Below are 57,671 nucleotides of genomic sequence, written 5' to 3'. Positions count from 1 at the left end.
CCCACTGCAGCCGTTCAGCGCGCGTTATTTCCACGAGGGTGACCCACTGTTCAGCTATGCCAGTGAATGGCAGGTGCTGCATCAGCAACATCCAACGGATAACCATGCGGAATTACTCTCCCCCTTTGTCCAGGAAGAGCCGCTGAGCCTGGCCCTGCTGCAGGATTTTTTACGTAACCCGGTAAGGCATTTCTTCACGCAACGACTAAAAGTGTTTTTCGAAGCGGCCGAGGCACCGCTCGCCAACGAGGAACCCTTCGTGCTGGATGCTTTGCAGCGTTATACACTCAGCGACAGCCTGCTCGAGGCAGCGCTCGGGCAACCGGACAATATCGTCCAGGCGCTCGAAACCCAGGCACGACGTCTGCAGAACAGCGGGCTGTTACCAATGGCCGGATTTGGCGAATGCCTGCAACGCGAATTGATCGAACCGCTGCCCGACCTGGTGCAGCGTTATCAACAGTTGCTGACGTTATGGCCGACGCCATTGACCAGCGCGATTGCGCTCAATCTCGATCTTCAGGGTTTACGTATCGACGGATGGCTTTCAGGTCTGCATCAACGCGCCGACGGTGGCCTGCTATCAGTCACGACCATTCCCAATAGCATTGGCTCGATAAAAAGTCGCAAGTGGCATCGCCTGACCAAACCGTGGGTCAATCACGTTGTGGCCTGTGCAAGCGGACTGGCATTGACCACGGCACTGGTTGCCAGTGACGACACCTTGCTGCTTGAACCGATGGCGCAAGACCGTGCGCTGGGGCTCCTTGGCGACCTGCTCCTCGCCTGGCAGGCTGGCATGCGTCAACCTTTGCCGATCGCTGTGAAAACCGCTTTTGCCTGGTTGTCCCAGACCGATCAGCTCAAGGCCGAAGCCGCAGCCCGCAAAGCCTATGAAGGTGACGGCCAGACCAGCGAGGGCGAACGCCGTGAGAGTCCGGCGCTGTCACGCCAGTTTTCCGACTTCGATGCATTAATGATGGATGAGACATTCTCCGGTTGGTGCGACGCCTTGTATCGGCCATTGCTCGAAGCCCCTTGGCGTTCATTGTCCAGTGAAGGGGCATGTGCATGAGTACGAAAACACCTTTGGCGCTGGCATTTCCTCTGCGTGGCAGCCAGTTGATCGAAGCCAGCGCCGGCACGGGCAAGACTTTCACCATCTCGGCGCTTTATCTGCGGCTGATCCTGGGACACGGTGGTGAGGCCAGCAGCTTCGGCCGCGAACTGCTGCCGCCGCAAATTCTGGTGGTGACGTTCACCGATGCCGCGACCAAAGAACTGCGCGAGCGGATTCGTACACGGCTGGCCGAAGCCGCACGTTTCTTCCGTGACGAGACGCCGGCTCCGGACGGCTTGATCGCCGAACTGCGTGGTCAGTTCGATCCTCAGCAATGGCCCGGTTGCGCCAATCGTCTTGATATTGCTGCGCAGTGGATGGACGAAGCCGCCGTTTCGACCATTCACAGCTGGTGCCAGCGCATGTTGCGTGAGCATGCTTTCGACAGCGGAAGCCTGTTCACCCAATCGCTGGAGACCGATCACAGCGATTTGCTCGGCGAAGTGCTGCGTGATTACTGGCGGTTGTTCTGCTACCCGATGCAGGGCGATGCCCTGAACTGGGTTCGCAGCAATTGGGGCGGCCCTGCGGCTCTGCTCCCGCGCGTTCGCGGTCTGTTCGCCAGCGCGCGCGACAGTGATGAAGACAAGACGCCCTCCGAGCTGATCGACGCCTGCTTGCTGGAACGCCGTGCGGCCTTGAGCGAGCTGAAAATGCCGTGGCGCCAATGGGCAGACGAACTGCTCGCGATTTGTCACCAAGGCGTTGCCAGCAAAACTGTCGACGGTCGCAAGATGCAGGCGCGCTACTTCGAACCGTGGTTCGAGAAGCTCAAGGCATGGGCCGAAGACGAAGCTCTGGAACAGTTGGACATCGGCACCGGTTTCAGTCGGCTGACTCCCGATGGCATGGCTGAAGCCTGGAAGGGCCAGGCGCCGAACCATCCGGGGCTGGACGCCATGCCCGGACTCAAGTCGAGTCTCGACGCGTTGCCAACTCCTGATGCGGCGGTTTTGCAGCACGCGGCCAAGTGGGTCGGCGCGCGCTTCGAAGAGGAAAAGCGCCGTCGCGCCGAAATGGGTTTTGACGACATGCTTTTGCGCCTGGATGCCGCGCTGCAATCGGAGGGCGGTGAGCGTCTTGCGACATTGATTCGCGAGCAATTCCCGGTGGCGCTGATCGATGAGTTCCAGGACACCGACCCGGTGCAGTACCGGATTTTCGAGGGCATTTATCGCATCGAAGAGAACAGTCCCGACACCGGCCTGTTTCTGATCGGCGATCCCAAGCAGGCGATTTACGCCTTCCGGGGCGCGGACATCTACACCTATCTGCGTGCGCGCCAGGCCACCGCCGGACGCCTGCATACGCTGGGCACCAACTTCCGTTCCAGCCATGGCATGGTCAAGGCGGTCAATCATGTATTCGAGCGCGCCGAGTCCCGCGAGCAGGGGCGCGGCGCGTTTTTGTTCCGGGAGAATAACGGCAAAAATCCCGTGCCGTTCCTGGCCGTTGACTCTCAGGGACGCAAAGAAAAATTGCAGATTGCCGGCAAGGACCTCGCGGCGCTCAATGTATGGCTGTTGAGCAGCGACCAGCCATTGTCAGGCGCGGTGTATCGACAACAATTGGCGGCGGCCTGTGCCAGCGAAATCACCGCGCTGCTTAATGGCGGACAGCGCGGCAGGGCTGGATTCGTTCGGGACGGCAACGATTCCGTCGGCCTGCGCCCCTCGGATATCGCGATCCTTGTCCGCGATGGCAAGGAGGCGCAGGCCGTGCGCAGTGAGCTTGCCGCCCGTGGGGTGCGCAGTGTCTACCTGTCTGACAAGGACTCGGTTTTCGCCTCGCAGGAAGCGCACGACCTGCTGTCCTGGCTCAAGGCCTGCGCCGAACCTGATGTCGAGCGCTTGCTCAAGGCCGCGTTGGCCTGCATCACGCTGAACCTGCCTTTGGCTGAACTGGAGCGACTTAACCAGGACGAGCTTGTCTGGGAGGCTCGCGTCATGCAGTTCCGCGGTTATCGCGACATCTGGCGCAAGCAGGGCGTACTGCCGATGCTGCGACGCCTGCTGCACGACTTCCATTTGCCGCAGACGCTGATGGCTCGCAGCGATGGCGAGCGGGTGCTGACCAACCTTTTGCACCTGTCCGAACTGATGCAGCAAGCCGCCGCCGAACTCGATGGCGAACAAGCACTGATTCGCCACCTGGCCGAGCTCCTGGCCTTGTCCGGTCAGGCCGGCGAGGAGCAGATCCTGCGTCTGGAAAGCGACGAGCAGTTGGTCAAAGTGGTGACCATCCACAAATCGAAAGGGCTCGAGTATCCATTGGTGTTCCTGCCATTCGTGTGCTCGGCAAAACCGGTCGACGGCAGTCGTTTGCCGCTGCATTACCATGACGCGACGGGCACGGCGCAGGTCAGCCTGAAACCGACCGCCGAGTTGATCGCGCAAGCGGACGAAGAGCGTCTGGCCGAAGATTTGCGCCTGCTCTACGTCGCCTTGACCCGCGCGCAGCATGCCTGTTGGTTGGGAGTGGCGGACCTCAAACGCGGCAATAACAACAGCTCGGTGCTGCACCTTTCAGCGTTGGGGTATCTGCTCGGCGGTGGGGCATCTCTGGGGGAGTCGGCAGGACTCGGGCGTTGGTTGCGAGACCTGCAGCAAGACTGTCCGGTGATCGCTATTGATGAAATGCCGCCGCCCACCGACGAACACTACCAGCCTGCGCGCAGCGAAGCTGTCCTCAGTGCCACGCTGTTGCCCAAGCGCAAGGCGAGCGAGAACTGGTGGATCGCGTCCTACAGCGCCCTGCGTATCAGTGACATTTTAAGTAGCGGCAGCGACGAAGCGCCGGACAGTCCGCAAGCACAAAAGCTGTTCGATGACGAACGCCTCGACCCTGACGCCCCGCGCGAAATCATGGCCGGCGGCGCCGATATCCATCGTTTCCCCCGTGGCCCAAATCCTGGGACGTTCCTTCACGGTTTGCTCGAGTGGGCGGGGAGTGACGACAGCTTCGTAGTGACCCGCGAGGCGCTGGAGGATGCGGTCGCCCGTCGTTGCAACCTGCGTGGCTGGGAAGGCTGGATTACCACCTTGAGTGACTGGCTGCAGCATCTGCTCAAATCCCCCTTGCCGATTGCCGACGGGCAGCCGCCGGTAATTCTCGAGCAGCTGAGGCAGTACCGCGTAGAAATGGAGTTCTGGTTCGCCAGCCATAAAGTCGACGTGCTCAAGCTCGATGAACTGGTCCGTCAGCAGACCCACAACGGCGTCGCTCGCGTAGCGGCAGAGCCGGTGCAACTGAACGGCATGTTCAAGGGCTTCATCGACCTGACCTTCGAACACCATGGCCGTTATTACGTCGCGGATTACAAATCCAACTGGCTGGGTGTGGATGATCTCGCCTACACCAGGCCAGCGATGGAACAGTCGATTCTCGACAACCGCTACGACTTGCAATATGTGCTCTACCTGCTGGCGCTGCATCGTCAGCTCAAGGCCCGCTTGCCCGACTACGATTACGACCGGCACGTCGGCGGGGCGCTGTATCTTTTCCTGCGTGGTACTCGCGCCGACAGTCGCGGCGTCTATTTCACCCGTCCGCCTCGTGAGTTGATCGAACGGCTGGACCGGATGTTTCAGGGCCAACCCGAACCCAAGGCCGAACCCGCATGGGAACAGGGAGTCCTGCTATGAGCCGCACCTTTGCCGATCTGTTGCCGACACCGTTGACGGCCGAGAGTCTCTCTGGACTTGCGCCACTGACCCGCGCCGATGATCTGCTGCTATTGCTGACCCGCTGGGTCGAGCGCGGCTGGCTGCGCGCGCTGGACAAGGCATTCGTTGCCTTCCTTCATGAGCTTGAGCCGGATACCGATCCGTTGGTGCTGCTTGCCGCTGCGTTGACCAGCCATCAACTGGGTCACGGACACGTCTGCCTGGATTTGTTCGAAACCTTGAAGGCCCCGGATTTCGCTCTGTCATTGCCGCCCGAGGGCGACGTGCAAGGCGGCGTGTTGCTACTGCCTTCGCAGTTGCTTGAAGCGCTGGAAGGTGCGCATTGGTGCAAAACCCTGGCGGGTAGCCGCCTGGTGGCGCTCGCCGTCGATTCCAGTGAAACAGCGCAAGAGCGCCCGCTGGTGCTGTCCGGCAAACGCCTGTACCTGCGCCGTTACTGGACTTACGAAAGGCGCATCGATAGCGCGTTGCGCCAACGTCTCGCCCAAGGTGAGGCGCCACCGAATGATCTGCCGCAACGCCTCGACGAGCTGTTTGGTTCGGCCAGAGCGGGCGCGCCGATCGACTGGCAGAAACTCGCCTGTGCCCTCGCCACCCGCGGTGCCTTCAGCATTGTCACGGGCGGTCCGGGCACCGGTAAAACAACAACGGTGGTGCGCCTGCTCGCCTTGCTGCAAGCGCCGGCGGTGGAGTCCGGTCATCCGCTGCGCATCCGTCTCGCCGCCCCGACCGGCAAAGCCGCTGCGCGGTTGACCGAGTCGATCAGCCAGCAAGTGCAGTCATTGAAAGTCGCCGAAGACGTGCGGGCAAAAATTCCCTGCGATGTGACCACCGTGCACCGCTTGCTTGGTAGCCGTCCCGGCACGCGGCACTTCCGTCACCATGCGGGCAATCGTCTTCCGCTGGATGTGCTGGTGGTCGATGAAGCCTCGATGATTGACCTGGAAATGATGGCCAACCTGCTCGACGCATTGCCCGATCACGCCCGTCTGGTGTTGCTGGGTGACAAGGACCAACTGGCGTCTGTGGAGGCCGGCGCAGTGCTCGGGGATCTCTGCCGTGACGCCGAACACGGCTGGTACAGCCCGCAGACCCGAGAGTGGCTGGAGTCGGTTAGTGGCGAGCGCCTGCAGGGCAGCGGCTTGTTCGAGGACGTCGATGGCTCGCATCCGTTGGCGCAACAGGTGGTGATGCTGCGTCACTCGCGGCGCTTTGGCGAGGGCAGTGGGATTGGTCAGCTCGCGCGCCGGGTCAACCAGCAGTTACCGGATGAGGCGCGTCAGTTATTGGCGGGCGGGCATTATGAGGATGTCTATTCACTGCCGCTCAAGGGCGAGCATGACCACACGCTGGAGCGTCTGCTGCTTGAAGGGCACGGGGAGGGGCCGCAAGGTTACCGGCATTATCTGAGCGTGTTGCGCAATCAGCGTCCGGCGCAGGGTCGGCCGCTCGAGCATCCGGACTGGGTCGACTGGGCTCGCGAAGTCTTGCAGGCGTTCGACACCTTCCAGTTGTTGTGCGCTGTGCGCAAGGGACCGTGGGGCGTCGAAGGCCTGAACCAGCGCATCACTGCCGCGTTGCTCAAGGCGCGTCTGATCGACAACGACCAGCAGTGGTACGAAGGCCGTCCGGTGTTGATGACCCGAAACGACTACGGCCTCGGGTTGATGAACGGCGACATCGGCATCGCCCTCAAGCTGCCCGAGCGCGAAGGGCCGGATGCCGGCAAAACGGTTTTGCGCGTGGCCTTTCCGCGCAATGATGGGCAAGGCGGGGTGCGCTTCGTCCTGCCCAGCCGGCTCAATGATGTGGAAACCGTCTATGCAATGACGGTACACAAGTCGCAGGGTTCGGAGTTCGCCCACACCGCTTTGATCCTGCCGGATGCTTTGAATCCGGTGCTGACCAAGGAGTTGATTTACACCGGCATCACCCGGGCCAAGCACTGGTTCACCTTGATCGAGCCGCGCGCCGGGGTCTTCGAAGAGGCGGTCCAGCGCAAGGTCAAGCGTCTGAGCGGGCTGATGCTGGAGCTGGAGGAGAGCAGCGAGCCTCGCGGGTGAGAACCTCGGCGCGCCGTGGCGATTGCTGACCAACCGGTCAGAGATCGCCGCCTCGCTGGTGTTTCAACGCTGTGCTATCGTTGCGGCATCATTTCGCTACAACCCAAGAGAATCCCTGCATGAAGGTGTCTGTCTCGGCGACAGGGCGCGTCATTGGCGGCAAGCACGCGTTGCGCGTCGGTTTGCTCTGGTTGCTGGCGAGCGCGGCCTGTGCACAGCCGTCAACATCGCCGGGCATGGCGGAACAGCGAGCCAAATCAGTCACCCAAGTGGTTCTTGGCATCCTCAGTTATGCGCGCTGGCCGGTTGAGCCAGCACAACTGCGCCTGTGTATCGTCGGCCCTACCGAATACACCGACGATCTGGTCAAAGGCACCACGCAGGCCACTGGTCGACCAGTAACGGTACGTCGCCTGCTGGCCGACAACCCGGCCATCGTCAATCAATGCGATGCGGTCTACATTGGCAAGCTCACCGCCGATGAACGCAGCCGGCTGTTCGCCGCGTTGATCGGCCATCCGGTGCTGAGCATCAGCGAAAGCGATGACCAATGCACCGTCGGCAGTCTGTTCTGCCTGCGCGTGGGGGATGAGCAGGTGTCCTTCGAGGTCAACCTCGACTCCGTCGCCCGCAGCGGCGTGCGCATTCATCCAAGCGTGCTGCAATTGTCGCGTCGCAAAGCGGCGGCACCATGAGGCTGTTCACATCGAAAACCCGCCCGACCCTGGGCTCGGTCATTGGCCGTGGACACCTGATCGTCGCGCTGGTGGGGGTCGCGATGGCCAGTGTTTCGCTGACCTTGCTTGGCGTGTTGGCGCTACGGGTTTACGCCGATCACAATCTGCACCTGATTGCTCGCTCGATCAGCTACACCGTTGAGGCCGCTGTAGTTTTTAACGACAAGGCGGCAGCCACTGAAGCGCTGGCCCTGATCGCCGCCACCGAGGAAGTGGCAGATGCCAGGGTGCTGGACGCTCAAGGCCAATTGATTGCGCAATGGCAGCGAGCTGAAAGCGGTCTGTTCTCCGAGCTGGAAATGCAGATCACCCGCGCCGTCCTGGAAAAACCGGTGAGCCTGCCGATCGAGCATCAGAATCGTGAAATCGGCCGGGTATTGCTCATCGGTCATGGCGGTAGCCTGATGCGCTTTCTGCTCAGCGGCCTGGCCGGCATTGTGCTGTGCACCGCGATCAGCGCCTGGGTTGCGCTCTATCTGGCGCGGCGGCAGTTGCGCGCCATCATCGGCCCGTTGCACGGCCTTGCGAAGGTAGCGCATGCCGCGCGCAGCGAACGTGCGCTGGACCGGCGCGTGCCGCCGGCGCAGATTGCCGAACTCGACAACCTCGGCAATGACTTCAATGCCCTGCTCGATGAACTGGAGTCCTGGCAGACCCACCTGCAAAACGAAAACGAAACCCTCGCCCATCAAGCCAGCCACGACAGCCTCACCGGCCTGCCGAACCGGGCGTTTTTCGAAGGACGGCTGATTCGTGCCTTGCGAAACGGCAAAAAGCTGGACGAGCGTGTCGCCGTGTTGTTTCTCGACAGTGACCGTTTCAAAGGCATCAACGATAACTTCGGCCACGCTGCCGGCGACGCGGTGTTGGTGGCTGTCGCCAATCGCGTCCGCGCGCAACTGCGTGAAGAAGATCTGGTGGCGCGGCTGGGCGGTGACGAGTTCGCCGTGTTACTCACACCGCTGCACTCGGTCGAAGACGCCGAGCGCATTGCCGACAAAATCCTCGCCAGCATGGACATGCCCATTGCGCTGCCGGGCGATAGCAGTGTCGTGACTTCGCTCAGTATCGGCGTCGCGGTTTTTCCCGATCATGGCACCACGCCCGGTGCTCTGCTCAATGCCGCCGACGCAGCGATGTACCAGGCCAAACGCCTGTCGCGCGGTGCGCAATTCACGGCCGGGTCGGAGGACCCGGTCGATCCCGTTCAATCCAGGAGCTGACCCCGTGTATACATTGTCCAAGCGATCTTTTTTTGCGTTGCTGCTGATGGCGGCGCTGGCCCTGAGCGGTTGCCAAAGCACGCCAAAAGGCCTTTCTCCCGCGCAGATCGCCGTACTCAAACAGCAAGGCTTTGAACTGACCGACGAAGGCTGGGAATTTGGCCTGTCGGGCAAGGTGCTGTTTGGCAGTGACGTCGAGAGCCTCAACGCCCCCAGCACGGCAATCGTCGAGCGCATCGGCAAGGCCTTGTTGGGCGCCGGCATCGAACACGTGCGGGTCGACGGGCACACCGATGCGTCAGGCAAGGAAACCTACAACCAGCAACTGTCGCTGCGCCGTGCCAAAAGCGTCGCCAACGTGCTAGGCACAATCGGCATGAAACCCGAGAACATCCAGTTGCAGGGCCTTGGCAGCAGCGAACCGGTGGCGCCCAACGACACCGCCGCGGGTCGCACGGAAAACCGCCGGGTGTCGATTGTTGTCAGCGCCGACTAGTCAGCTAACTGTTAGTCTTTGAATCCCGGCAGTCCCTGAGCTGCCCGCCATTCTTTGAGTGTTCGAGTGATGCCTTCGGCTGAATCATCTGCGCCGTCTTCGGGGTAGAAAATCAAGTCGGAACCAGCAGGGTGCTCGCTCACTTCTTCGAAGTGGAACACCAGCTTGTCCACTTCCAGTTCCGTGCCGTCGTGGCTAATGATCCTCTGTAGCAGGGTTACGAATTCGTTTTCTGTGTAATCGCTGAATGAGTTGTTCATGATTTCTGACTGTCTTCTTTGTGAATCTGAACGTGGCGTTTTGGTGTAGCCACCCTGAGATTTTCTATGTCGTATACCGCGCCGCCGTGCTGGATGTTTTCGATGTGATGAATCTCGTAACGAGCATTCTCACCGTTACGTTCTGCTTTCGGTGCAAATGGTGAGTTACCTTTCGCCAACCATTCTCTGTTGGTTGAGTTGAACTGACTCAGTAGATCGGCATCATTCCCTACAGCCGTCCACATTGCAGCCCTGAAATCATCGAAGCTCTTAAACTCCTTCCCCCGCAACTGGTCTGCAATTCCCGCCGGTATCGGTGCACCAAGCCCCGTGCCAGCGGCAGCAAGCCAGATGCCGGGTACGTCATGCCCTTGACCAGTAACAACCCCCGGTGAGTGGCGAGCGCTGATAACGATGTACAGTGGCTGCACACCAGAATCAGCCGGGAATACCAAAATGAAATCTTTGTAAGCGTCCGGGTAAATCGGACTGACGATGATGTTATCGGCCTGCTCAGTCGGCGGATAAATCCAAATCTGTGGCGCCAGCGGTGCGCTTTCCAACGCTGGAATTCCTAAAGTGCTAGATGGCTCAGCCACGGGCGTCCATATCAATGTAACGCCATCACCAAAGTCAGCCACTTGCTGGGAACCTTGGCCAACGAACTGCACTACCGGAATCATTTCCCAGTCACGGCGCTTCTGGGTGTTGTACCCGTATCCTTTCAAGGTGCCATCGGCTTCCTGCCCAACGTGTAATCGGACACGTGTTCGGGCTTGCTTGAGAGACTGCAACTGTTGTTCTGAATATAGGCTGCTGTCGCCCAAGCTGGATGGCCACAGTAATGCAACCACTCCAGTCAATGCACCGCCGACAATACCGGTAGTAGCCCCGGACGCCACAGCCCCGGCTGTACACAAACCACCACAAGACACACTGCCCGCGGTGGCAGTAGTAGCGCCGCCTAATAGAAGCGTTCCCAGTGAGGCGGGCAGGGTTCCGCTGATTTTGTAGAGGGGAACGTTTCTTACTGCATCCCTTTCACGGCCACCCAGCAAAGCAAACTCGCCGTACAGGCTAACAGGATCGGTGGGAATGGCTCCGCTGGGAGTGATGTAGTTGATCGCCCCGTCAGGCAGTGTGCAGCTCTTGGCAAAGACGCATCCGTGTGGGGCTACTTCAACGCGCTTCTTCATCGCACTCCTGCGTGCGTCAGCGTTCCGTTCGTTCCTCTCGTTCGCTGCCACTGTCCTGTCCCAAGCAGCCTGCGCCGCGTCTGTCGCCTCAGCATGTAGCTTGTTGCCGTCTATCCCGCTACACCCCAAATAACTCGGGAACAGGTTTTCAACCGCCATAACACCCCCTGTACAAACGGGCGATCCTTCGCCATTGAAGTGCGAGAGGACGCTACTCCAAGGGTGTTTGGCATGTATGTAGGGCGCTTCCCAAAGTTCTGAAAAATCCTCAGAGGCTGCTTGAGTGGGGCGAATCCATTGAGGAAGGCAGAATGCTAGCGTGGGAGTGTTGGGTATCAAACTTTGATACAGACGACTGGCAGAGGCTGAACCCGGTTACAAATCCGCTGCCTGATTCGTTGAAAATTTTTAGTCGGCGAACTGCATGTCGCGAGACTCACCCATCAACAACATCTGATTGCGCTCAGTCACCTCCCGGATGTAATCCCACAACAACGTAATCCGCTTCAACTTGCGCAGATCCTCCCGGCAGTACATCCAGAACTGCCGGGTGATATCGATTTCCTCCGGCAGCACCGGTAGCAGACGCGGATCTTGCGCGGCGAGGAAGCACGGCAGAATCGCCAGCGAGCGCCCCTGCTGCGCCGCAACGAATTGCGCGATCACGCTGGTGCTGCGCAAATGCGCGCTGGCACCGGGCAGCACGTTGGCCAGGTAAAGCAGCTCCGAGCTGAACGCCAGATCATCCACATAACTGATGAATTGATGCTTGCTCAAGTCAGCCGAGCGGCGGATCGGTGGGTGTTTGTCCAGATAGTCTTGAGTCGCGTAGAGCTGCAAGCGGTAATCGCAGAGTTTGCAGCAGACATACGGCCCGTGTTCCGGGCGCTCCAGCGCAATGACGATGTCGGCCTCGCGCTTGGACAGGCTGATGAAGTGTGGCAGCGGCAAGATGTCCACTGAAATCGCGGGGTAGGCGTCGACGAAATGGCTCAACTGCGGCGTGATGAAAAAACTGCCAAAGCCCTCGGTGCAACCCATGCGCACATGCCCGGACAGCGCCACGCCTGAGCCGGAGACCTGCTCGCAGGCCATGTGCAGCGTGCTTTCGATCGACTCGGCATACCCGAGCAAACGCTGGCCCTCGGCTGTCAGGACGAAGCCGCTGGTGCGGGACTTTTCGAACAACAGCGTACCGAGCGCCGCTTCCAGTGAACCGATCCGCCGCGACACTGTTGTGTAGTCGACGGCCAGGCGTTTGGCGGCGGTGCTGGCCTTGCGGGTGCGGGCGACTTCGAGGAAAAACTTCAAGTCGTCCCAGTTCAGCGAGCCTAATGAGGTGATGTTTTTTTGCATGATGGTCGGGCTTTTATGTGCGTTCTTATTAGAAGTTTGCACATCTATACTCCAAAAACAGTCCGACAACCAATTCGTGACACACGCCTCATCTCAAGGCGAACCTTTCGCCTTGGCTCCTACGATAAAAACAAGTTTCGGAGACCAGCATGAACGCATCGCTTACGCCCAACGAAACCACGGTCCAGAAGGTCAAGCTGTTGATCGACGGCGAGTGGGTCGAATCGCAGACCGCCGAGTGGCACGACATCGTCAACCCGGCGACCCAGCAAGTGTTGGCCAAGGTCCCGTTCGCCACCGCCGCTGAGGTCGATGCCGCTGTCAGCGCCGCCCAGCGTGCCTTCCAGACCTGGAAGCTGACCCCGATCGGCGCGCGGATGCGCATCATGCTCAAGCTGCAAGCGCTGATCCGCGAACATTCCAAGCGCATCGCCGTGGTCCTCAGCGCCGAGCAGGGCAAGACCATCGCTGACGCTGAGGGCGATATTTTTCGTGGCCTGGAAGTGGTCGAACACGCCTGCTCCATCGGCACCCTGCAAATGGGCGAGTTCGCCGAGAACGTCGCGGGTGGCGTCGACACCTATACGCTGCGCCAGCCGATCGGCGTCTGCGCGGGCATCACGCCGTTCAACTTTCCGGCGATGATTCCGCTGTGGATGTTCCCGATGGCGATCGCCTGCGGTAACACCTTCGTGCTCAAGCCTTCGGAACAGGATCCGCTGTCGACCATGCTGCTGGTCGAATTGGCGATCGAGGCCGGCGTTCCTGCTGGCGTGCTCAACGTTGTTCATGGCGGTAAGGATGTGGTCGATGGCCTGTGCACGCACAAGGACATCAAAGCCGTGTCGTTCGTCGGTTCGACCGCGGTCGGCACTCACGTTTACGATCTGGCCGGTAAACACGGCAAACGCGTGCAGTCGATGATGGGCGCGAAAAACCACGCCGTGGTGCTACCGGATGCCAATCGCGAACAGGCGCTGAATGCCTTGGTCGGTGCCGGTTTCGGTGCAGCCGGGCAACGCTGCATGGCCACCTCGGTGGTGGTGCTGGTGGGCGCGGCGAAACAATGGCTGCCGGATCTGAAAGCGTTGGCGCAGAAACTCAAGGTCAACGCCGGCAGCGAGCCGGGCACCGATGTCGGCCCTGTCATCTCGAAAAAAGCCAAGGCGCGAATCCTCGAGCTGATCGAAAGCGGCATCAAGGAAGGTGCCAAGCTTGAACTCGATGGTCGCGACATCAGCGTGCCGGGCTACGAACAGGGCAACTTTGTCGGTCCGACCCTGTTTTCGGGCGTGACCACCGACATGCAGATCTACACTCAGGAAATCTTCGGCCCGGTGCTGGTGGTGCTGGAAGTCGACACCCTCGATCAAGCGATTGCCCTGGTCAACGCCAACCCGTTCGGCAACGGCACCGGTCTGTTCACCCAGAGCGGCGCGGCGGCGCGCAAATTCCAGAGTGAAATCGACGTCGGTCAGGTCGGCATCAATATTCCGATTCCGGTGCCGGTGCCGTTCTTCAGCTTCACCGGCTCGCGTGGTTCGAAACTCGGCGACCTCGGCCCGTACGGCAAGCAAGTGGTGCAGTTCTACACGCAGACCAAAACGGTCACGGCGCGCTGGTTCGATGACGACAGCGTCAACGACGGCGTGAACACCACCATCAACCTGCGCTGAGGAATCGATCATGAAAATCGCATTTATCGGGCTGGGCAACATGGGCGCGCCGATGGCCCGGAACTTGATCAAGGCCGGCCACACGCTGAACCTGGTCGACCTGAACAAAACCGTGCTGGCGGAGCTGGAGCAACTGGGCGGGACCATCCGTGGATCGGCGCGCGAGGCGGCGGAAGATGCCGATCTGGTGATCACCATGCTGCCGGCCGCTGTGCATGTGCGCAGCGTCTGGCTGGGTGAAGAGGGCGTACTCGCCGGGATTCGCCAAGGCGTACCGGCGGTGGATTGCAGCACCATCGATCCGCAGACCGCCCGCGATGTGGCCGCCGCGGCGGCGAAACACGGCGTGGCCATGGCTGATGCGCCAGTTTCCGGCGGCACTGGCGGCGCGACGGCCGGGACGCTGACCTTCATGGTCGGCGCCACCCCGGAACTGTTCGCGACGCTGCAACCGGTGCTGGCGCAAATGGGCCGTAACATCGTGCATTGCGGTGAAGTCGGCACCGGGCAGATCGCCAAGATCTGCAACAACCTGCTGCTGGCGATTTCCATGGTTGGCGTCAGTGAAGCGATGGCCTTGGGTGATGCACTGGGCATCGACACTGGCGTGCTGGCCGGCATCATCAACAGCTCGACCGGGCGTTGCTGGAGTTCGGAGATGTACAACCCGTGGCCGGGCATCGTCGAAACGGCCCCGGCTTCGCGCGGTTATACCGGCGGATTCGGTGCGGAACTGATGCTCAAGGACCTCGGGCTGGCGACGGAAGCGGCGCGGCAGGCGCATCAACCGGTGGTGCTCGGTGCCGTGGCGCAGCAGTTATATCAGGCGATGAGCCAGCGCGGTGACGGCGGGAAAGACTTCTCGGCGATCATCAACAGCTATCGCAAACCGCAGTAATCGCGATCAGACCTTTGTGGCGAGGGGATTTATCCCCGTTGGGTTGCGCAGCAGCCCCCTACATTGTGTCAGGTAAACCGAGTGCTCAGGTTTCGCGACTGCTGCGCAGCCGAGCGGGGATGAATCCCCTCGCCACAGGGTTCTCTATTTCCACAGGTAACACTGGGGTGTGTTTAAAAATTGCAGTAGGTGTTGCCGGGAAATCACGTCGGGTGATCTCCCGGCTTTTTTGCATCAGGCAAAGACGAAATATTTACGCACCGTCTCGACCACTTCCCACGTGCCTTTCATCCCAGGCTCAACCACGAAGATATCGCCAGCGCGCAGGTGAATCGGCGCCATGCCGTCCGGGGTGATCACGCAGTAGCCTTCCTGGAAATGGCAGTATTCCCACTTCACATATTCGACGCGCCACTTGCCCGGCGTGCAGATCCATGTGCCCATGATCTTGCTGCCGTCTTCGCTGGTGTAGGCGTTGAGGTTGACGGTGTGCGGATCACCTTCGAGTTTTTCCCACTTGCAGGCGTCGAGTACCGGCAGCGGGTGGGTGTCGCGCAGAACGGTGATAGGGGCGGTCGCGGTCATGGGGACTCCGGGGCTAGTGGACTTGAGAATTGAAGTCGCACCCTATAGCGCCCGGTTAGCGTCCGGTTGTCTGGGGTCGACATCGGGGTGCTCAGAAACGCGCGCATCGATGAGCGCTTGTAACAACGCCTGGGCATAACCTGGCAGCGCCGCGAAGTCTCTCGCGCAGAGCAACAACGTGCGGCGGGCCCAGGGCTCATTGAGTGTCACGCGCTTGAATCGGCCGACTGTCGCGCGCTGCACCGCTGCCAGCGGCACGATGCCCAGACCGGCGCCACGCGCGACCATGCGCATCACGCCATCGAAACCGTCAGCGCGGATGCGCACCTGCATCCGCGCGCCGCTGTGCAGCGCCTGTTCTTCCAGATAAATCGCCAGTGCACTGTCGGCGCTCAGTCCCACGAAGTCGTGTTGCAACGCATCGCTGAAATTGACCTCGTCGACGTCAGACAACGGGTGGTCGTGCGGCAGAATCAGCACCAGCGGATCGTCACGAAACGCCTCAGTCTGTAGGCCGTTGGTGTCGACCGCGTCGGAGACTATGCCCAGATCCGCTGCGCCTTCACGCAAGGCATGGGTAATCCGCGCGCTCGGCAATTCCTGTAAATCGATGTCGAGATTAGGGTGGTCACGCAGAAAATCAGCGAGCACTTCCGGCAGGTATTCGGTGATTGCCGTGGTGTTGCACAACAGCCGCACCTGACCTTTGACGCCTTGGGCGTATTCGGCGAGGTCCTGCTGCATGCGTTCGGCCTGTTGCAAAAGGATGCGCGCGTGGTGGGCGAGGGCCTTGCCGGCCGGTGTCGGGGTGACACCACGGCGGCCGCGCTGCAGAAACTCGGTGCCCAGCGAGGCTTCCATCGCACGGATTCTGGCGCTGGCGGCGGCGAGGGACAAATGGCTGCGCGCGGCGCCGGCGGTGATATTGCCGGTGTCGAGGATGTGCAGGTAGAGGCGCAGGTCGGTGAGGTCGAAGTGCATGGGATTGCCTGTGGTTTTTAGCGTCTGGGCTGGCCTCATCGCGAGCAGGCTCACTCCTACAATGGATCTGCTGCGAACACGAAACTGTAGGAGTGAGCCTGCTCGCGATAGGGCCAGCCCAGACGAAAATATCAGCCTCTTGCGTAAAAAGAGGCAGCCTCAGTATATGGCAGATTTTCCTCCAGCCCCGATCAGTGCACATTACCCCCCATGCACACGCTAACCAACTTCTACCAAACCCTCGGCCTGACCCTATCCCTGCTGGTCATCGCCACCTTCCTCCTCGCCGGCATGATCAAGGGCGTGATCGGCCTCGGCCTGCCCACCGTCGCGATGGGCCTGCTCGGTCTGGCTATGGCCCCGGCGCAGGCAGCCGCGCTGTTGATCATCCCGGCAACCCTGACCAATCTCTGGCAACTTGCCTTCGGCGGTCATCTGAACAGTTTGATCAAACGCCTCTGGCCCCTGTTGCTGCTGATCTTTCTCGGCACCGGCATCGGCACACTGTGGATTGGCATGTCCGGCGGGCACTGGGTGGTGCGCGGACTCGGCGCGGCGCTATTGCTGTACGCATTGAGCGGACTTTTCCTGCCCACGCTGCACGTCAAACCGCGCCATGAAGCGTGGCTCGGCCCGCTGTGTGGCTTGATCACCGGCATCATCACCTCGGCCACCGGTGTGTTCGTGATTCCAGCGGTGCCGTACCTGCAGGCGTTGGGGCTGAGCCGCGATGAACTGGTGCAGGCGCTCGGCCTGTCGTTCACCGTCTCGACCCTGGCGCTGGCTGCCGGACTGCTCTGGCACGGCGCACTCGGCGGCGCTGAATTGAGCGCCTCGCTGCTGGCGCTGATCCCGGCCATGCTCGGCATGTGGCTCGGCCAATGGCTGCGCCAGCGCATCAGTGCCGTGCTGTTCAAGCGCGTGTTCTTTGTCGGACTGGGCGCGCTCGGCGCCCATTTGTTGATCAGCGGCTAGCCGAGGATTCGCTGAGCATGTCGATCGGGCGGATATCGAAATCACGCTCCAGATACTCCATGCGTTTGGCGAAAAACGCCTTCATGTGCGGTAACGCCGAGTGCACATCCAGATGCGCCTGGCTTTCCCAAATCTCGTAAAAGATAAACAGCGTCGGATCTTCCTTGTCGCGCAGCATGTGGTACTCGATGCAGCCGGGTTCGGCGCGGCTCGGTTCGACGTAGGCGCGGAACAGCGCTTCGAACGCGGCGGCTTTTTCCGGGCGGGTCTTGGCGTGCAGGATGAAACCCTGGCGTTCACTCATCACAACTTCCTCGAATTCAGAAAGCGGCGAATGCTACGGCAACAATGCGCTGTCGATTCGTGCGTTTTGGTCAATTGTATTTTGCGTCGGCGTGGCTGTTTCCGCGCGAGGTCGATGGTTAATCTGCCGCCATTCCATTTCCTGATTCCAACCAGCTCAAGGGCTGCGCCGAGGTTTCCCGATGAAAAAAGTCTTGTTGCTCAATGGCGGTAAAAAATTCGCCCACTCCGATGGCCGCTACAACACCACCCTGCACGAAACCGCGCTGAGCGTGCTCGATCGCGGCGGTGTCGACGTCAAGACCACCTTCATCGATGAGGGCTACGACGTTGCCGAAGAAGTGGCCAAGTTCCTTTGGGCTGACGTGATCATTTATCAAATGCCGGGCTGGTGGATGGGCGCGCCGTGGACGGTGAAAAAGTACATCGACGAAGTGTTCACCGAAGGCCACGGCAGCCTCTACGCCAGCGACGGCCGCACCCGCTCCGACGCTTCGCAGAAGTACGGCAGCGGCGGTCTGATTCACGGCAAGCAATACATGCTGTCGCTGACCTGGAACGCGCCGCAGCAAGCCTTCGATGACCCGACGGATTTCTTCGAAGCCAAAGGCGTGGACGCGGTGTATTTCCCGTTCCACAAGGCCAATGAGTTTCTGGGCATGACTGCGCTGCCGACCTTTCTTTGTGTGGATGTGATGAAACGCCCGAACATCGAAAATGATGTGGCGCGTTATGAGCAGCATCTGACTGAGGTGTTTGGTCTCAAGGCCTGATGGGTTTCGGGCTACTATCCGGGTACAGCAAAAGATCGCAGCCTTCGGCAGCTCCTACAGGGGCATGGCGACAGGCTGCGATCGGCGATTCCAGCGAGGACACCCGTGAAAGCCAGATCCGATGAGTTGCAGATTTTCGTCTGCGTGATCGAGTGCGGTTCGATTTCCGCCGCCGCCGAGCAGGTCGGCCAGACGCCGTCGGCGGTGAGCCGCACCTTGTCGAAACTCGAAGCCAAGCTCGACACCACGCTGATCAACCGCACCACGCGGCGCATGGACCTGACCGAGGAAGGGAAGTATTTCTTCGAACAGGCCAAGCTGATTCTCGATCAGATGGAGCAACTTGAAGAACGCCTTTCCTCGCGCCAGCAAACCCCGTCCGGGCGCCTGCGGATCAACGCCGCGTCGCCGTTCATGCTCCACGCCATCGTTCCCCACATCGACGAATTCCGTGGGCTTTACCCGGACATTCAGCTCGAACTCAACAGCAATGACCTGATCATTGACCTGCTGGAACAAAGCACCGACGTCGCCATCCGCATCGGCACCCTTGCCGACTCGACGCTGCACGCGCGTTCGCTCGGCTGCAGTCCGTTGCTCATCGTCGCCAGCCCCGCGTATTTGAAAAAACACGGTGCGCCACGACAGGTCGCGGATCTGAGTGAGCACACGCTGCTCGGTTTCACCCAGAACGAGGGCCTCAACCAATGGCCGCTGCGCTATGTGCACGGCGACCGCTGGCCGATCACCCCGGCGATCAGCGCCTCCAGCGGCGAGACCGTGCGCCACCTGGCACTGGAAGGGCAGGGCATCGCCTGCCTTTCGCATTTCATGACCATCGACGACATCCGCGCAGGGCGTTTGAAGGTTTTGCTCGGCGAATTCAACAGCGGCTACCGCCAGCCAATCAACGCGGTGTACTACCGCAACTCGCAACTGGCGTTGCGCATCCAGTGCTTCCTCGACTTTATCCAGGGCAAACTCGCGGCCTACGCCAGCGCCGATTTCAAAGGCTGATTCGTGATCCCTGCGCAAGATTGAATTGGCCTGTGGCGGGTTTTTCGCCGAGGTTCATCGGTCGATACTCACTGCATCAATTACTCACGCAGGGAGTTTCTCCATGAACGTATTCATCACCGGCGCTGCCGGATTTATCGGCGGTTCCATCGCAACCGGTCTGGTGCAGGCCGGGCACAACGTCACCGGTCTGGTACGCAGCGCCGAGCAGGCTGACGAGCTGAAGGCATTGGGCATGAATGCCGTGATCGGTACCCTTGAGGACAGCCAGTTGCTGGCGGACCAGGCGCGTGTCGCTGATGCGGTGATCAACGCTGCCAGCAGTGATCATCGCGGCGCGGTTGAGGCGTTGCTTGGCGCCTTGCGCGGTTCCGGCAAAGTGTTTCTGCACACCAGCGGTTCGAGCATTGTCGGCGATGCCTCGGGCGGTAAATCCAGCGACGACATTTACTACGAAGACAACCTGCCCGAACCTACCGTCGACAAGGCCGATCGCGTGGCCATCGACAACCTGGTGCTCGCGGCGGCGCAGGATGGCGTGAACTCGGCGGTGATCTGCAACACGCTGATTTATGGACACAGCCTGGGCGTCAAACGCGACAGCGTGCAATTGCCGCGACTGCTTAAACAGGCGCGCAAAAGCGGCGTCGTTCGCCACGTCGGGACTGGGCAGAACATCTGGTCCAACGTGCACATCGAAGACGTCGTCGCCCTGTATCTGCTGGCGCTGACCAAGAACGTGCCGGGCACTTTCTATTTCGTGGAAAGCGGTGAAGCCTCGTTCATCGACATGACCACCGCCATGGCCGAAGCGTTGAACCTGGGCAAACCGCAAGACTGGCCACTCAAAGACGCCGAAGCCGAATGGGGCTATGAAATGGCCAACTACGGCCTCGGTTCCAACAGCCGAGTACGCGGCAAACACGCCCGCGAGCTGCTGGGCTGGGCACCGAAGCGCACGTCGGTGGTTGAATGGATTCGTAACGAAATGGTGTGAGTTCAGCTAGCACCGAGTGAAGCCATTCGCGAGCAGGCTCGCTCCCACAGGTGACCGCGTTCTGCCTGAGGGAATGTGATTAAAACTGTAGGAGTGAGCCTGCTCGCGATAGCGGAGTGTCAGTCAACTAATCATGTTTGACACACCGCAATCGCGAGCAGGCTCACTCCTACAGGTTGACCGCGTACTGCCTGGAGGAATGCAATCAAAACTGTGGGAGCGGGCTTGCTCGCGAAAGCGGCGGGTCAGCCAATGAAGATGTCGGATGTGATGACCCCTTCGCGAGCAAGCCCGCTCCCACCGGTTGACCGCGTTCTGCCAGGAGGAATGCAATCAAAAACCGTAGCAGTGAGCCTGCTCGCGATAGCGTTGTGTCAGTCAAATAATCCTGTTCTGACCCACCGCAATCGCGAGCAGGCTCACTCCTACAAGTTGACAGCGTTCTGCCTTGAGGAATGCAGTCCAAACTGTGGGAGCGAGCCTGCTCGCGAAAGCGGTGCGTCAGCCGATGAAGATGTCGGATGTGCTGACGCCTTCGCGAGCAAGCCCGCTCCCACCGGTTGATCGCGTTCTGCCTGGAGGAATGTGATCAAAAACTGTAGGAGTGAGCCTGCTCGCGATAGCGTCGTGTCAGTCAAAAAATTGTGTTTTGACACACCGCAATCGCGAGCAGGCTCACTCCTACAAGTTGACCGCGTTCCGCCTGGAGGAATGCAATCCCAACTGTGGGAGCGAGCTTGCTCGCGAATGCGGTGGGTCAGGCAGTGAAGATGTTGGATGTGATGACGTCTTCGCGAGCAGGCTCGCTCCCACAAGGTTTTGTGGTGATTTGGAAAGACATGAAAATCCGGCCCCGCAATTTTCATTAATCACGACACCATATACCCGTCCGCGACACGTCTTGTCTCTCCACGAAAATTACTTTCATACGGTTTGAAATCTCTATCTCGAAATGATTTATGAGTTTCACAACCCATTCGAACGTGACCCTTTCGAGGAGTACCGCATGACGCCTTCCTTCGGCTATTGGCTGCTGGTCTATGCCGCCGTGGCCATCATCGCGCTGATCGTGTTGATCGCCCGTTACCGGCTCAATCCGTTCATTGTCATCACCCTGATTTCCCTCGGCCTGGCACTGGTCGCGGGGATGCCGCCGTCGGCGGTGGTCGGCGCCTATGAGGCCGGGGTCGGCAAGACGCTGGGCCATATTGCGCTGGTGGTAGCGTTGGGGACGATGCTCGGCAAGATGATGGCCGAGTCCGGCGGGGCCGAGCAGATGGCGCGGACGCTGATCGAGAAATTCGGCGAGAAGAACGCGCATTGGGCGATGGTCTGCATCGCGTTTCTGGTCGGGCTGCCGTTGTTCTTCGAAGTCGGTTTCGTCTTGCTGGTGCCGATCGCTTTCACCGTGGCCCGCCGCGTTGGCGTTTCGATTCTGATGGTCGGTTTGCCAATGGTCGCCGGCCTCTCGGTGGTACACGCGCTGGTGCCACCGCACCCGGCGGCAATGCTCGCGGTGCAGGCCTATCAGGCGTCGGTCGGGCAGACCTTGCTCTACGCCATCGCGATCGGCATTCCGACCGCGATTATCGCCGGCCCGCTATACGCCAAGTTCATCGTGCCGCGCATTCAATTGCCGGCAGATAACCCGCTGGAAAAGCAATTTCTCGACCGCGAACCGCGCGACAAATTACCGGGTTTCGGAATCACCATGGCGACCATCCTGCTGCCGGTGGTGTTGATGTTGATCGGCGGCTGGGCCAATCTGATTGCCACACCCGGCAGCGCTTTCAACCAGTTCCTGTTGTTCATCGGCAACTCGGTCATTGCGCTGCTGCTGGCGACCTTGCTGAGCTTCTGGACGCTGGGCATTGCCCAAGGTTTCAACCGTGAATCGATCCTCAGATTCACCAACGAATGCCTGGCGCCAACCGCCAGCATCACCTTGCTGGTGGGGGCTGGCGGCGGCTTGAACCGGATTCTGGTGGATGCCGGTGTGACCGATCAGATCGTCGGCCTCGCCCACGAATTTCACCTGTCGCCGCTGCTTATGGGTTGGCTGTTTGCGGCGCTGATGCGTATCGCCACCGGTTCGGCGACAGTCGCGATGACCACCGCATCAGGCGTTGTCGCTCCGGTGGCCATCGGTCTGGGTTATCCACACCCTGAGCTTTTAGTGCTGGCGACCGGTGCCGGCTCGGTTATCTTTTCCCACGTCAACGACGGCGGCTTCTGGTTGATCAAGGAATACTTCAACATGACGGTCGCGCAGACGTTCAAGACCTGGACCGTGCTTGAGACGTTGATCTCGCTGGTCGCCTTCGCGCTGACCGTCGGCCTTTCTTACCTGCTGTAACCGGAGCCCGCCGTCCATGGACATCCTCTACCAGATCCGCGCCCGCCAGGATTCCTTCAGTGCCGGCGAGGGCCGCATCGCCCGGCTGATGCTCGACGACGTCGGATTTGCCGCCAGCGCCAGCCTCGAAGACCTCGCGCAACGCGCCGAAGTCAGCACCGCCACGCTGTCGCGGTTTGCCCGCACCGTGGGTTGCCGTGACCTGCGCGATCTGCGTCTGCAACTGGCCCAGGCCAGCGGTGTTGGCAGCCGTTTTCTCGACCCGGCGGGCACGCCTGAGCAGTCGGCGTTTTACGGGCAGATCGTCGGCGACATCGAAACCACGCTGCGTCAGCATTTGGCCGGATTCGACGAATCGCGTTTCGCCGATGCAGTGAAATTACTCGGCCAGGCGCGGATGATTCACGCCTTCGGCATGGGCGGTTGCTCGACCCTGTGCAGCGATGAATTGCAGGTGCGCCTGGTGCGCCTTGGCTATCCGATTGCGGTATGTCACGACGCGGTGATGATGCGCGTCACCGCCGCCAGCCTCAACGCCGAACAGGTGCTCATTGTCTGCTCGCTGACCGGCATCACCCCGGAGCTTTTGGAAACGGTGGAGCTGGCACGCAACTACGGCGCACGCATCCTCGCCATCACTCGCGGCGACTCCCCACTGGCCGAACTGGCCGACGTCGTCCTGCCGCTGCAAGGCGCGGAAACCTCCTTCATCTACAAACCGACAGCCGCGCGCTACGGCATGCTGCTGGCCATCGACGTGCTCGCCACCGAGCTGGCGCTGGCAAGCCCTGAAGACAATCAAGAACGTCTGCGGCGGATCAAACTCGCCCTCGACGAATACCGTGGCGGCGACGATCACCTGCCGCTGGGAGACTGACATGCAGTACGACACCCTGATCCGCAACGCCTTGGTCATCGACGGCAGCAACACGCCCGGCTATGAGGCCGACGTGGCGATTCTCAATGGCCGCATCGAGCGCATCGGCGACCTCCACAACGCCAACGCCAGCGAAGAAATCGACGCCGCCGGCCGCGTGCTGGCGCCGGGTTTCATCGACGTGCACACCCACGACGATACCGTGGTGATCCGCCAGCCCGAGATGCTGCCCAAGCTCAGCCAGGGCGTGACCACGGTGATTGTCGGCAACTGCGGCATCAGTGCTTCGCCGGTCAGCCTGAAAGGTAATCCGCCGGATCCGATGAACCTGCTCGGCAGCGCAGCGGCGTTTATTTATCCGCGTTTCAGCGACTATCGCGCCGCCGTCGAAGCGGCCAACACCACGCTGAACGTGGCCGCACTGGTCGGCCACACGGCGTTGCGCAGCAACCACCTCGACGACTTGTTCCGCACTGCGACGCCCGGCGAAATCGCCGCCATGCGCGAACAGTTGCGCGACAGCCTCGAGGCCGGCGCGTTGGGTTTATCCACAGGTCTGGCCTACGCCAGCGCCTTCAACGCCTCGACTGATGAAGTCATGCAACTGACCGAAGAACTGACGGCGTTCGGCGCGGTGTACACCACCCATTTGCGCAGCGAATTCGCCCCGGTGCTGGAGGCGATGGATGAAGCGTTCCAGATCGGCCGACACGCGCAATCGCCGGTGATCATTTCCCACCTCAAATGCGCCGGCGTCGGTAATTGGGGGCGCAGCCCGCAGTTGCTCGCAGCGTTGGAAGAAGCGGCGAAAACCCACCCGGTCGGCTGCGATTGCTACCCGTATGCAGCGAGTTCTTCGACGCTGGATTTGAAGCAAGTGACCGACGCCCACCGCATCACCATCACCTGGTCGACACCGCACCCGGAAGTCAGCGGACGCGACCTGATCGACATTGCTCGCGAATGGAAATTGCCGCTGGAGGATGCAGCGAAACGTCTGCAACCGGCGGGCGCGGTGTATTACGGCATGGACGAGGCCGACGTCAGAAGAATCCTCGCCCATCCGCTTTCGATGGTCGGCTCTGACGGACTGCCGGAAGACCCGTTCCCGCATCCGCGCCTGTGGGGCGCTTTCCCACGGGTGCTCGGCCATTTCAGCCGTGACGTCGGGTTGTTTCCGCTGCACACCGCTGTGCACAAGATGACCGGTTTGTCGGCGGCGCGTTTTGGTTTGCTGGAAAGAGGCGAGATACGTGAAGGACATTGGGCGGACCTGGTGTTGTTTGATCCGCAAACCGTGCGCGATGTGGCCGATTTCAATGATCCGCAACGTGCCGCGCAGGGGATTGACGGGGTATGGGTCAACGGCGTGTTGAGCTATCGCGACGGGCAGGCGAATGGACGCAGGGCGGGGCGGTTCCTCGCGCGTCAGGGTGATCTGCGCGACAACTTTCGTTAAGGATTCGTGGCGTGCGTCACAGTGATGGCACTATGAGATTAAAGAAAGCCATCACCAAGCCGATTTGCTGACATCCTCCCCGTCTACACTGTGGGGCCAATCAGTCAGGGAGCACCCCATGAGCTTGGGCAAAACCACCCCGATCCTGCGGATCTTCGATGAGGCCAAGGCTGTCGAGTTCTACGTCGATTTTCTCGGTTTCACGATCGACTGGCAGCATCGCTTCGAAGCGAATTTTCCGCTGTATCTGCAGGTGTCGCGGGGTGAGTGTGTGTTGCATTTGTCCGAGCATCACGGCGATGCGTGCCCGGGTTCGGCGCTGCGTATCGAGACCGATGAACTGGAAGTGTTTCAGCAACAGTTGATTGCCAAGAACTACACGTTTTCGCACCCGCAGATTCAGGCGATGCCGTGGGGCAGCCAGGACATGACCATTTCCGATCCGTTTGGCAATCGGTTGGTGTTTACCAATGCGATCAGTCTTTGAGCTGAAGGCCCGATAGTTCGCTTACCGCGCCGAAACAGCCCGCAAGCCATCTATCGAAATCGCTTGCGGGCCTTCACCTCATTCCGTCGGCACCAACCGATCCAACACCCGATTCACTGCCATCTCCGCGACCATCACAATCTGCGCAATGCCCTGCAACGTCTTGCGCGGCGAGCCGTCCACCAGCCCTGCCTGATTGTTGAGCATCACCGTTGCTGACCCCAGCGTTTCGCAGGCATCGGCCAGCAGCGATTCGTTGTCGGCGTCGGGATTGGCCATGTACAGCGTATTGGGTGTGTAGGGTGGAGCCATGAATTCAGCGCTGGACGTGCCGAGGTAATGGTCGAGGGCGCGGTCGGCGGCTTCGTGGAATTTCTTTGAGTCGGGGGACTCGTAGGGGGATGCCGGGTCGGTGGTTGGCGGGTTTGGGGTTACTTTGAACATATCCAGATCCTCATTTTGGCTGGCCACCGCTTCCCTACTAAAGGAAATGGAGGCAGCTGTGCGCAGGTTAGTAGACCGGGGATCTGGGAAACCGGCGCGCCCGAAGGCGCCCTGCGCACAGCCACCATAAAGTTCAGGCGAGACCTGACTGTCTGATGAGCTATGCACCCCAAATATTCCGGGCTACTAAACCCGATCACTGATGGCAGTGACGCAATCACAGTAGCGGTGAGGTTTGAGGCGCACAAGCCGGCGGATTCTGGCGCAGGCGTGGGCAGCGGCGCAAGGAATTGTGGGTGGTTTCGCGGAATGCCGGTGCGGTTTAAACGGATGTGGCAAAGCTTGTTTAAACGGTGTAGCGGCTGGCCTCATCGCGAGCAGGCTCACTCCTACAGTTGATCTCGGTGAACGCGAATTTTGCGTACGCCGCAAAACCTTGTAGGAGTGAGCCTGCTCGCGATAGGGCCCGCACATTCACCGCCGATTCCGCAGCCGAAACTCCCCCGGCGGCATCCCGCACCAGCTCTTGAACGTGCGATGAAACGAGCGCGGTTCGGTAAAACCGAGATATTGCGCGATGTCCTGAATCGGCAACGTACTGTTGAGCAAATAATGCTCGGCCAGTTCCTGACGCAGCTCATCGAGAATCTGCTGATACGACGTCCCGACCTGCTGCAATTGCCGCTGCAACGTCCGCACCGAAACGCAAAGCTGTTCGGCCACTTGCTCCTTGCGCGGCAGGCCTTCCTTGAGTAATCCGCGCAAGATGTTTTTCACTTGCTCTCCAAGCGATGCATCTTCCAGCGTCGCCAGCAAACCCATCGCGTGTTCTTCCAGCGTTCGCAGCAATTGTGCATCGGCCTGGCGCAGCGGCAACTGCAAATAAGCCAGCGGCACCACCAGCGCCGAATACGCCTGATCGAACAGCACCGGGCAACCGAAAAACGCCTCGTACTCTGCCAGCAACAACTCATTCGGTCGCGGATGCTCCAGCCACACGCAGGCCGGCGACAGCTGTGTGTCGGCGATCCAGCGCGCGTAGTGCAGCCACGAACCGAGCACGTTTTCCACCAGATGCCGACGAATCCGGGGCCGCTCGTAGCGGCAGGTCCAGATCAGATGAACGTGATCGCCTTGCACCTCGGCGCGGCTGACGCCCATGTCGCCGACCAGTTTTTCGAACGGCATGATCCGGCTCATCGCATCGCCCAACGTCGCGCAATTCATGGTGATGTAACCGAGCACACTCCAGGAATTGGGCAGGACGAAATTTGCCGCATGCAGCCCGAACAACGGATCGCCCGAGTGCTCGCAGAAATAATCCAGCAAGCGCTCATGAGCCTCACCCGGCAGACGCAGGGTGTTGTCGTTCAGTTGCTGCGCGTCCAACCCGGCCGCCGCCAACGCAGGCTCGATGGCCATGCCCAACTGTTCGGCATGGCGCAGGTATTTGAGCAGCGGCGGAACGGAGGTGAAGCCGAGCGATGGCATGTTCGCGGTCCTTTGATCGACGGCGCTTTGGTGAATGAGTGCCCGCAAGGTAAGTGGATTGGCCGGCGAAAGTAAATGGCCTGACGTCTGGCGCCATTCGCTACAGGATCTGGCCGGATGCGACCGTGACAGATCCCCAGCGCTGACTAGTATGCAAGCTTGATCCAACGGCAGAAAAAGGACACACGCATGCGACGCTGGAACGGCTGGGGAGAGGCAGGCACGGTGGTCGAAATGCCGGCCCAGGGCACGACATTTCTCCATGAGCGCTTGGGCGCTGGCCACGCGTTGCCCGACGCCACACTGGAAGCGGCATTGGCGCAAGTGCCGACCTCGCGTCTGGTGCCACATCGTCTGTACAGCGTCGATACCCACGATCGCCTGCTGCACGCGCGCGGCCAGAGCCTGCCGGATTGGCTGGCGTTGCGCGAAGGCGCGCTGGGCACTTATCCCGATGCCGTGGCCTTTCCCGAAACCGCCGAACAGATCCGCCAATTGCTGGCACTCGCCCATGACCAGGACCTCTGCCTGATTCCCTACGGCGGCGGCACGTCGGTGGCCGGGCACATCAACCCGCCGAACTCCACGCGCCCGGTGCTGACGGTGTCGCTGGCGCGGATGAATCGCCTGACCGACCTCGACGAACAGAGCCTGCTGGCGACGTTCGGCCCCGGTGCGGCCGGGCCGCAAGTGGAAAGCCAGTTGCGCGCACGCGGCTACACGCTCGGGCATTTTCCCCAGTCGTGGGAGCTGTCGACGCTTGGTGGTTGGGTGGCCAGTCGTTCCAGTGGCCAGCAGTCGTTGCGCTATGGGCGGATCGAGCAGTTGTTTGCCGGCGGTACTCTGGAAACGTTCGCCGGGCCTCTGCAGATTGCAACGTTCCCCGCGTCGGCGGCAGGTCCCGATCTGCGTGAAGTGGTGCTGGGATGCGAAGGCCGTTTCGGGATCATTTCCGAAGTCAAAGTGCGGGTCAGCGCGTTGCCGGCGGGCGAGCGTTTCTACGGTGTCTTCCTGCCCGACTGGGCGCAGGCGCTACGGGCGATCCGGCAACTGGCGCAGGCGCGCGTGCCGCTGTCGATGCTGCGCCTGTCGAACGCGGTGGAAACCGAAACGCAACTGGCGCTGGCCGGCCATCCGCAGCAGATCGCCTGGCTGGAAAAGTACCTCAAGCTACGCGGCGCCGGTGACGGCAAATGCCTGCTGACCTTCGGCGTGACCGGCAATCGCCAGCAAAACGCACTGTCGTTGAAACAGGCGCGCCAGCATCTGAAAGCGTTCGGCGGTGTGTTCACCGGCACGCTGCTCGGCAAGAAGTGGGCGCAGAATCGCTTCCGTTTTCCCTACCTGCGCGAGAACCTGTGGAATGCCGGTTACGTCGTCGATACGCTGGAAACCGCTACCGACTGGAGCAACGTTGATCACCTGCTCAGGCTGATCGAAAACAGTCTGCGCGACGCCTTGGCCGCCGAGGGCGAGCGCGTGCATGTATTCACCCATCTGTCCCACGTCTACGGCGAAGGCTCGAGCATTTACACCACCTACGTGTTTCGCCCGGCGGCGGACTATGCCGCGACGCTGGCGCGTTGGCAGGCGCTCAAACACGCGGCCAGCCAGACCATCGTCGACAACCACGGCACCATCAGTCATCAACACGGCGTCGGCAAGGATCACGCGCCGTATCTGCTGCGCGAAAAAGGCCCGCTGGCGATGCAGACCTTGCAGGCGCTGAGCGAGCATTTTGATCCGGCCGGGCGCCTCAATCCCGGCACGTTATTGCCAGAGTCACGGCGATGAATGCCGACTGGAACGCGCAGTGGCGCGAGCAGATTCTGCCGACGCTGGCGGATGAAATCTGGGATGTGATCGTCATCGGCGGCGGTATCAGCGGCGCCGGGATTGTCTGTGAAGCGGCGCGCCGGGGCTGGCGTTGTCTGCTGCTGGAGCAGCGTGATTTTGCCTGGGGCACTTCGAGTCGATCATCGAAAATGGTCCACGGCGGTTTGCGTTACATCGCCAAGGGCCAGTGGCGGCTGACCCGCGATTCGGTGCGCGAGCGCCAGCGCTTGCTTGACGAAGCGCCGGGGCTGGTGGAGCCGATGAGTTTCATGATGCCGCACTATCGCGGCGGCTTTCCCGGGCGGCGCGTCATGGGCGGCTTGCTCTCGGTGTACGACGCCTTGGCCGGGCGCCGTAATCATCGTTTTCACGACGCGCAGCAACTGCGTTTTCTCGCCCCGGGGGCGAAGGAAAACGGTTTGCTCGGCGGCAGCTGTTTTGTCGATGCACTGACCGATGATGCGCGGCTGGTGATGCGCGTATTGCGCGAGGCTAGAGCCGATGGCGCATTCATCGTCAATGGAGTGCGGGTCACGCAACTGCTGCGTGACGGCGGGCGAGTGAGTGGGGTTCAGGTCGAAGATGGCGAGGGCGGCGCGACGCTGCAATTGCGCTCTGGCGTGCTGGCCGTGGCTACCGGCGCGTGGGCTGAGCGCTTGCGGCCAACCGAGGCACCACGGCAATTGCGACCGTTGCGCGGCAGTCATTTGTTGCTGCCCGGTTGGCGTCTTCCGGTGGCTCAGGCGTTCACGTTTCTGCATGAGCGCGACCGGCGGCCGGTGTTTGTTTTTCCGTGGGAAGGCGCGACGGTGGTTGGCACCACGGACCTGGATCACCGTGAAGATCTCGACCAGAGCGCGCGCATTTCCAGTGAAGAAGTCGACTATCTGCTTGCCGCGTGCCGGCAGCAATTTCCAGGTGCAGAAGTGGGCGTTGATGATGTGCTTTCGACCTGGTCTGGCGTGCGTCCGGTGGTCGGTCGTGCAGCAGCTGCGCATCAGGACAAACCGTCAAACGAAACCCGCGAACATGTGCTGTGGCAGGAGCCGGGTTGCGTGACGTTGGCCGGCGGCAAACTGACCACGTTTCGTCCGCAAGCGATTGAAGTGCTCAAGGCCTGCGCGGCAATGTTGGGGCGTTCCTTTGTCGATGACGGCGCTCCGGTATTCGCCGCTGTGCAGCCGCTGACAATTCCGGGGCTGAGTACGAGTCAATGGCGACGGTTGGCCGGGCGTCACGGTCGAGACCTGCCGAGGCTGGCGCAATTACTGGCCGAACTTGGTCAGGAAACGGTCGGCGCCACCGACACGTTGTGGGCAGAACTGGCGTTCGCCTGCGAGGCGGAAATGGTTGTGCATCTGGATGATTTGTTGTTGCGGCGAACCCGGTTGGGCCTGTTGCTGCCGCGCGGTGGCGAGGATTATTTCCCTGCGATCCGCACGCTCTGCCAGCCGCGATTGGCCTGGGACGATGAACGCTGGCAAGGGGAGATTCAGCGTTATCGTTTGCTGTGGCTGCGCGATCATGGCTTGCCGGAGATCACGCCATGACGGAGAAAAAGTACCTGCTGGCCATCGATAACGGCACCCAGAGCGTGCGCGCGTTGCTCTTCGATCTGCAGGGCAATCTGCTCGGCAAAGGCAAAGTCGATCTGCAGGCGTATTACTCGACCCAGCCCGGTTGGGCCGAGCAGGATCCGGAGTATTACTGGGCGAAACTCGGCGAGGCCTGTCAGCAACTCTGGCAGCAGACCGGCATCGACCCTGCGCAGATTGCCGGCGTGTCCCTCACCACCCAGCGCGGCACCGTGATCAATGTCGATGCCGAGGGCAAGCCGCTGCGCCCGGCGATCATCTGGCTCGATCAACGCCAGACTGAAGTCGAGGGCGGCATCAAAGGGCCGTGGGGGTGGCTGTTCAAACTGGTCGGCGCCAACGCGACGGTGGATTATTTTCGCGCCCAGGCCGAAGCCAACTGGATCGCCCGCCATCAGCCTGAAGTGTGGGCGGCGACCGACAAGTTTTTGCTGCTCTCGGGTTTTCTCACCCATCGCCTCTGCGGGCACTTCGTCGATTCGGTCGGCTGCTGCGTCGGCTATCTGCCATTCGACTTCAAACGGCTGAAATGGGCCGCGCCGACTGACTGGAAATGGCAGGCGTTGGCGGTGCGTCCAGAGCAGTTACCGACCCTGCACAAACCCGGCGAAACCCTCGGCCACATCACGGCCGAAGCCGCCAGGCACACCGGCATTCCCGAAGGCCTTCCGTTAATTGCCGCAGGTGCGGACAAGGCCTGCGAAGTGATCGGCTCCGGCGTGGTCGATGCGAGCACCGTGTGCCTGTCCTACGGCACCACCGCGACCATCACCAGCACCCGCTCACGCTACCTGGAAATCGTCCCGCTGATCCCGCCGTATCCCTCGGCCGTGCCGGATCAGTACAACTGCGAAGTGATGATCTATCGCGGTTACTGGATGGTCAGTTGGTTTAAAAATGAATTCGGCTTGCGCGAAATGCAGCAGGCGAAAGAGCAGGGCATCGAACCGGAGCAACTGTTCGACGCACTGGTTAACGCCGTGCCGCCGGGCTCGATGGGTTTGATGCTGCAGCCGTACTGGTCGCCAGGCATCCGCGAGCCGGGCGTGGAAGCCAAAGGCGCGATGATCGGCTTCGGCGACGTGCACACCCGCGCGCATATCTATCGGGCGATTCTCGAAGGCTTGGCGTATGCGCTGCGTCAAGGCATGGAGAACATCGAAAGGCGTTCGAAAGTCTCGATCAAGCGCCTGCGCGTGGCTGGCGGCGGCTCGCAAAGTGATGCCGCGATGCAGCTGACCGCCAATATTTTCGGCCTGCCGGCAGAGCGGCCGCATGTCTATGAAGCGTCAGGGTTGGGCGCGGCGATTTGCTGTGCGGTGGGGTTGGGAATGCACAGGGATTTTCCATCGGCCATTGCGGCGATGACTCGCGTCGGTGCGGTCTTCAATCCACAACCCGAGGCGCAGAAGATCTACGAGCAACTGTACAAAGACGTCTATCTGCGCATGTATCGACAGCTCAAACCGCTGTACCAAAGCATCCGCAAAATCACCGGGTATCCCGCGTAAAAAAGCACACCACGAATCCCCTGTAGGAGTGAGCCTGCTCGCGAACGCGGAGTGTCAGGCACCGTTGATTTTGCTGAACCACCGCTTTCGCGAGCAGGCTCACTCCCACAGGGTTTTGCGGTTTGATCAAAATCCGGAGTGCCACACAAATCCAGTGTGGGAGCGGGGTTGCTCGCGAATACGGAGTGTCAGCCAACCTTGATTTGATTGACTAACCGCCATCGCGAGCAGGCTCACTCCAAGGGTTCCGAGGTGTTCACACATGTTGTGTTCGACCTGGACCCTGTAGGAGTGAGCCTGCTCGCGATTGTTTTTCAGCCTCAGCGCAAGACGAACATCAAACGCGGAAGTGGCTGACCATCTGCTGCAACTGACCACCCAGACGCGCAAGTTCAACACTCGACGCAGCAGTCTCATCACTCGCCGCTGCGGTCTGCTCGGACACGTCGCGTACGTTGATGATGCTGCGGCTGATCTCTTCGGCCACGGCGCTTTGCTGTTCGGCGGCGGCAGCAATCTGCTGGTTCATCGACTGGATATTCGACACCGTGCGGGTGATGTTCTCCAGCGATACGCCAGCCTTGCGCGTCAGGGCGACGCTGCTGTCGGTCAGCGCGCGGCTGTTGTTCATCACCGCCGAAACTTGCTGGGTGCCGTTCTGCAGACCGGCGACCAGACCTTCGATTTCCTCGGTGGATTTCTGCGTACGCTGGGCCAGGCCACGCACTTCGTCAGCCACCACGGCAAAACCACGACCGGCTTCACCGGCACGCGCCGCTTCAATCGCGGCGTTGAGCGCGAGCAGGTTGGTCTGTTCGGCAACTGCCTTGATCACGTCCATGACGCTGCCGATCTTGTCGCTTTCCTGTTGGAGCACGCTCATCGCTTCGGTCGAACGCACCACTTCGCTGGCCAGACGCTCGATCTGCGCAATGGCTTCGTTCACCACCTTGTCACCTTCACGGGCTTCGCCATCCGCAGCAGCGGCGGCTTGCGAGGCTTCTTCGGCGTTGCGCGCGACTTCCTGCACGGTGGCAGTCATCTCGTGCATGGCGGTGGCGACCTGATCGGTCTCGATCTTCTGGCTGTTCACGCCGGCGCTGGTCTGCTCGGTCACGGCCGACAGCTCTTCGGCGGCGCTGGCAATCTGAGTGACGCCATCGCGAATGCCGCTGATCAAGTCACGCAGGGTCACGCCCATGCGCGCAATGCCTTGTTGCAGCACGCCGAGTTCGTCACGACGGGTGACGGTGACGTTCTGGGTCAGGTCGCCGCTGGCGATGCGTTCGACCACGGCCAGGGTTTCGCGCAACGGACGGGTGATCTGACGGGTGATGATCACGGCAGCAATGATGCCCACCAGCAGCGCCAGCAATGTGCTGATCAACTGGAAGGTGCGCGCCTGGGCGCTTTCAGCGTCACGACGATCAAGCTGAATCTGGTACAGCTGCTCGCTCAGGGCGACGATCGTGGTGCCTTGATCGGTCATTTCCTTACGCGCCTGCACGGCCTCGGTGTTGGCGTTCTTGTACGCCATCAACGCGCTGCGATAGCTGGTCAGCGCGGTTTCCAATTGGCGCAACGCGTCTTGTTGAGTCGCGGCAAATTGCGCATTCAGCGGTTTGAGGCTGGCGATGGCCGCGTCAATCTGGCCGACGGCTTTCTGTTCGGTGTCGGCATTGCTGGTCGCGGTGTAACCACGCACTTCATAGCGCGCGAGGATGAACGCTTCCTTCGCCGCAGTGACGGCCTGGAACTGCTCGAAACGCTGATCGCTCAACTCCATTTGCTGCACACGCTGGCTGATCGATTCGATCAGGTTGTACGCGGTCTGGGCGTTGGCACTCATGGTGTCGCGCGCGCTGTTGCCGGTGCGATAGGCGTTGCGCATTTTATTCAGCGAGGTCTGGTATTCAGCGATGGTCGCCGCCTGCTGCTTGAGCAGTTTGACGTTTTCCGGGCTCTTGAATTTGCTGATCAGCGCCTGCTGCTGAGCAGCAAAGCCTTCAAGGGTGGTTTGCACGTTCTGCGCGGCGGTTTCATCGCCGTTGGTCAGCATGTACTGCAGACGCACTACGCGCAGTTTGGTCAGCCCGGAGTTGAGCTGAGTGATGTCGCTCATCCAGTTGCTGCGGTCGATCAGGCCACCGAGGCTGGTCCAGCCGGTCAGCGCCAGGATGCAGGTCAGGGCCAGAACCAGGCCGAAGCCCAGGCCGAGTTTCATGTTCACACTGATGTTACCGAACCAGCTATTCATGCAAATCCTCCAGAAACGTTGGGTTTCTTGTCGTCGGTTAGGCTGGAAGATTGTTGTTCTTTTGAGCCAGCAGGGGTGTTAGCAGGTCTGTATCGGCCGCAAATCCGAGAGCTGAAAGGTTTTTGTCGGATGGCGTTCATAGCAGCCCATCCCAAGAACTTTTTCACATGGCTTTCACTGGCTGACCACGCGCGTCTGCGTACCTTCGCCGCATCGAATGACCTGCAAAGCAAAGTGGCGAGGCGGTTTTTGTGGAATTGAGACTGAGTCTGTTTGGCATCAAACGCTCGATCGACCTGAGCGGTCTGGCGCGTTTTCGCGATACATGGGTGGTGCTGGCGGCATCAATACTGGTCATCCCGCTGACCCTGTGGTTGCTGGCGCCCAACGCAGTGCCGGACCTGGCCCATGGCAATGTGGCCGGCGCGCAAGCGTTGGCGACGGGGTGGGCCAAAGGCGAGATGATTGTGCTGGTGCGCCACGTCGAGCGTTGCGATCACTCCAAAGCTGCGTGCCTGAGTGGCAATGACGGCATCACCGACCGCTCGCGCAGTGTCGCGGTGGCAGTCGGCGCCCGGTTCGAGCAACTGGGCCTGGCCAACGCTGACATCTATAACAGCCCGTCAATGCGCACGGTGCAGACGGCCGGTTACATGTTCAACCACGCCGCCAGTGGCGACGACTGGCTGATCAACTGCAGAGGCCGCATGCTGCAGGATGCGCTGGCCCACAAGATCCCCGGACGCAACCTGATTCTGGTGACCCACAGCGAGTGCATGGCGCAGATCGAGAAAGACCTCAAGGCGCCGGCCTCGAACATGGGTTACGGCTCGTCATTGTTTGTCTCCGCTGCCGACCCGGCGGCTCCGAAGATGCTCGGCTTCATCGAAGCCTCCGACTGGCGCACGGTAACTACCCAATGAAATCCCGTTTCTACGCGTATAACGTCGGCATTCCGTTGGTCTGTGCGGCCGTCGTGTTTCTGATGTTCGACATGACCCGAATCGACATCGCCTTCAGCAATTTACTGTTCGACCCGCTCACGCAAACCTTCCCGATCGACAAAATCCATTTTTTCGAAAAACTGACCCACAAATGGGCACGGATCATTCCGAACTGGACGGCAGAAATCGCCTTGATCGGCGCGATGCTGTCGCTGGTCTGGCCACTGGTCAATCCGCACAAACGCCCGCGACTTGGCGCCTTTCTGGAACGCAATAAAGTCGCGCCCGTGCTGCGCTTTACCGCAAATCACCGTAGGGATTTTTTCTTTGTCGTGGTCGCGTTCGCACTCTGCACGGGCGTGATCCACTTCCTCAAATCCCACACCAGCGTTTACTGCCCGATCGAAACCACGTTGTACGGCGGGAAAATGCCTCACATCGAGTGGTACAGCAATTTCCAACTGTTCCATGAAGCCGGGAGTGGCCGCTGCTGGCCGGGCGGCCATGCGTCGGGCGGTTTCACCATGCTGGCGCTGTACTTCGTGGCGCGACGTTATCAGTGGCGTTTTTCCAGTGCGATCCTGTGGGGCTCGCTGCTGCTGGGTTTGATCTATGGCACCACCCGCGTCCTGCAGGGCTGGCACTACATGTCCCACACGTTCTGGGCGGGAATCTTCGTATGGCTGAGCTGTTTGCTGACGGCGTTGGCCTTCTACGGACGCGCGCGGTTGGAGCTGCCGGTAGTGAACAAGCGCACACAGAAAGTCTTTAGCGCTCAGCCTGAAGTCTTGCTCTGAACGCGTTCAGAAAAACATGAATTAAACGTCAGCTCAGGCGCCGCGACCAACGCTGATCCGGCGCCTCGAACCCGGAATTGACCAGCGCCGTCAGCACATGATCCTGCCAGCGCCCGGCAATGTTCAGATAATCCTTTGCGTAACCCTCACGCTCAAAGCCCAGGCGCTCAAGCAACCGCGCACTGCGCTCATTGCCAGGAATGTAATTGGCCATGATCCGGTGCAGGTTCTGCGTATCGAACATATATCCAATCCCCGCCTCCAGCGCCTCCTGCATTAAACGTTGGCCCTGATGGGCCTCATCGATGTGATACCCCAAATAACACGCCTGAAACGCCCCGCGAATGATCCCGCTGAAATTGCAGGCGCCGATCATTTGTTGGCCGTCCGGCGTTAGCAGCGCGAAATGCATGGCCAGGCCTGCTTCGAAGGCACTGGCCTGGATCTCGAGGCGACGGCGGATGTTGGCGGTGGAGAAGTAATCGGTAGTGCGAATGGGGGACCAAGGGGCGAGGTGGCGCAGGTTGCGTTGGTAAAACGCGGTTTCCAGCTCGGCTTGATCGGGGGAGAGGATGGCCAGTGTCAGGCGGGGGCAGGGCAGGGATAACAGCGGCATCGAGCGATCCTTGGCGAGGGGGATGCTGGCAGGGTCGCGCAAATGGTGGGGGGCGGCAAGGTGCGGGGAATGAAGGGCGAAAAAAAGCCCGCTAGGAGCGCGGGCGAACCGTAGTTTCTTGAATGAGCGAGTGGACTTTACAGGCTGGCCGGGCTGGGCGCAGTGAAGAAAAATTCATCTCGCTTCAGCCTGTTTAGTGGGCGCCCCACAATTTTCATTCAGCTCGTAATGAAAATATCAGCGCCCATACAGCACCGTATTCATCAACGCATTGACCTGATTTGGCATCGTGTGGATCAACCAGTCGAACGCGAGACCCGAGGCGAGCAGGTACGCGAGAACCAGCAAGATCGGCATGAAAATGATGTTTTTGCGCAGATTGGCGTACTTACGGGTTTTTCTGGAAAGCCATGGTTCGTGAGTGCCATTGTTATTGGCATGAGCACCCGCAACGATGAAGTAGGTTGAAAAAAACATCATGCGAAAGCTGGTATAGATAAACAGCATTACGCCTATCAGGTGTAGCAAGAACCAGTGCATGTCTAGCAAGACAAAATATTTTTTTATCCCCGTCAGGCCCTGCTCATTGATGATCTGCTGGCTGTACTGAAAGTTTTGCGGCGCCAGAGTAGGCGTAAAGGCTTCGTCGGTGATGAAGGTGGCGGCCACGCAGAATGCCAAGGAAAAAAACAGCGCAACGACCCACTGACTGCCCGCGAAGAAGCCCCGGTAAAGGCTATGCAGCGTTCCTCCAGCCCACAGTGAAATAGTGAACAGCGTGATCCAGGAAAGCAGGTTGAGTATTTCAACCCTGAAAAACAGATAAATGAGCCCGGCAATTACCATCATCATCCAGATGACCGGGGTCATATCTTGGTTTGTGCTTGCGGCGTTCACGCCCGGCGGTGGATTTACCACCGTGTTGAAGGTCAGGTTTACAGAATGGCCTGGTTGATGGGCGGATTGTGGTGCGCTGCCTTTCAGGAATCGATCCAGAATGGCGCCCAGAAACAGGCCGAGGATAGTGAAGAAAAGCGATATGTAGATATCGACTTCCTTGGATTGAATTGTTTCGATGAAGCTCATGTTTTGTCGCCTTCCTTGTGCAGGTTGAGTATTCCATGTGCCAACCGGTTTTCTCTGCGAGGCATCCAGCCAGCCGCGGGATGGTAAAGGGATGGCTGTGGTTTGGCTATCTTCGGGGTTTTTTTCGGGGCTGTGTTGGGTGGTGCTTGGGGGTGCGACGCTTGTGGATGGGTATGACCGTTCTAGTCAGGGAATCGGGTGTTGCGGTTCCAAAGGGCAGGTGCGACGAAGCCCGCACTTGGCGGGCTTCGTCGTGGAGTGTTGGGCCGGGGTAATTTGAATTCGTTCAGTAAGATATTGATTTATAACATTAATATCTGTTTTTATTTTTAGTTGGAATACCAATTGGAATACTGCACTCCACTTGACCACCCATTTGCTTCGATCTGACCACCGATTGCATCGGAGTTGACCAGCATGCTTCGTAATCATGATAGGCAGAGAACGCCCGAAGCGGACATCCCTGTGGCAAGCTTAGTGTGAGATTACGTCGTCTATATCACGAACTTCGCCCAGTCCCTCCCCAGTGATGCGTTCGGTCATGTGGGACCGGGCGCAGTCTTTAGGTCCCCGTCGCGTCATAGTGCTCCTTGATCAGCACTAACATCTGCGCCTGGTGCCGGTTGATAGCAGGCGCATCCCATTCCATCTCGGCTTTGCCACTGAAGATGTGAGCAAGTTTGAGCGAGTCGTAACGGGGCTTGCCCTTGAAGTCTTCTCGCTTCTTACCGACGCGCTGGTTGCTATAGGACGAGTTTTCGCCAGGACTCAGCAGCACCAGGTTGCCAAAGCTGTCGAGGTGAACCTTAGCCAACTCAACGCCAAACTCCTCCCGCTGGGGATGGACATGCTCCACAGAGTTCTTCGAGGTGATTCGGTAGGCCGCCAGCTTGGACGCGTCAAAGAAACCGAAGCGGCTGCGCTCTCGCCAGAGAATGTATTCCAGTTTCTGGAACCAGTAATGCTCGAAGCGAGTGCCGTTGGGCTCGTTCAAGTCATCGATAACTGTGTCGATGCCCCGCATGGCGAAGTCGTGACCGGCCAACAGCGCAAAACTGGCTTCCTTCTGACTGTCTTCGGCCAGCGACAGTTGATTGTCAATGCGCTCCAGCAGCGCCACGACCTGCGCTTGCGTCTTTGCCTCGCCAGCCACCAACGCCCCGAGAAACGGCGTCAACCAATACTGCGCGCTTCGCTCGCCGGTGAAGTTTCGCACACTCTGCAACTGGCTCAGGTCGCTGCTTTCCAGCCGGGTGCGGACAAGCCGCCAGCCGTTGTCGGAGCGGCTTCGGCTGACGCTGGTTTGACGCAGATTCCATACCTGGCTGTCAGCCTCCGGCAGCCATTTTACTACCCACAGGTCGAACTGATAACGCACCGCCCACAGGCATTCGATGAAGGTCTTAGCCTGTCTTTCGGTGGCGTGGGCGATGAAGTCGGCAAAGTAGTCGTTGAGCCGACTGTCATGCAGGCGCACCTCGACATCGTCCTGGCTGTGCTCCTTGAGATAGATGCGGTAGGCGTGCATCAGCAGGAGGCCAAAACTGATAATCGGGCGACAATAACGTACGGGCTCTTGCCGTGCTTTGGACTCGTCCGATTCGACCACTGACAGTTTGGCTAACTGTGCAATAGTCTTACCCTGCACATCCCCGGCGGGGACGCGTTTGAGAGGGAAGGTCGTCACACAATGCCTGGCCAGGTCATCCTGTTTCAGGCGTTTCCAATCCGCATCCGAAAAGACCTTGCGCAGATTGCGCTCGAAGAAATCTTCCATGTTCTCACAGGACTGCCAGATAGCATCGAAGCGCAGCTTCTGCGTCTCGATCACAGCCAGCAGACGGGATTTGAGAATGTCACTGTGCTCCAACTGCACGCCGCTGTTATTCATGGTCGAAAACAGTCGGTTCAGGTCCATGCCCGGGGGCATGATGTTGTTCACCCATCGCACCTTCGCATACAGGTACTCGGCCACCTCGGCCAGATACGTCTCCCCCCGCTGGCTGCGCAAAGCGCCCAACCGATCGGCAAGCGCCTTGCGGGCAGCGGACAAGTGCTTGATGTAAGCTTCATCCGACTCAGAGGCCCTGCCCGTATTTTCCTCGGCATCAAGCCCGGCCCACGCCGCAAACAGTCGCTGCACTTCGTCACGAATGGCAAAGGTCAGCCGGGGCTGCTTGTTCCATACGATGAACTTCGCCAGGGCGTTGTCGGGCACCACCGCCGTCAGCGCGAGGGCAAGCAGCATCAAGGTGGTCATGCGCTGCTGACCGTCGATCACTTCATAGAGAGTATGGGGGTGTCCTGAGTCGCGTGGGGTGACGGCGGACGTCAATACCGTGCCGATATAGTAATGCGGCGCGTCGGTGTCGCAGGCCACCATGATCTGCTCCAACAGACCGACAACATCCTCGCTCGGCCAGACATAAGGACGTTGGTAGCTGGGGACGACCAGGGTAATCTCTGCAGCGCACAACAAGGCTGGCGCCTGGACATAGGAACGGACACTGGTACTCATTGCACACCTTCCTGGCTGGAGGAGAGTTTCTCGAGCATGCGGTTGATGACATGCTTGAGTTCACCATCAAAGTCCGTCTGAAGCGCTTCGCCCGGCTTGCTCGATCCCATCGAAAAGTACGCCTGCACAGTACGCACGAACCGGTACTTCACACTATTCTCATCCAGTCGCTCGGCAATGGAATAACTGAACCTCTGCAAGATTTCAATCAGCTCGTCATGGGTGTAGCTGTAGGCGATCCAGTCCAACACCGGATTGTGCTTGGCAAAGCTCTGCGCTGTGCTTTCACGCACGGCCTTTTCATTGCTCAACCGCGGCGAGAAAATCACCCTGAACAACCAGCACGCCGCCTCCAACAGCCCTTGTCGACCAAACTGGCTGACATACAGCAACACCGCACAGTCAAATAGCTTGCGTAAAAATTCGCTTCCGTTGGCCTTAACCACCAACTCGTCGTACAGCTGATGAAAAGACGCAAGGCTGTCGTCATCACGCCTGATCAATACCGTCCGACGCAGTTCATGGAAATAATCGAAGTAGTGAATGGCATTGGTACCGGCATTGATTGGCTGACGCATCGCATATCCACTGTCCACCTGCAAAGCCTGGCCCTGGCCAAAATGGCTGACCCGCGCGGTGCGATACGCCATATCTAGGCCCTGCCCGGTGCGCTCGGCCAACTCCGCGACGATCTCCTCACGCATCTGCAGTGGCTGGCGGTGGCTCGAGAGACTGCGCCACTTCAGGTGTTGCCAGTGACGCGCCTTCATCAACGCATCCATCGTGTCGTCCAGCTTGCCCCAGGCCTCCCAGCGCCGCGCGTGCTTGTCCTGCTCTTGCCGCGACACCCCGCGCAAGTGATGAGCCTTGAGGATCGCTGGGCCGTCCAGTCGGACCCCGCCGGTGTTCTGCGTCTCGAAAAAGCGGTAGGCGTCATCTTCACTGCGGGTGACGACCAAGGTGATGTTCATCCGCGAGAAGTCCACCGATGGCAACGGCTGTTGCTCAAGCCAGCGCAGATTGCCCAGGGCGCGGGTCTGGGACTCTGGAGAGGCCAATTCGATGCCTTGGGCGAGATCTCGTTGCTTCAGCACATGTGCCAGCAATGCCAGGGTAATCAGGCGCTGCTGGCCATCTATGATGTTCAAGACGTCGGTGCGCATTCTTGTCGGGCGCGATTGGTGGACGATGATGCTACCCAGGTAGAAGTCGTGCTCAGGCGGTGTTGCACCGGTAGGCGGTGAGAAGTATTCGGTGAGATCGTTCAGTAGGCGTTGCAGATGTTTGATCTGCCAGCGGTAAGGGCGCTGGTATTCGGGGATGGTCAACCGGCCTTCTATGTGGCGGTCGTCGCTGCCGCGGATCGACTGGCCGCCTAGCAAGGTGGCAACGGAGGTGCTGGCTACGACGATATCGGGGGTGACGAGGCCGCTTAGCAGCGTTTGAACTTCGTCCTTGAGGGGCTGCGTCATGTGTAGCGTTTTTTCCTGAAGTTGGCGGAGCTTGCGAGCAGAGTAGAGTGACAAATTTCATCCCGAGTGATGGCTTTATGATGTCATTGAGGCGAGGTGGAAACAAGCGAATGACGCTGTAGGGGAGGAGGCCGCCAGCAAAGGCCAACTAACGTCGACGACTATTCCGGGGTGCTGTGCTTTCTGACTATGCGATTGGGCCCATTTGTCAGTATTTGCCTTTGTCCGACTTCGGTCAGGGAACCGGGCTGCACCGAGTTCCTTGGGCTATGGCGGGTAGAGTGCTTCCGGATAAGTTATGCGTTAGGAAAGCCTCCAAGACGATCGTGCTTCAGGCCTGACGTGTAGTTTAGGCCTGATCGCGAATCGAACAAATCTTGGACCTACGCGGAAAGACCTCCTGGAATCATGCGTTTTTTGCATTGGCATTGTGAGTTAGGTCGTGTAATGTTACATAACTAACATCGGTAGTCGGGCGAAAAAATGAGCATTGGCAGCAGTGGGCGGATTGTCATAGAAATTGATCCGTCTTTTAAACGAGAGCTATATTCGGCCCTCGCCAGAGACGCAAAAACTCTTAAAGAGTGGTTTTTAGAGTCTGCTCAAACGTATGTGGAAATTAGTAGATCGTCCGGATCAGACAACCTTAAATGCGTTAATGTTGATTTCGTTCACTCTGATCTAATCACAAAATTGAATCGTGATACGAAGAAAATAGTGAGCGGAGATGATAATGAGTGATCTTCTTCAGTTGGGTAATGAGTTCGGTCAAACTAAATTGGTGTTCGATGAGGTCCGCTCTCTCTCAGGACAGAAGTCAGGTGCAAAAAAACTTGATCTAGGCGTAACATTCAAAGACAGTCTTAAGCAGGGGGCATTCGGATGGTATCCTTATGTTGAAGGTTTTTCTGCAAATTATATAACGGAAATATTAGAAAGGTTCCAGCCACGCAATGTGTATGATCCCTTTGGCGGCTCTGGTACAACATGTTTGGCGGCATCCAAATTTGGGATAGCTTCCTATTATAGTGAAATAAATCCATTTATGGCTTTTGTTACCGAGACTAAAGTAAATGGATCTATTTGGGCTAAGTCCCATCAAGAAGATTTTCATGCGGTGTGCCAAGATTTCATAGGCAAAATTTGCTCTAGTGATTTTGAAAGACTGGCAAGGGGCGTTGATCTTTCTGGGTATCAAAGCGCGTTTCCAAATAGAGATTTTTTTGAGCTGAAAGATATTCAAGAGCTACTTTATGCGCGGAACATCGCTTCGGAGTATGGTCAGACTTACACTTATGCAAAAGACCTGCTAATTCTTGCGTGTGCCTCCAATACCGTTAGATCGTCTAACATGACGCGTCGAGCGGATCTCCGGCGTCGCAGGCCGGACGAATATAAAAATAGAGTCGTGAATGTCAGAGAGTTTATTGTTGATAGCGTGCAGCGTATGCTCGACGACGTAATCATGATGCCAGACGAGTTAGTGTCAACAGTAAAAGTTTCCGAAAATGCGATGAGCATCCCAGAGGATTTCGAAGGTAAGTTTGAATTTGCTTTGACATCCCCTCCGTATTTGAATGGGACCAATTATTTTAGAAACACAAAAATTGAGCTTTGGCTTGCTGGTTTTATAAGTGGTGAAAAAGAACTTTCTGCATTTAATAAGCAGGCCATTACAGCGGGAATCAATAACGTTACAAAAAACAAGCCTGAAGATTTAAGGTTTGCCAGTGTTGAGTTAGTTGTAGAGAGGCTTCTAATTGTCGCCACTGATAGTCGTATCCCGAGATTGGTGCGGCATTATTTTTCCGATATGTATCAAATGTTTTTACAAGTGTTTAAAGGGCTTAGGCCTGGTGCTAAATTTGTCTTGGATATAGGTGATTCTAAGTTTTACGGTGTTCATGTGCAAACTGATCGTTTATTGATTGATGTTGCTATTTCGGCTGGGTTTGAAGTTGAAAGCGAAACGGTAATAGCAAGACGGCACTCCCGCGACAAGTCAGAGCTTAAACAAGTGGAGATTGTGTTTTCAAAGCCAGTGTTGCCGGTTGGGATGTAAAAAGTGATAAATAAAGAAAAATCTTTGTTTGAGGCGGCAGCTCGGTTTCATCAGGATATGCCGTTTCAAAAAGAACCATTTCTGAAGAGGAACTGGGGGCATGGCTTGCATTCACTATGTTCTTACCAAGGCAAGCTAAAGCCAGCAATGGCTCATTGGTTAGTGAAAGAATTTGTTCCGGAAGGCGGGCGGTTATTGGATTTGCTCGGCGGTGTGGGTACGTTACCGTTTGAAGCCGCACTACAGGGGCGTGAAGCAGTTTCAAATGATAAAAGTCCATTTCCAGCAAAAATCGCTGCAGCAAAACTGGCGCCGCCGCCCTTAGATGAGGCACTTCGTACTTGGCAGAGTCTGTGGCTTGAAATTGAAAAAGTTGAACTTGCCACTTCTGATATAACAGCCGCAAATTTTGGGTTAAACGGCAAGGTGCATGAGTATTACCACCCTGAAACGTTGAAAGAGATTTTGAAAGCCAGGCGGCTCTTTCTGAACAAAACAAATTTCAATAAAGCAGAAAACTTTGCATGGGCGTCACTTTTACATGTGCTGCACGGCAACAGGCCTTATGCGTTATCTAGAACTTCACATCCTATTACTCCATTTAGTCCGACAGGAGATTTTGTATACAAAAGTGTCTATGAGAAAGTAAAAGATAAGATTACGTTGGCTTTGAAAAAACCATTGCCCGACAATTTTACTCCAGGCATTGGATTGCATGGGGACTTTAGGGCTCTGGATGCTAGTAGTACAGGTTTGTTTGACACAATTATTACTTCGCCACCTTTTTTAGGTATGAGGTTTGATCGCCCGAATTGGTTAAGACTTTGGTTCTGTGGTTGGAATGAAACGGATTTTCATGAGACGAGCTTAGGGTTTCTCGAGCGTCAACAGGCCAACTCTTCCGAGTGTTATGCTGATTTAGTGGATAAGGCGGCTGAACTGCTAAAGCCATCTGGAGTGCTTATAATTCACATAGGTAGTGGCGATGAAAAGGGAAGAAGGTTGGATGTCGATATCGCAAATCTTGCATTGTCCAAATTCAATCTTGTGTATGAGATAAAAGAAGATGTTAGGAGGGCGGAAAAACACGGGATCAAAGATAAAGGAATGACGAAATACAATCACTTACTTTTCTATGTGAAGGCTAGTTGAAAGAGTGAGAGCGATGGTAGGTGCTCTGGAGCAGAGCACTACCATCGCTGTTCGCGATGAGCTACTCGGAGTCGTTATCCATAGGGCGTTGCAAGTATTCGGTTTCAAGGTATTGATAGAGAGTTATATCCTGTTTCTGCATTATTTCAATTAAGCTAACTTCTGGTTTTAGCTCAATTACTTTGCGAGCAATTGCGAAAAAAGTTCGTGGCTCCCAACCGCGTGCGAATCTGGGTAAGTCTGAGGTCATACGAATCAGCTCTGACTCGTTAATGGATTTTTTGTTAAGTGCAACTTCAGAAAGTCCGGTTATTTCGGAAAGGCGTCGTATTTGTGCTGATGTATAAAAGTCGACAGGGAATTTGTCTTTTTTTTCGTTATTACATACAGAGCAGAGGCATGTTGCGAATTCATCTATCGGCCATAGGTATGCTAGTGGCCGAGTATGATCAAGATGAAATCCATCTAACGCTACAGGGGTTGCGCACCTAAAACACTTCTTTTCGAAACGCTCCCAAACTTGACTGCGTAAACCAGCGCCGGTCCGCTCTTTGATTTCTTGAAGACGTTCTGGTTCTCGTAAAAAAATCTTTCGCTCTCGTGTAATTACCGATGATTCATGAAGTTGATCTGGTGTGCGTGTATGGTTTAAATTATCGTTAATTCTCCATTTTTTACAAGCGCGACACTCATTTTGGTGTAAGGATTTTTTCTTGTTATGTTTGTGAAAAGCTAGTACTCCCAAGTTATTAGGGTCGATAGGGAGTTGCCTCCCGCAGTACGAGCATTTTTTGAGATGTATAGTTCTGCCATCGCTTAAATTGAAATGGGTGGATTCAGTTGATTCGATATCCATATCAATGGCGGTGATATGATGAAGGTAAAAAGTCTCTGGGATTATGTGATACGAGGCAGTTTGAGAGGCGTCCTGATGAGCCTCACCGTCGATTGAAGATAGTGGGCAGCCGCTAGTGAAGCCCCAGAAATCTATTTTTATCTCGTGCTGCCAACTTAATGTGATTTTTAATACTAGTCCGTGGATATCAGTAATTAAGTCACCAACCCGCATCCAGCTGTTTCCAAGCTCTAAGTAACTTGTTTTTTTAAGTCCTCGATCATCAATGACATCTACCCTAAGAGTTACTGGGTGACTTGCAGCTAAATAGCCTCCCCAGGCTTGCAGAGTACTTGTTTTTTTTTGGATTAAGTTAGAAAGTGTTAATTTATGGGGGCCGGGCCCTATTACGTTAATGCTTTTGGTTATTTCCTCGAAAACCTCTTGGTAATCTCTTGCGGATTTATAGTTGTCATCTCTTGATTGTGTTGCTAAACGACGCATTTACTTTCCTTAAGCGTGGTGCTCAATGGCACAGTTCCTGGGTTATGTAAGCGTTGACAGATGCGCTGTACAAATTTGCACTTGGATTGCGTGAGTTTGTTTAGATAGATCTTTTCAAAGTATTTGGGCATAAATGAGATTTGGATTATGTGAAATGTAGAAACAATTAACTAACCTTTCTGCCATGATTAATGCATTCTTGCATTTTAAATCGTTCCCTCTAGCTAATTTCACGGCATTGCCTCATTATGGTCTCATTAGGGGCGCAAGTTCTCGTTGCGGATGTCCCGATTCTGTGCTAGCGAAATGAATTTAGGTTGGGCAGATTTTATCCAAATAATCAAGAGGGTATGAATGTCTCATATTCTGATTGTTGAAGACGAAACTATTATACGCTCCGCCTTGCGCCGCCTGCTGGAACGTAACCAGTACCAGGTCAGCGAAGCCGGTTCAGTGCAGGAAGCACAAGAACGTTTCACTATTCCCACGTTCGACCTGATCGTCAGTGACCTGCGCCTGCCTGGCGCCCCGGGGACCGAGCTGATCAAGCTTGGCCAGGGCACGCCGGTGCTTATCATGACCAGTTACGCCAGCCTGCGGTCGGCGGTCGATTCGATGAAGATGGGCGCGGTGGATTACATCGCCAAGCCTTTCGATCATGACGAAATGCTCCAGACCGTCGCGCGCATCCTGCGTGACCGGCAATCGGCGCAGGTCAGCGAGCCGGTCGCCGGCAAAGCCACCAATGGCGCGGTCAAACCGGGTGTCGACAACAGCAACGGTGAAATCGGCATCATCGGCTCGTGCCCGCCGATGCAGGATCTGTACAGCAAGATCCGCAAAGTCGCGCCAACCGACTCCAATGTCCTGATCCAGGGCGAATCCGGCACCGGTAAAGAACTGGTGGCGCGCGCCCTGCACAATTTGTCCAAACGCGCCAAGGAGCCGATGATTTCGGTGAACTGTGCGGCCATTCCGGAAAGCCTGATCGAGTCCGAACTTTTCGGCCACGAAAAAGGCGCGTTTACCGGTGCCAGCGCCGGGCGTGCCGGGTTGGTGGAAGCGGCGGATGGCGGCACCTTATTCCTCGATGAAATCGGTGAACTGCCACTGGAAGCTCAGGCCCGCCTGCTGCGTGTGTTGCAGGAAGGGGAGATCCGCCGGGTGGGTTCGGTCCAGTCGCAGAAGGTTGATGTACGCCTGATCGCCGCGACTCACCGGGACCTCAAGAGCCTGGCGAAGATCGGCCAGTTCCGTGAAGACTTGTATTACCGCCTTCACGTGATCGCCTTGAAGCTGCCGGCCCTTCGCGAGCGCGGCGCGGACGTCAATGAAATTGCCACTGCATTCCTCGCGCGGCAGAGCGCACGGGTCAACCGTACCGATCTGAAATTCGCCCTGGATGCCGAACAGGCGATTCGGCATTACTCCTGGCCGGGTAACGTTCGAGAGCTGGAAAACGCAGTAGAACGTGCGGTTATCCTGTGCGAGAGCCCGGAGATTTCCGCCGAGCTGCTAGGTATCGACATCGAACTGAGCGATCTGGACGATGACGATTTCATTGGCCTGCCGCCACAACAGGGCAGCGCCGCCGGTAACAATAGCCATGAGCCGACCGAAGACCTGTCACTGGAAGACTACTTTCAGCACTTCGTTCTCGAGCATCAGGACCACATGACCGAAACCGAGCTGGCCCGCAAACTCGGGGTCAGTCGCAAATGCCTGTGGGAACGCCGTCAACGTTTAGGAATTCCACGTCGTAAGTCAACTTCATCTAATGATACTTGACGTTCGCTATCGTCAACGATCGAAGATGATTTTTTAATTTGGTCAATTTTTTAGTGGGATTGTTTAATGCTTCGGGCACTCTAGCTAGTTTGCGTACCTCTTTTGTTAATCTTTTTAGTGACAAGCAATTTACAATCAAAATGGTGGGTTTTCATTTATAAGCCGGAAGGGATATAGAGTAATTTATGGCCATTGCGGTGTTTTTCGAACAAACCATCATCAAGAAGCTATTCACGCTGAGATAGATTAAGGAGGAAGTGAGCGTTGTGGATTGCCTACTCGCGATTGTTCCTATCAGCGCGACAGACTGGTAGTTCGCGGTTGTTTCCTAATCGCTTCCAGACCAATAGAGCGGTGAGCCGATAGTAATACTGGGTGGCGTCGGATTTATCTCTCAGGCGCTGAGTGAGAAACCAGCTCACATGCTTGAGCCGCCAGGTCCAGGGATTGTCGCGCTGCCATCGTTGTTGAATGGCCGCTTGCATGATTCGGGCTTGCCGTAGGTGGCGTTGTTGCGTGACCTTCGAGCCGGTCAGTACGCCGCTCAGGAACAGCGCCATATCGAACGGTTTGGTCACGTTCGACCTCCAATGTAGGCCGAAACCACATCGATCCGGTTGTGCCCGAGCTCAACGCTGATCTGTTGTCGCGCCTGTTGATCAAGGTAGCGGTCAATGCGATAGCAGTGACCACCATTGACCGGTGCGGCATGGCCAGTGAGTTGCTCGTAACGTTCGCAGGCGTAGGCCGCTCGCAGTTCATGGAAACCCTTCAGCCCGTGTACATGTAGCATTTCGCGGGCGGGGAGCACGGTCTGTTGCAGGAACAAGGAGTAGCTTTCGTCTCGGGCCAGCAAATTGCGGCTGCCGGGTGGCGATGCCTTACGAGCAAGCTGCAATGCCGCTTTCACCGGTTCATTGGCCACAACCCATCGCTGTGCTGAAGCCCCTGAGCGGCCGCCTTTGGTGCCGTCCTGGATGTTGATGCGGCCTAATTGGTCGGCTTCGCGTTGCAGTCGTGGCAGGTCAGCCAGGATCGCTTCGCGTAGGCGCATACCGGTTGTTCGGGCCAAAAGGATAATCGCGGCCACCCGCTCGTGTTGCTGTTCGCCAAGCGCCTCAATCACTCGCCGCACCTGTTGATGGTCTTGGCCATTTGGCGCGCGGGTGCGTACGGTCGAACGCTTCTGTCCCAACGTCTGGCTCGGGCTGGCGATTCTCACGTCCTGATCACCGCGCAGCGCGGCGAGGGTGCGGTTAACGCTGCTCAGGCGGTTCTGCGCGGTAGCGATGCAGAGTTCACCTTGCTGGATCTGCTGGCGCAGGTAAGCGGCGTAGTCTTGCAGCGTCCGTCGATCGATTTGGCGCGCATCGTTGTAACCAGGGCCGTCCTCTGACCGACACCAACGCACGAACGCTTGCCAGCGATCACTATGCGCTTTGACCGTGGCGAAGTGGCCGCCGGCAAATAGATCGTTGAGCGCTTGTGGGCCGGCGTAGCTCAGCTGACGACCGTAGCCAAAGTTGCGACCGTCACGCCGACCGACCAAGGCCATTATCATCACCATTTTCGTTTGTTTGCAGAAAGCGCAGCAGGGCTTTCCAGTGAGGGCTGAGCCTGTCCACCTGCTGCCAGTGTGTCGGGCGGATCAGGAGAGCGTTCTGGTGGTGCTGCAGCAGTGCCCCTTCCTCACGCAGTTGCTCAATTAGTAGGGCGAGGTTGGCAGGCTCAAGAGGTGGTGTGGCGACAGCGGCGACAGTGGCGACAACCCGCGTTGTTCCCGGCTTGGCGCGTGGCGACAGGGTGGCGACAGAGGTGGCGACACACCGCGATTCTGGCTGCGCTTGATGTTGCGCCCGGTAACGGCGCACCGCGTCATTGAGGCGAAACATGACGGACCTCGAAAGTTCTTCCGTCGCGGCTACTCAGCCAGCGATGCGTGATCAGTACGACCAATAAAGATGCGGTATGGTCAGCGCTCTTGCGGGCAAAACGAGGACCGTTGCGATTGACGTCGCGGATGGTGAAGTGGGTCCAGCCTTTCTGCACCAACCAGCGCAGTAGCCGATCCGCCTCTTCGCATCGGTTATTGACTGGGGCCTGTTCGGTCAGGCGCTGAATCTCGGCCAGGTAGTAATCCATCAACGTGGAGGCGCGCTGGATGTGTGCGTCGTCCAACGCACTGGCCTCTTCAACCATGGCCAGCACACCCGCGATACGCAGTACATTCGCCGCGGCCTTGCCCGCGACAGACTGGACGCCGGCCAGCTCGCCGAACTCGCCAGACTGGCACTCGATGGTGTCGTGAATATCAATCCAGGCCCGACGGGCACGGGCAGTCAGTTCCAGCGTGGCGGGATTCAGTGATCCATCCTGGTGAAGCGACCAGGGTTGTTGCAGCAGGGCGGTGATCCGCTGTTGGTAGCGCTGGAGTTTGGCATCTCGGGTCAGGTCGATCGCCTTGTAGAGTCGCTGGCCGGCCAGGCGCTCGGGCCAACTTATCAGGCAACGGCCGAGGATGCCTTGGCCATTGATCACCGGGTCTTTGAACAGTTGATTGGCCAGGTAGGGCTGAAGCATGAGATGCAGGCTGAGACGGCGGTCATAGGCCCGCAGGCTTTCTCCAGCCATGGAGCGCGCCCGGTCAATCGGGCTGCCATCCCACAGTGTCGACAAGGTAGTGATCGCCTTGAGCCGATTCTCTTTGCTCATGGTGCTGCTGCCCAAGAACTGGCCGCCCTCATCATTGAACAAGCCCATGCTGGGCAAGCCCTGGCACAGACTTTTGACCAGGGCCTCAATGGTCGGTTCGGCAATGATCAGCCTCGGGGGTACCGGCTCAGATAGTTCGCTGCCTTCCGACTCCGCGTGTTTCTTTGCGGTTTTGGGTTTGGCCATGATGCTGGTAGCGGCGCGATAGGCTTTGAGCTTTTCCGCATACAGGGTCCACTGCTGGCGCTCCCAGTCGCGGGCTGCCTTCAGTGCCAGATGGTCCACCGCGCTTTTGCGATCACCCGAGGACGCCACCGTCAGTAGGTAGAGGGACAGCGGATAGCTTCGGCCATCGAGTTGGGCATTGGCATGGCCCTGGCTCACCAGGGCAGCGCTGGCCAGCACCGATTGCGCAGCCATGGCGCAGGGCACGCCGATCACCTCGGCCAGTCGTTCGACCGCCGGGCCCAACAATTCCCCGAGTGCTTCGACCGGGTAGGGCAGTGGCGCCTGCTGGTATTCCAGCAAGGGTTGTGGGGGCTCGAACGCTTCGCACAGTTGCATCACAATTCTCCTGAGATTATCGACGTCGTCCTCACTCATCCCGCCACGGTTGTTGAGTGTTATCAGGGATCAAGGCCCCTGCGACCTGTGAGGTTTGTCCACTAACGCGGGACTGACGGCTCCTTATGACCGGGAGCCGGGGCATCTCATGATCTGGCCTCCTGAACACCGATAGCGGCGGGCGGGTGGAGGCTGCACTGGCTGACGAGACCGGTGCCGCGAGATCCTGAGTCAGGTGAAGGCAGTGAGGCGATGACTGGGGCATGCCTGACTGTCAGTCAGGGGCAGTCCATTCCTTGGGCTGCGGCACCATCATCGGCATCGCTGTGGCGAGTGAGCATTCGGTGTTCGTCACGCCGATTGTCACGAGGGGGAAGGCCGCAAAGCCTTGTACGAGTTGGGCTGCAGCAGCGGTAGGAGCGCCCGTCTCTTTAGGGCGCAAAGAGACGGGCAACAGGTTGGCGCAAGAAATGGCCAAGCGGATAAGTTGCTGCAGAGCAGCCAGGGAGAGTATGAGCTGCCGCAGTGGGCATTCTGGAAGAAGTGGCATCCATCACATCGCTGTGACCGTGCGAGCCGCCGGACGCTAATCGCACTTGGGGGCGAACCACCACGGTATGGCGTAGCCTCAAAGGTTCTGGCTACCTGGGTGCTGTCGAGGACAGCGCTGGTACGGTTCTGGTTTAGCGCTCGTTCTGCTCGTGGTCAACCGTATTTTAGGGGCGGCTGTTGCGCCAATCGGTAACGGTGGACGACCTTGGAAACCGGTGGTTTTCCATGGCCGGGTGGTCGTTCGTCGGTTTTCAATGTGAGCCCCTGCGAGTGGGAATGCGGAGCCTTCCCGCTCGCGTGGGCTTGGCCGATAAAGCCCCACGAGCGAGACTTGTAACGGCGACAGTCGCCACTTCTGTCGCTATGCTGCAGGCCAGGTATTACGCGGGTTGTCGCCGGTGTCGCCGTTGTCGCCAAATCAAGCACCACTCCATCTGGGGAGTCATTCTCGGTTACTGGCGGCGTCCTGTGAGCGCTCACCGTATCGGCACGACGTTGTGGTCCCTGGTTTGATTGATCGCAGATGCCGACAGGTTGCCAGTGGCCGCTTTCTGGATGTGCTCACTCCACCAAGCCATCATCGGACGCCGGCGCTCGATGTAGTCCGCTCGGTTGTAAGCGCTTCGGACTTCGTCCTTGTCGACATGCGCCAGCGCGACTTCGATCAGCTCCGGATCCCACCCATGCTCATTCAGGATGGTGCTGGCCATGGAGCGCATGCCGTGACTGACCAAGCGGTCCTGAAAGCCCATGCGTTTCAACGCCATGTTGGCGGTCTGGCTATTAGCGTGGGTACGCGGGTTTCTATCTGCCGGGAACACGTATTCTCTGTGGCCGCTATGGGGCTTGAGCGTCTCCAGTAACGCGAGTGCCTGTTCAGTCAGCGGGATGGTATGCGGGCGACGCTTTTTCATGCGCTCCGGTGGGATGGTCCAAATGCGTTTGTCGAAATCGATGTCTGCCCACCGAGTGGTGGCTGCCTCGACAGGGCGGGTCATCGTGTGCAACTGCCATTCGATCAGACAGCGCGTGACTCGCTTGATGCTGGCATTCGCGATTTCCATCATGAGCTCCGGAAGCTCGTCAGGTCGTAGCGCGGCCATGTTCTCTTTCCTGGGTTTCTTGAACACCGCCCGAATGCCACTGAGGGGGTTCGCAAAGATCAGTCCTGAATTGACCCCGTAGGTCATGATCTCGTTGAGTCGTTGGCTCAGCCGCTTCACTGTTTCGAGGCTGCCTTTGGCCTCAATCGGGCGAAGGAGCTTGATCACCATAGGAGCACTGACTTCAGAAAGCGGCGTCGATTTCATGCTAGGAAAAACATGCAGCGTGAGTGAACGCCAAATGTCCTCGGCATACGCTGGCGTCACTGAGTCTTTCTTCAGTTCGAACCAGGCGGTGGCTATCTTCTCGAAGGTGTGTTCGGTCTCAGCCAGTCTGGCTTGCCTTTGCTCATCGCGCTGGGCTTTGGGATCAATGCCTTGAGCAAGTAGCTCTCGCGCCTCGACTGCTTTCTTCCGAGCATTCGCTAATGAGAGGTCGGGGTATGGGCCGAGCGCCATATTAAGACGGCTTCTGGTCAACGGCTCGCGATAATTGAAATTCCACATCATCGAGCCACTGGCGCGTACTCGAAGCTGCAGGCCGTCGCCGTCGCTGAGGACGAAGTCTTTACCAGTTGCCTTGACTGCCTTGAGCTGGCGATCGGAGAGGCGGGTTGCGTTAGTAGGCATGGGGGCTACCTCCAGCACCGTTTTGGTATCCTGAAAGTAGCATTTGGCAGCCCGGGATACCACCTGGGATACCAAAGCGCCTGGAACTCAGAAATCCTCAAAAGTCCTCGGAAGCCCTGGAAGCCGCGTATTTACTGGATTTAAGGCACAAAAAAAGACGTCCGTGGACGTCTTTAGATGATGAAGTGGTGGAGCCGGGGGGATTTGAACCCCCGTCCGCCAGTACTCCGCTGTCGGTACTACATGCGTAGCCGTGTCTATTAAGTTAACCCTCAGCGACCCGACGGGCAGGGTGCTTTGGGCGAGTTGTGTAAGTTTTAGCCGCTTCGTCCACAACGTACTGCACGGCGATTCTGTTCTATATGACAATCATTTTGGGTTTACAGACATCCCCTGATGATTGCTGGACCCGAAGGTACCAGAAGGGAAGGCTAAGGCTGCTTACGCAGCGAGAGCGTATTCCCCGTAGGTTTCGTCATTGGCAACTATAAGAAGTTGCAACAGTGGATTTACGAGTTCTGTTACCAACTCGGCATGCACCTAAAGTTTCGCAACCGGCGTCGAATCCTAAACGGCCCCGAACTCATTGCTCAGTACAGCGTTTGAGCAACAAGCCTGCACAGTGTACGCCAATCAGCCCGCGAGGCCAACCCGAAGGTTGGCCTCGCGTTGATCAATTGTTGGTACCGGTGGCTTTGCGCATTTCCACGATGAGTTGCGAGGTTTCCGCAACGCAGTCGTCGATTTTGCCTTCGGCTTTGAGCGACTGGGCTCTGGCCACGCTGGTTTCAGCGCGCTGAACCAGCTCTGGTTTAGACGCCAACTGCGCCTTGGAATTGTTGATCGTCTGAATGTTGGCATCACACAAGTCAGCAGGCTTGTCAGCGGCGAACGAAGTGGAGGCCATCATCGAGGCAGTAACGAACAGACCTAACAGTACAGAACGCTTCATATGTATCTCCTTGAACTGAGGGATCCAGGCTTCGCTGACCGCAGGGCGAGCCACCGAATGGAGGAAAAGCCCCGATTTGTCGGGGCTTACTCTGTGGACTACCGCCTCGCTCAAGGGTTCTATTTTTTCTTCAGGCTGTTCTCGCCTGTGTCACCCGATCCACCAGATAAACCAGCCCGTGATAGTCAATCCCGCCGTGTTGCGTCAGGCCGATTTCGCACGTGCGGCTGGTGGAAATGCCTTCGCTGCAATGCTGCACCGCGTCCTTGAGCGTGCGCAGCGAATGGCTGTTCAGCTCCGGTGTGGTGAAGCCCTTGTCGCCGGCAAACCCGCAGCAATGAATGCCCTCGGGAATCACCACGTTTTTGCTGCATTTGCGCGCCAGATCGATCAGCGCCTGGCTTTCGCCGAGATGCTGCGTGCTGCACGTTACGTGCACGGCAATCGGCGCGTCCTGCGGTGTGAAATCGAGGCGATCCATCAGATGCGTACGAATGAAGCGCACCGGATCGTACAGATCCAGTCGCGTTTCGCCGATGTCCTGAACCAGCCGCAACGTACACGGGCTGGTGTCGCAATAGATCGGATCGAGGCCGCCGCGACTGGCGTGGAGCAGGGCGCTGATCAGTTCCTGGCGCTTGTGCTCGGCTTGTTCGGCGTAGCCTTTCGAGGCGAAGGGCTGGCCGCAGCAGAGGTTGTCTTGATTGTCGGGAAAGACGACTTGGTAGCCGGCCTTTTCCAGCAGGCCGCGGGTTTTGTCGTACAGCGACATTTGCTCTTTGTCGCGCGCCGCCGGGCCCATGACGCGCGACACGCAAGCGGCCAGATAAACCACTCGCGGACGCTCGTCCGCCACGCTCGGGCTGAAGCGAATGGCTTTTTCCGGTTGCGGCATGGCGTTGGTCCACAGCGGGACCTGGCCTTTTGACAAGCGCGTCAGGGTTGCCGACAGCTTCGCCAGACGCGGTGCGCCAAGGAGCATCCGCGCGCCGTTGGCGACGTGCAGAGTGAAGCGCGCGCCTTGCAGGGTCTTGGCGAAATTTCCTTCGATCCAGTCAGCGGTTTTCTGGTGGGTGGCGTGTCGGCCACGCAACTTTTTCACCAGTTCGCCGGTGTTGATGCCTACAGGGCAGCGTTGCGCACAGAGACCGGTCGCGGCGCAGGTGTCGATGCCTTGGTAGTCGTAGGCTTTTTCCAGGTCGGTGGTGTCGACGCCTGCGCGTTTTTTCGCCTGGATATCGCGCCAGATTACAATGCGCTGGCGCGGGCTCAGGGTCAGGCCTTTCGACGGGCATACCGGCTCGCAAAAGCCACACTCGATGCACTTATCCACAATCTCGTCGGCTGCCGGCAGCGGTTTCAGGTGCTTGAGGTGGATCTGCGGATCTTCGCTGAGTACCACGTCCGGATTGAGGATGCCGTTCGGGTCGAGCAGGCGTTTGAGCTGCCACATCAGTTGATAGGCATCGCTGCCCCATTCCAGTTCGACGAACGGCGCCATGTTGCGTCCGGTGCCGTGTTCGGCTTTCAGCGAACCGCCGAATTCAACAGCGACGAGTTGTGCGACGTCGTCCATGAACGCTTGATAGCGTGCGACTTCTTCCGGGCTGTTGAAGCCTTGGGTGAAGACGAAGTGCAGATTGCCTTCCAGTGCGTGTCCGAAAAGGATCGCTTCGTCGTAGGCATGTTTGTCGAACAGCTCGATCAGGCGGTTAACGCCGATCGCCAATTGCTCGACCGGGAAGGTCACGTCTTCGATGATGACTGTGGTGCCGGTTTTGCGCACGGCGCCGACGGCAGGGAAGGTGTCTTTGCGAATGGCCCAGAGCCGGGCGTTTTCCACTGGGTCTTCAGTGAAGTCGACCTGCTTTTCAACGGGGAAGTTGCGCAGGGACGCCATGATCTGCGCCAATTGTTCCCGTAGCAAAGTAGACGAGGCCGCACGGGATTCGATGAGCAGCGCGCAGGCATTTTCCGACAGCAGTTGTACGAAAGCGGGCATGCCTTTTTTGTCCTGCACCGAGCGCAGACTGCGTCGGTCCAGCAACTCCACCGCTGACACTGGTTGGCTTTTCAGCACGGTAACCGCGTTGCAGCACGTTTCGACATCCGGAAACACGATCAGCGCCGAGGCCTTGTTCGGGTGGTCGATCACGGTGTCGTAGGTCACCGCGCTGATAAAGCCGAGCGTGCCTTCGGAACCGACCAGCAGGTGGCTCAAGATATCCACAGGCTCGTCGAAATCCACCAGGGCATTGAGCGACAGGCCGGTGGTATTTTTCAGACGGTATTTGTGGCGGATTCGCGCGGCCAGTTCGGAATTGGCGCGGGTCTCGCGGCCCAATGTCGACAGGCGTTCGAGCAGATCGCCGTGGCTCGAACGAAACGCCGCAACGCTGGCAGCGTCTTCGGTATCCAGACGCGTGCCGTCAGCCAGCACCAGACGAATCCCGGCCAGCGTGTGATAGGTATTCTGTGCGGTGCCGCAGCACATGCCGCTGGCGTTGTTGGCGACAATGCCGCCGATCTTGCAGGCATTGATCGACGCCGGATCGGGACCGATCTTGCGCCCGAACGGCGCCAGCCAGGCGTTGGCTTGCGCGCCGATCACTCCGGGTTGCAGGCGGATCTGCGTGCCCTGGCCGCGAATCTCCCGCGCGTTCCAGTTATCCCCAAGCACAATCAACACAGAATCGCTGATCGCCTGCCCGGACAGGCTGGTGCCGGCG

At 58.4% G+C, this 57,671-nt stretch carries 44 protein-coding genes, 1 other RNA gene and 2 pseudogenes (2 of these 47 cut by a window edge); 24 read left to right on the top strand and 23 right to left on the bottom strand.

Features of this window, described 5'->3' with window-relative positions:
* From recC to HU739_RS14055, 6 genes are all read left to right on the top strand, one after another.
* On the top strand, positions 1 to 1,075 hold the end of the coding sequence (gene recC, locus HU739_RS14080) for an exodeoxyribonuclease V subunit gamma (RefSeq protein ID WP_186552213.1). Its footprint begins 2,378 nt before the window's first position; the window shows 1,075 of its 3,453 coding nt (coding positions 2,379-3,453); its start codon lies beyond the left edge, outside the window; its stop codon occupies positions 1,073 to 1,075.
* The gene (recB, locus tag HU739_RS14075; RefSeq protein WP_186552212.1) at positions 1,072 to 4,764 is read left to right on the top strand and encodes an exodeoxyribonuclease V subunit beta; all 3,693 of its coding nucleotides are present in this window, start codon (positions 1,072 to 1,074) and stop codon (positions 4,762 to 4,764) included. Before recC ends, recB begins: the two co-directional genes overlap by 4 nt.
* Positions 4,761 to 6,869, top strand: a complete 2,109-nt coding sequence (gene recD / locus HU739_RS14070; protein ID WP_186552211.1) for an exodeoxyribonuclease V subunit alpha — start codon at positions 4,761 to 4,763, stop codon at positions 6,867 to 6,869. Before recB ends, recD begins: the two co-directional genes overlap by 4 nt.
* Before the next feature lie 119 nt (positions 6,870 to 6,988).
* Positions 6,989 to 7,564: a YfiR family protein gene (locus tag HU739_RS14065; protein ID WP_186552210.1), complete on the top strand. Its 576-nt coding sequence runs from the start codon at positions 6,989 to 6,991 to the stop codon at positions 7,562 to 7,564.
* Entirely contained in the window at positions 7,561 to 8,829 is a 1,269-nt protein-coding gene (locus tag HU739_RS14060) for a diguanylate cyclase domain-containing protein (RefSeq protein ID WP_186552209.1), read from the top strand. The genes HU739_RS14065 and HU739_RS14060 overlap by 4 nt, the downstream gene beginning before the upstream one ends.
* Before the next feature lie 46 nt (positions 8,830 to 8,875).
* Positions 8,876 to 9,325 carry an OmpA family protein gene (locus HU739_RS14055; RefSeq protein ID WP_186552215.1) on the top strand — a complete coding sequence of 150 codons (450 nt, stop codon included), beginning with the start codon at positions 8,876 to 8,878 and terminating at the stop codon, positions 9,323 to 9,325.
* Between the two features lie 11 nt (positions 9,326 to 9,336).
* On the opposite strand, the gene HU739_RS14050 is transcribed toward HU739_RS14055, so the two are convergent.
* From HU739_RS14050 to HU739_RS14040, 3 genes are all read right to left on the bottom strand, one after another.
* Positions 9,337 to 9,585 carry a bacteriocin immunity protein gene (locus HU739_RS14050; RefSeq protein WP_186552208.1) on the bottom strand — a complete coding sequence of 83 codons (249 nt, stop codon included), beginning with the start codon at positions 9,583 to 9,585 and terminating at the stop codon, positions 9,337 to 9,339.
* Positions 9,582 to 10,781: an S-type pyocin domain-containing protein gene (locus HU739_RS14045; RefSeq protein ID WP_407681928.1), complete on the bottom strand. Its 1,200-nt coding sequence runs from the start codon at positions 10,779 to 10,781 to the stop codon at positions 9,582 to 9,584. Before HU739_RS14045 ends, HU739_RS14050 begins: the two co-directional genes overlap by 4 nt.
* Before the next feature lie 408 nt (positions 10,782 to 11,189).
* Positions 11,190 to 12,137, bottom strand: coding sequence for a LysR family transcriptional regulator (locus HU739_RS14040; RefSeq protein ID WP_186552214.1), 948 nt, complete (start codon positions 12,135 to 12,137; stop codon positions 11,190 to 11,192).
* 149 nt (positions 12,138 to 12,286) lie between these two features.
* On the opposite strand from HU739_RS14040, the gene HU739_RS14035 reads away from it, so the two are divergent.
* On the top strand, positions 12,287 to 13,813 hold the full coding sequence (locus HU739_RS14035) for a CoA-acylating methylmalonate-semialdehyde dehydrogenase (protein WP_186552206.1): 1,527 nt from the start codon (positions 12,287 to 12,289) through the stop codon (positions 13,811 to 13,813).
* 10 nt (positions 13,814 to 13,823) lie between these two features.
* Complete coding sequence (gene mmsB / locus HU739_RS14030; protein WP_186552205.1) at positions 13,824 to 14,711, top strand: 3-hydroxyisobutyrate dehydrogenase; 888 nt, start codon at positions 13,824 to 13,826, stop codon at positions 14,709 to 14,711.
* 234 nt (positions 14,712 to 14,945) lie between these two features.
* Here mmsB and HU739_RS14025 read toward each other — a convergent pair whose 3' ends face one another.
* Both HU739_RS14025 and HU739_RS14020 read right to left on the bottom strand, forming a co-directional pair.
* Positions 14,946 to 15,296: a cupin domain-containing protein gene (locus tag HU739_RS14025; protein WP_122589396.1), complete on the bottom strand. Its 351-nt coding sequence runs from the start codon at positions 15,294 to 15,296 to the stop codon at positions 14,946 to 14,948.
* A 42-nt stretch (positions 15,297 to 15,338) separates the two neighbouring features.
* Positions 15,339 to 16,277, bottom strand: a complete 939-nt coding sequence (locus HU739_RS14020; protein ID WP_186552204.1) for a LysR family transcriptional regulator — start codon at positions 16,275 to 16,277, stop codon at positions 15,339 to 15,341.
* A gap of 210 nt (positions 16,278 to 16,487) precedes the next feature.
* On the opposite strand from HU739_RS14020, the gene HU739_RS14015 reads away from it, so the two are divergent.
* Positions 16,488 to 17,252, top strand: a complete 765-nt coding sequence (locus HU739_RS14015) for a sulfite exporter TauE/SafE family protein (protein WP_186552203.1) — start codon at positions 16,488 to 16,490, stop codon at positions 17,250 to 17,252.
* On the opposite strand, the gene HU739_RS14010 is transcribed toward HU739_RS14015, so the two are convergent.
* On the bottom strand, positions 17,242 to 17,556 hold the full coding sequence (locus HU739_RS14010) for a putative quinol monooxygenase (protein WP_186552202.1): 315 nt from the start codon (positions 17,554 to 17,556) through the stop codon (positions 17,242 to 17,244). The two genes, HU739_RS14015 and HU739_RS14010, sit on opposite strands and share 11 nt — an antisense overlap.
* A 181-nt stretch (positions 17,557 to 17,737) precedes the next feature.
* Here HU739_RS14010 and HU739_RS14005 point away from each other — a divergent pair, with 181 nt between their 5' ends.
* From HU739_RS14005 to HU739_RS13975, 7 genes are all read left to right on the top strand, one after another.
* Positions 17,738 to 18,328, top strand: a complete 591-nt coding sequence (locus HU739_RS14005) for an NAD(P)H-dependent oxidoreductase (RefSeq protein ID WP_186552201.1) — start codon at positions 17,738 to 17,740, stop codon at positions 18,326 to 18,328.
* Positions 18,329 to 18,433: 105 nt separating this feature from the next.
* Positions 18,434 to 19,345: a LysR family transcriptional regulator gene (locus HU739_RS14000; RefSeq protein ID WP_186552200.1), complete on the top strand. Its 912-nt coding sequence runs from the start codon at positions 18,434 to 18,436 to the stop codon at positions 19,343 to 19,345.
* A gap of 103 nt (positions 19,346 to 19,448) precedes the next feature.
* The gene (locus HU739_RS13995) at positions 19,449 to 20,342 is read left to right on the top strand and encodes an NAD-dependent epimerase/dehydratase family protein (RefSeq protein ID WP_186552199.1); all 894 of its coding nucleotides are present in this window, start codon (positions 19,449 to 19,451) and stop codon (positions 20,340 to 20,342) included.
* A gap of 1,006 nt (positions 20,343 to 21,348) precedes the next feature.
* A complete protein-coding gene (locus tag HU739_RS13990; protein ID WP_186552198.1) occupies positions 21,349 to 22,698 on the top strand; it encodes a GntP family permease in 1,350 nt (449 codons plus the stop codon).
* 16 nt (positions 22,699 to 22,714) lie between these two features.
* The gene (locus HU739_RS13985) at positions 22,715 to 23,575 is read left to right on the top strand and encodes a MurR/RpiR family transcriptional regulator (RefSeq protein ID WP_186552197.1); all 861 of its coding nucleotides are present in this window, start codon (positions 22,715 to 22,717) and stop codon (positions 23,573 to 23,575) included.
* Position 23,576: 1 nt separating this feature from the next.
* On the top strand, positions 23,577 to 25,034 hold the full coding sequence (locus HU739_RS13980) for an N-acyl-D-amino-acid deacylase family protein (protein WP_186552196.1): 1,458 nt from the start codon (positions 23,577 to 23,579) through the stop codon (positions 25,032 to 25,034).
* Positions 25,035 to 25,152: 118 nt separating this feature from the next.
* Positions 25,153 to 25,521, top strand: coding sequence for a glyoxalase superfamily protein (locus HU739_RS13975; protein WP_186552195.1), 369 nt, complete (start codon positions 25,153 to 25,155; stop codon positions 25,519 to 25,521).
* Between the two features lie 78 nt (positions 25,522 to 25,599).
* Here HU739_RS13975 and HU739_RS13970 read toward each other — a convergent pair whose 3' ends face one another.
* Together HU739_RS13970 and gliR are read right to left on the bottom strand one after the other, a co-directional pair.
* Complete coding sequence (locus HU739_RS13970) at positions 25,600 to 25,965, bottom strand: DUF6124 family protein (protein WP_186552194.1); 366 nt, start codon at positions 25,963 to 25,965, stop codon at positions 25,600 to 25,602.
* Between the two features lie 474 nt (positions 25,966 to 26,439).
* Positions 26,440 to 27,456: an AraC family transcriptional regulator GliR gene (gene gliR / locus HU739_RS13965; protein WP_186552193.1), complete on the bottom strand. Its 1,017-nt coding sequence runs from the start codon at positions 27,454 to 27,456 to the stop codon at positions 26,440 to 26,442.
* A 189-nt stretch (positions 27,457 to 27,645) separates the two neighbouring features.
* Here gliR and HU739_RS13960 point away from each other — a divergent pair, with 189 nt between their 5' ends.
* From HU739_RS13960 to HU739_RS13950, 3 genes are read left to right on the top strand one after another with little or no spacing between them, the layout of a single operon-like run.
* A complete protein-coding gene (locus HU739_RS13960; protein ID WP_186552192.1) occupies positions 27,646 to 29,250 on the top strand; it encodes an FAD-binding oxidoreductase in 1,605 nt (534 codons plus the stop codon).
* Entirely contained in the window at positions 29,247 to 30,842 is a 1,596-nt protein-coding gene (locus tag HU739_RS13955) for a glycerol-3-phosphate dehydrogenase/oxidase (RefSeq protein WP_186552191.1), read from the top strand. Before HU739_RS13960 ends, HU739_RS13955 begins: the two co-directional genes overlap by 4 nt.
* On the top strand, positions 30,839 to 32,398 hold the full coding sequence (locus tag HU739_RS13950) for an FGGY-family carbohydrate kinase (RefSeq protein WP_186552190.1): 1,560 nt from the start codon (positions 30,839 to 30,841) through the stop codon (positions 32,396 to 32,398). Before HU739_RS13955 ends, HU739_RS13950 begins: the two co-directional genes overlap by 4 nt.
* Positions 32,399 to 32,735: 337 nt before the next feature.
* On the opposite strand, the pseudogene HU739_RS27040 reads toward HU739_RS13950, so the two are convergent.
* Both HU739_RS27040 and HU739_RS27030 read right to left on the bottom strand, forming a co-directional pair.
* Positions 32,736 to 33,332 (bottom strand): annotated as a pseudogene (locus tag HU739_RS27040) (methyl-accepting chemotaxis protein); the annotation flags it as partial.
* Between the two features lie 309 nt (positions 33,333 to 33,641).
* Positions 33,642 to 34,622: pseudogene (locus HU739_RS27030) on the bottom strand (methyl-accepting chemotaxis protein); the annotation flags it as partial.
* Positions 34,623 to 34,906: 284 nt separating this feature from the next.
* On the opposite strand from HU739_RS27030, the gene pmrG reads away from it, so the two are divergent.
* Both pmrG and HU739_RS13935 read left to right on the top strand, forming a co-directional pair.
* Positions 34,907 to 35,578: a lipopolysaccharide core heptose(II)-phosphate phosphatase PmrG gene (gene pmrG, locus HU739_RS13940; RefSeq protein ID WP_186547375.1), complete on the top strand. Its 672-nt coding sequence runs from the start codon at positions 34,907 to 34,909 to the stop codon at positions 35,576 to 35,578.
* Entirely contained in the window at positions 35,575 to 36,396 is an 822-nt protein-coding gene (locus tag HU739_RS13935; RefSeq protein ID WP_186547374.1) for a phosphatase PAP2 family protein, read from the top strand. Before pmrG ends, HU739_RS13935 begins: the two co-directional genes overlap by 4 nt.
* A gap of 28 nt (positions 36,397 to 36,424) precedes the next feature.
* Here HU739_RS13935 and rimJ read toward each other — a convergent pair whose 3' ends face one another.
* From rimJ to HU739_RS13915, 4 genes are all read right to left on the bottom strand, one after another.
* Positions 36,425 to 37,012, bottom strand: a complete 588-nt coding sequence (gene rimJ / locus HU739_RS13930) for a ribosomal protein S5-alanine N-acetyltransferase (protein WP_186547373.1) — start codon at positions 37,010 to 37,012, stop codon at positions 36,425 to 36,427.
* A 237-nt stretch (positions 37,013 to 37,249) separates the two neighbouring features.
* On the bottom strand, positions 37,250 to 38,098 hold the full coding sequence (locus tag HU739_RS13925; protein ID WP_186547372.1) for a hypothetical protein: 849 nt from the start codon (positions 38,096 to 38,098) through the stop codon (positions 37,250 to 37,252).
* Positions 38,099 to 38,660: 562 nt separating this feature from the next.
* Positions 38,661 to 40,616, bottom strand: a complete 1,956-nt coding sequence (locus HU739_RS13920) for a DUF262 domain-containing protein (RefSeq protein ID WP_186547371.1) — start codon at positions 40,614 to 40,616, stop codon at positions 38,661 to 38,663.
* On the bottom strand, positions 40,613 to 42,088 hold the full coding sequence (locus HU739_RS13915) for a DUF262 domain-containing protein (RefSeq protein ID WP_186547370.1): 1,476 nt from the start codon (positions 42,086 to 42,088) through the stop codon (positions 40,613 to 40,615). Before HU739_RS13915 ends, HU739_RS13920 begins: the two co-directional genes overlap by 4 nt.
* Before the next feature lie 733 nt (positions 42,089 to 42,821).
* On the opposite strand from HU739_RS13915, the gene HU739_RS13910 reads away from it, so the two are divergent.
* Positions 42,822 to 44,150, top strand: a complete 1,329-nt coding sequence (locus HU739_RS13910) for a class I SAM-dependent methyltransferase (RefSeq protein ID WP_202884241.1) — start codon at positions 42,822 to 42,824, stop codon at positions 44,148 to 44,150.
* A gap of 3 nt (positions 44,151 to 44,153) precedes the next feature.
* Entirely contained in the window at positions 44,154 to 45,302 is a 1,149-nt protein-coding gene (locus tag HU739_RS13905) for a hypothetical protein (protein WP_186547369.1), read from the top strand.
* Between the two features lie 61 nt (positions 45,303 to 45,363).
* Here the strand turns inward: HU739_RS13905 and HU739_RS13900 are convergent, their stop codons facing one another.
* Positions 45,364 to 46,641, bottom strand: a complete 1,278-nt coding sequence (locus tag HU739_RS13900; protein WP_186547368.1) for an HNH endonuclease — start codon at positions 46,639 to 46,641, stop codon at positions 45,364 to 45,366.
* A gap of 354 nt (positions 46,642 to 46,995) precedes the next feature.
* On the opposite strand from HU739_RS13900, the gene HU739_RS13895 reads away from it, so the two are divergent.
* Complete coding sequence (locus HU739_RS13895) at positions 46,996 to 48,429, top strand: sigma-54-dependent transcriptional regulator (protein WP_186547367.1); 1,434 nt, start codon at positions 46,996 to 46,998, stop codon at positions 48,427 to 48,429.
* 275 nt (positions 48,430 to 48,704) lie between these two features.
* Here the strand turns inward: HU739_RS13895 and HU739_RS13890 are convergent, their stop codons facing one another.
* The 8 genes from HU739_RS13890 to HU739_RS13855 form a co-directional block, all read right to left on the bottom strand.
* Complete coding sequence (locus HU739_RS13890; protein ID WP_186547366.1) at positions 48,705 to 49,007, bottom strand: hypothetical protein; 303 nt, start codon at positions 49,005 to 49,007, stop codon at positions 48,705 to 48,707.
* Positions 49,004 to 49,984 carry an integrase domain-containing protein gene (locus HU739_RS13885; protein WP_186547365.1) on the bottom strand — a complete coding sequence of 327 codons (981 nt, stop codon included), beginning with the start codon at positions 49,982 to 49,984 and terminating at the stop codon, positions 49,004 to 49,006. The genes HU739_RS13890 and HU739_RS13885 overlap by 4 nt, the downstream gene beginning before the upstream one ends.
* Entirely contained in the window at positions 49,962 to 50,321 is a 360-nt protein-coding gene (locus HU739_RS13880; protein ID WP_186547364.1) for a hypothetical protein, read from the bottom strand. The genes HU739_RS13885 and HU739_RS13880 overlap by 23 nt, the downstream gene beginning before the upstream one ends.
* Positions 50,305 to 51,705, bottom strand: coding sequence for a YfjI family protein (locus tag HU739_RS13875; RefSeq protein WP_186547363.1), 1,401 nt, complete (start codon positions 51,703 to 51,705; stop codon positions 50,305 to 50,307). Before HU739_RS13875 ends, HU739_RS13880 begins: the two co-directional genes overlap by 17 nt.
* A gap of 1,028 nt (positions 51,706 to 52,733) precedes the next feature.
* Positions 52,734 to 53,990 (bottom strand): integrase domain-containing protein, encoded by a 1,257-nt coding sequence (locus tag HU739_RS13870; protein ID WP_186547362.1) that lies wholly within the window; start codon positions 53,988 to 53,990, stop codon positions 52,734 to 52,736.
* Positions 53,991 to 54,176: 186 nt separating this feature from the next.
* Positions 54,177 to 54,569: a transfer-messenger RNA gene (gene ssrA, locus HU739_RS13865) on the bottom strand.
* Positions 54,570 to 54,663: 94 nt separating this feature from the next.
* Entirely contained in the window at positions 54,664 to 54,942 is a 279-nt protein-coding gene (locus HU739_RS13860) for a hypothetical protein (protein ID WP_093104826.1), read from the bottom strand.
* Positions 54,943 to 55,072: 130 nt separating this feature from the next.
* Positions 55,073 to 57,671, bottom strand: the 3' portion of a protein-coding gene (locus tag HU739_RS13855) for an FAD-binding and (Fe-S)-binding domain-containing protein (protein WP_186547361.1). 212 nt of this gene lie beyond the right edge of the window; only the last 2,599 of its 2,811 coding nucleotides appear in the window; its start codon lies beyond the right edge, outside the window; it ends in the stop codon at positions 55,073 to 55,075.

The sequence above is a fragment of the Pseudomonas hamedanensis genome, from assembly GCF_014268595.2.
Classification (GTDB): domain Bacteria; phylum Pseudomonadota; class Gammaproteobacteria; order Pseudomonadales; family Pseudomonadaceae; genus Aquipseudomonas; species Aquipseudomonas hamedanensis.
The sequence above is the reverse complement of the archived record's forward strand: the minus strand, read 5'-3'. Positions and strand labels throughout refer to the sequence as shown.

Bases quoted from the DNA above. Each gene is read 5' to 3' on its own strand.
- HU739_RS14010 (WP_186552202.1), bottom strand. From the start codon at position 17,556: ATGAGTGAACGCCAGGGTTTCATCCTGCACGCCAAGACCCGCCCGGAA.
- HU739_RS13955 (WP_186552191.1), top strand. From the start codon at position 29,247: ATGAATGCCGACTGGAACGCGCAGTGGCGCGAGCAGATTCTGCCGACG.
- recB (WP_186552212.1), top strand. From the start codon at position 1,072: ATGAGTACGAAAACACCTTTGGCGCTGGCATTTCCTCTGCGTGGCAGC.
- HU739_RS14060 (WP_186552209.1), top strand. From the start codon at position 7,561: ATGAGGCTGTTCACATCGAAAACCCGCCCGACCCTGGGCTCGGTCATT.
- HU739_RS14005 (WP_186552201.1), top strand. From the start codon at position 17,738: ATGAAAAAAGTCTTGTTGCTCAATGGCGGTAAAAAATTCGCCCACTCC.
- HU739_RS14025 (WP_122589396.1), bottom strand. From the start codon at position 15,296: ATGACCGCGACCGCCCCTATCACCGTTCTGCGCGACACCCACCCGCTG.
- HU739_RS14020 (WP_186552204.1), bottom strand. From the start codon at position 16,277: ATGCACTTCGACCTCACCGACCTGCGCCTCTACCTGCACATCCTCGAC.
- HU739_RS13990 (WP_186552198.1), top strand. From the start codon at position 21,349: ATGACGCCTTCCTTCGGCTATTGGCTGCTGGTCTATGCCGCCGTGGCC.
- HU739_RS13920 (WP_186547371.1), bottom strand. From the start codon at position 40,616: ATGAGTACCAGTGTCCGTTCCTATGTCCAGGCGCCAGCCTTGTTGTGC.
- HU739_RS13935 (WP_186547374.1), top strand. From the start codon at position 35,575: ATGAAATCCCGTTTCTACGCGTATAACGTCGGCATTCCGTTGGTCTGT.
- HU739_RS13960 (WP_186552192.1), top strand. From the start codon at position 27,646: ATGCGACGCTGGAACGGCTGGGGAGAGGCAGGCACGGTGGTCGAAATG.
- HU739_RS13870 (WP_186547362.1), bottom strand. From the start codon at position 53,990: ATGCCTACTAACGCAACCCGCCTCTCCGATCGCCAGCTCAAGGCAGTC.
- HU739_RS13910 (WP_202884241.1), top strand. From the start codon at position 42,822: ATGAGTGATCTTCTTCAGTTGGGTAATGAGTTCGGTCAAACTAAATTG.
- HU739_RS13995 (WP_186552199.1), top strand. From the start codon at position 19,449: ATGAACGTATTCATCACCGGCGCTGCCGGATTTATCGGCGGTTCCATC.
- HU739_RS13880 (WP_186547364.1), bottom strand. From the start codon at position 50,321: ATGTTTCGCCTCAATGACGCGGTGCGCCGTTACCGGGCGCAACATCAA.
- HU739_RS13860 (WP_093104826.1), bottom strand. From the start codon at position 54,942: ATGAAGCGTTCTGTACTGTTAGGTCTGTTCGTTACTGCCTCGATGATG.
- HU739_RS13915 (WP_186547370.1), bottom strand. From the start codon at position 42,088: ATGACGCAGCCCCTCAAGGACGAAGTTCAAACGCTGCTAAGCGGCCTC.
- HU739_RS14055 (WP_186552215.1), top strand. From the start codon at position 8,876: ATGGCGGCGCTGGCCCTGAGCGGTTGCCAAAGCACGCCAAAAGGCCTT.
- HU739_RS13875 (WP_186547363.1), bottom strand. From the start codon at position 51,705: ATGCAACTGTGCGAAGCGTTCGAGCCCCCACAACCCTTGCTGGAATAC.
- HU739_RS14050 (WP_186552208.1), bottom strand. From the start codon at position 9,585: ATGAACAACTCATTCAGCGATTACACAGAAAACGAATTCGTAACCCTG.
- recD (WP_186552211.1), top strand. From the start codon at position 4,761: ATGAGCCGCACCTTTGCCGATCTGTTGCCGACACCGTTGACGGCCGAG.
- HU739_RS14065 (WP_186552210.1), top strand. From the start codon at position 6,989: ATGAAGGTGTCTGTCTCGGCGACAGGGCGCGTCATTGGCGGCAAGCAC.
- HU739_RS14015 (WP_186552203.1), top strand. From the start codon at position 16,488: ATGCACACGCTAACCAACTTCTACCAAACCCTCGGCCTGACCCTATCC.
- HU739_RS13985 (WP_186552197.1), top strand. From the start codon at position 22,715: ATGGACATCCTCTACCAGATCCGCGCCCGCCAGGATTCCTTCAGTGCC.
- HU739_RS13900 (WP_186547368.1), bottom strand. From the start codon at position 46,641: ATGCGTCGTTTAGCAACACAATCAAGAGATGACAACTATAAATCCGCA.
- HU739_RS13950 (WP_186552190.1), top strand. From the start codon at position 30,839: ATGACGGAGAAAAAGTACCTGCTGGCCATCGATAACGGCACCCAGAGC.
- HU739_RS14040 (WP_186552214.1), bottom strand. From the start codon at position 12,137: ATGCAAAAAAACATCACCTCATTAGGCTCGCTGAACTGGGACGACTTG.
- HU739_RS13885 (WP_186547365.1), bottom strand. From the start codon at position 49,984: ATGGCCTTGGTCGGTCGGCGTGACGGTCGCAACTTTGGCTACGGTCGT.
- HU739_RS13970 (WP_186552194.1), bottom strand. From the start codon at position 25,965: ATGTTCAAAGTAACCCCAAACCCGCCAACCACCGACCCGGCATCCCCC.
- mmsB (WP_186552205.1), top strand. From the start codon at position 13,824: ATGAAAATCGCATTTATCGGGCTGGGCAACATGGGCGCGCCGATGGCC.
- HU739_RS14035 (WP_186552206.1), top strand. From the start codon at position 12,287: ATGAACGCATCGCTTACGCCCAACGAAACCACGGTCCAGAAGGTCAAG.
- HU739_RS13980 (WP_186552196.1), top strand. From the start codon at position 23,577: ATGCAGTACGACACCCTGATCCGCAACGCCTTGGTCATCGACGGCAGC.
- gliR (WP_186552193.1), bottom strand. From the start codon at position 27,456: ATGCCATCGCTCGGCTTCACCTCCGTTCCGCCGCTGCTCAAATACCTG.
- HU739_RS13925 (WP_186547372.1), bottom strand. From the start codon at position 38,098: ATGAGCTTCATCGAAACAATTCAATCCAAGGAAGTCGATATCTACATA.
- HU739_RS13975 (WP_186552195.1), top strand. From the start codon at position 25,153: ATGAGCTTGGGCAAAACCACCCCGATCCTGCGGATCTTCGATGAGGCC.
- rimJ (WP_186547373.1), bottom strand. From the start codon at position 37,012: ATGCCGCTGTTATCCCTGCCCTGCCCCCGCCTGACACTGGCCATCCTC.
- HU739_RS14045 (WP_407681928.1), bottom strand. From the start codon at position 10,781: ATGAAGAAGCGCGTTGAAGTAGCCCCACACGGATGCGTCTTTGCCAAG.
- HU739_RS13895 (WP_186547367.1), top strand. From the start codon at position 46,996: ATGTCTCATATTCTGATTGTTGAAGACGAAACTATTATACGCTCCGCC.